At 68.8% G+C, this 57671-nt stretch carries 43 protein-coding genes and 8 pseudogenes (1 of these 51 running past the window's edge); 23 read left to right on the forward strand and 28 right to left on the reverse strand.

Going from position 1 to position 57671, the window contains the following annotated elements:
- A pseudogene (locus G6N25_RS23660) lies at window positions 1-565 on the reverse strand (NlpC/P60 family peptidoglycan endopeptidase RipA); the annotation flags it as partial.
- A 241-nt stretch (window positions 566-806) separates the two neighbouring features.
- Window positions 807-1340 (reverse strand): annotated as a pseudogene (locus tag G6N25_RS00005) (Rv1476 family membrane protein).
- A 207-nt stretch (window positions 1341-1547) separates the two neighbouring features.
- Here G6N25_RS00005 and G6N25_RS00010 point away from each other — a divergent pair.
- Both G6N25_RS00010 and G6N25_RS00015 read left to right on the forward strand, forming a co-directional pair.
- Window positions 1548-4356: pseudogene (locus G6N25_RS00010) on the forward strand (aconitate hydratase).
- Between the two features lie 14 nt (window positions 4357-4370).
- Complete coding sequence (locus tag G6N25_RS00015) at window positions 4371-4934, forward strand: TetR/AcrR family transcriptional regulator (protein WP_083075228.1); 564 nt, start codon at window positions 4371-4373, stop codon at window positions 4932-4934.
- Window position 4935: 1 nt separating this feature from the next.
- On the opposite strand, the gene G6N25_RS00020 is transcribed toward G6N25_RS00015, so the two are convergent.
- The 3 genes and pseudogenes from G6N25_RS00020 to G6N25_RS00030 all read right to left on the reverse strand — a co-directional run bounded on the left by G6N25_RS00020 (window position 4936) and on the right by G6N25_RS00030 (window position 7691).
- Entirely contained in the window at window positions 4936-5136 is a 201-nt protein-coding gene (locus G6N25_RS00020; RefSeq protein ID WP_083075230.1) for a helix-turn-helix domain-containing protein, read from the reverse strand.
- Between the two features lie 103 nt (window positions 5137-5239).
- A pseudogene (locus G6N25_RS00025) lies at window positions 5240-6865 on the reverse strand (ABC-F family ATP-binding cassette domain-containing protein).
- Between the two features lie 18 nt (window positions 6866-6883).
- Window positions 6884-7691 (reverse strand): annotated as a pseudogene (locus tag G6N25_RS00030) (enoyl-CoA hydratase).
- A 436-nt stretch (window positions 7692-8127) separates the two neighbouring features.
- Here G6N25_RS00030 and G6N25_RS00035 point away from each other — a divergent pair.
- Window positions 8128-9506 (forward strand): annotated as a pseudogene (locus tag G6N25_RS00035) (condensation domain-containing protein).
- Here G6N25_RS00035 and trxA read toward each other — a convergent pair.
- Window positions 9507-9856: pseudogene (gene trxA, locus G6N25_RS00040) on the reverse strand (thioredoxin).
- 68 nt (window positions 9857-9924) lie between these two features.
- Between trxA and G6N25_RS00045 the strand changes: the two are divergent.
- From G6N25_RS00045 to G6N25_RS00065, 5 genes and pseudogenes are all read left to right on the forward strand, one after another.
- Window positions 9925-10612 (forward strand): annotated as a pseudogene (locus tag G6N25_RS00045) (GAP family protein).
- An 80-nt stretch (window positions 10613-10692) separates the two neighbouring features.
- The gene (locus G6N25_RS00050) at window positions 10693-11511 is read left to right on the forward strand and encodes a phthiotriol/phenolphthiotriol dimycocerosates methyltransferase (protein WP_372506857.1); all 819 of its coding nucleotides are present in this window, start codon (window positions 10693-10695) and stop codon (window positions 11509-11511) included.
- Between the two features lie 105 nt (window positions 11512-11616).
- Window positions 11617-13455, forward strand: coding sequence for an acyl-CoA dehydrogenase (locus G6N25_RS00055; RefSeq protein WP_083075251.1), 1839 nt, complete (start codon window positions 11617-11619; stop codon window positions 13453-13455).
- Window positions 13456-13676: 221 nt separating this feature from the next.
- Entirely contained in the window at window positions 13677-14924 is a 1248-nt protein-coding gene (locus G6N25_RS00060; protein WP_163672326.1) for an HNH endonuclease signature motif containing protein, read from the forward strand.
- A gap of 276 nt (window positions 14925-15200) precedes the next feature.
- Window positions 15201-15965: a DUF5666 domain-containing protein gene (locus G6N25_RS00065; RefSeq protein WP_179961693.1), complete on the forward strand. Its 765-nt coding sequence runs from the start codon at window positions 15201-15203 to the stop codon at window positions 15963-15965.
- A gap of 5 nt (window positions 15966-15970) precedes the next feature.
- Here G6N25_RS00065 and G6N25_RS00070 read toward each other — a convergent pair whose 3' ends face one another.
- Genes G6N25_RS00070 through G6N25_RS00100 form a run of 7 tightly spaced genes read right to left on the reverse strand, consistent with a single transcriptional unit; the run spans window position 15971 to window position 23417 of the window.
- Window positions 15971-16318, reverse strand: a complete 348-nt coding sequence (locus G6N25_RS00070) for a metal-sulfur cluster assembly factor (RefSeq protein ID WP_083074363.1) — start codon at window positions 16316-16318, stop codon at window positions 15971-15973.
- Complete coding sequence (gene sufU, locus G6N25_RS00075; RefSeq protein ID WP_083074362.1) at window positions 16293-16790, reverse strand: Fe-S cluster assembly sulfur transfer protein SufU; 498 nt, start codon at window positions 16788-16790, stop codon at window positions 16293-16295. Before sufU ends, G6N25_RS00070 begins: the two co-directional genes overlap by 26 nt.
- Entirely contained in the window at window positions 16787-18046 is a 1260-nt protein-coding gene (locus tag G6N25_RS00080; RefSeq protein WP_083074361.1) for a cysteine desulfurase, read from the reverse strand. The genes sufU and G6N25_RS00080 overlap by 4 nt, the downstream gene beginning before the upstream one ends.
- Before the next feature lie 4 nt (window positions 18047-18050).
- Complete coding sequence (gene sufC / locus G6N25_RS00085) at window positions 18051-18827, reverse strand: Fe-S cluster assembly ATPase SufC (protein WP_083074360.1); 777 nt, start codon at window positions 18825-18827, stop codon at window positions 18051-18053.
- Window positions 18824-19996: a Fe-S cluster assembly protein SufD gene (sufD, locus tag G6N25_RS00090; protein ID WP_083074359.1), complete on the reverse strand. Its 1173-nt coding sequence runs from the start codon at window positions 19994-19996 to the stop codon at window positions 18824-18826. Before sufD ends, sufC begins: the two co-directional genes overlap by 4 nt.
- On the reverse strand, window positions 19993-22518 hold the full coding sequence (sufB, locus tag G6N25_RS00095; protein WP_083074358.1) for an intein-containing Fe-S cluster assembly protein SufB: 2526 nt from the start codon (window positions 22516-22518) through the stop codon (window positions 19993-19995). Before sufB ends, sufD begins: the two co-directional genes overlap by 4 nt.
- A complete protein-coding gene (locus tag G6N25_RS00100; protein ID WP_232065899.1) occupies window positions 22515-23417 on the reverse strand; it encodes a helix-turn-helix transcriptional regulator in 903 nt (300 codons plus the stop codon). Before G6N25_RS00100 ends, sufB begins: the two co-directional genes overlap by 4 nt.
- On the opposite strand from G6N25_RS00100, the gene mptB reads away from it, so the two are divergent.
- Genes mptB through G6N25_RS00120 form a run of 4 tightly spaced genes read left to right on the forward strand, consistent with a single transcriptional unit; the run spans window position 23411 to window position 27884 of the window.
- Window positions 23411-25132, forward strand: coding sequence for a polyprenol phosphomannose-dependent alpha 1,6 mannosyltransferase MptB (gene mptB / locus G6N25_RS00105; protein WP_083074356.1), 1722 nt, complete (start codon window positions 23411-23413; stop codon window positions 25130-25132). The genes G6N25_RS00100 and mptB overlap by 7 nt on opposite strands.
- Complete coding sequence (locus tag G6N25_RS00110; protein WP_142272648.1) at window positions 25129-26079, forward strand: ABC transporter ATP-binding protein; 951 nt, start codon at window positions 25129-25131, stop codon at window positions 26077-26079. The genes mptB and G6N25_RS00110 overlap by 4 nt, the downstream gene beginning before the upstream one ends.
- Complete coding sequence (locus G6N25_RS00115; protein WP_083074355.1) at window positions 26076-26861, forward strand: ABC transporter permease; 786 nt, start codon at window positions 26076-26078, stop codon at window positions 26859-26861. The genes G6N25_RS00110 and G6N25_RS00115 overlap by 4 nt, the downstream gene beginning before the upstream one ends.
- A 51-nt stretch (window positions 26862-26912) precedes the next feature.
- Entirely contained in the window at window positions 26913-27884 is a 972-nt protein-coding gene (locus tag G6N25_RS00120; RefSeq protein WP_372506868.1) for a COX15/CtaA family protein, read from the forward strand.
- Here G6N25_RS00120 and G6N25_RS00125 read toward each other — a convergent pair.
- Window positions 27834-28682 (reverse strand): hypothetical protein, encoded by an 849-nt coding sequence (locus tag G6N25_RS00125; protein ID WP_083074354.1) that lies wholly within the window; start codon window positions 28680-28682, stop codon window positions 27834-27836. The genes G6N25_RS00120 and G6N25_RS00125 overlap by 51 nt on opposite strands.
- Before the next feature lie 19 nt (window positions 28683-28701).
- Here G6N25_RS00125 and G6N25_RS00130 point away from each other — a divergent pair, with 19 nt between their 5' ends.
- On the forward strand, window positions 28702-29676 hold the full coding sequence (locus G6N25_RS00130; RefSeq protein WP_083074353.1) for a quinone oxidoreductase family protein: 975 nt from the start codon (window positions 28702-28704) through the stop codon (window positions 29674-29676).
- A gap of 55 nt (window positions 29677-29731) precedes the next feature.
- Here G6N25_RS00130 and G6N25_RS00135 read toward each other — a convergent pair whose 3' ends face one another.
- Window positions 29732-30685 carry a heme o synthase gene (locus G6N25_RS00135; RefSeq protein ID WP_083074352.1) on the reverse strand — a complete coding sequence of 318 codons (954 nt, stop codon included), beginning with the start codon at window positions 30683-30685 and terminating at the stop codon, window positions 29732-29734.
- Between the two features lie 264 nt (window positions 30686-30949).
- Here G6N25_RS00135 and tkt point away from each other — a divergent pair, with 264 nt between their 5' ends.
- The 6 genes from tkt (at window position 30950) to G6N25_RS00165 (ending at window position 37871) form a co-directional block, all read left to right on the forward strand.
- Window positions 30950-33040, forward strand: coding sequence for a transketolase (gene tkt / locus G6N25_RS00140; protein ID WP_083074351.1), 2091 nt, complete (start codon window positions 30950-30952; stop codon window positions 33038-33040).
- A 15-nt stretch (window positions 33041-33055) separates the two neighbouring features.
- Window positions 33056-34177, forward strand: coding sequence for a transaldolase (gene tal, locus G6N25_RS00145; protein WP_083074350.1), 1122 nt, complete (start codon window positions 33056-33058; stop codon window positions 34175-34177).
- On the forward strand, window positions 34174-35733 hold the full coding sequence (zwf, locus tag G6N25_RS00150; protein ID WP_083074349.1) for a glucose-6-phosphate dehydrogenase: 1560 nt from the start codon (window positions 34174-34176) through the stop codon (window positions 35731-35733). The genes tal and zwf overlap by 4 nt, the downstream gene beginning before the upstream one ends.
- Window positions 35730-36641 (forward strand): glucose-6-phosphate dehydrogenase assembly protein OpcA, encoded by a 912-nt coding sequence (gene opcA / locus G6N25_RS00155; RefSeq protein WP_083074373.1) that lies wholly within the window; start codon window positions 35730-35732, stop codon window positions 36639-36641. Before zwf ends, opcA begins: the two co-directional genes overlap by 4 nt.
- A complete protein-coding gene (gene pgl / locus G6N25_RS00160; protein ID WP_083074348.1) occupies window positions 36638-37381 on the forward strand; it encodes a 6-phosphogluconolactonase in 744 nt (247 codons plus the stop codon). The genes opcA and pgl overlap by 4 nt, the downstream gene beginning before the upstream one ends.
- Before the next feature lie 91 nt (window positions 37382-37472).
- On the forward strand, window positions 37473-37871 hold the full coding sequence (locus G6N25_RS00165; protein ID WP_142272654.1) for an ATPase: 399 nt from the start codon (window positions 37473-37475) through the stop codon (window positions 37869-37871).
- Window positions 37872-37912: 41 nt separating this feature from the next.
- Here the strand turns inward: G6N25_RS00165 and ppc are convergent, their stop codons facing one another.
- Genes ppc through gap form a run of 6 tightly spaced genes read right to left on the reverse strand, consistent with a single transcriptional unit; the run spans window position 37913 to window position 45845 of the window.
- Complete coding sequence (gene ppc / locus G6N25_RS00170; protein ID WP_083074346.1) at window positions 37913-40723, reverse strand: phosphoenolpyruvate carboxylase; 2811 nt, start codon at window positions 40721-40723, stop codon at window positions 37913-37915.
- 51 nt (window positions 40724-40774) lie between these two features.
- Window positions 40775-41008 carry a preprotein translocase subunit SecG gene (gene secG / locus G6N25_RS00175; protein ID WP_083074345.1) on the reverse strand — a complete coding sequence of 78 codons (234 nt, stop codon included), beginning with the start codon at window positions 41006-41008 and terminating at the stop codon, window positions 40775-40777.
- Window positions 41009-41032: 24 nt separating this feature from the next.
- The gene (locus G6N25_RS00180) at window positions 41033-42751 is read right to left on the reverse strand and encodes an FUSC family protein (protein ID WP_083074344.1); all 1719 of its coding nucleotides are present in this window, start codon (window positions 42749-42751) and stop codon (window positions 41033-41035) included.
- Window positions 42752-42797: 46 nt separating this feature from the next.
- Window positions 42798-43583 carry a triose-phosphate isomerase gene (gene tpiA, locus G6N25_RS00185; protein ID WP_083074343.1) on the reverse strand — a complete coding sequence of 262 codons (786 nt, stop codon included), beginning with the start codon at window positions 43581-43583 and terminating at the stop codon, window positions 42798-42800.
- The gene (locus G6N25_RS00190; RefSeq protein WP_083074342.1) at window positions 43580-44821 is read right to left on the reverse strand and encodes a phosphoglycerate kinase; all 1242 of its coding nucleotides are present in this window, start codon (window positions 44819-44821) and stop codon (window positions 43580-43582) included. Before G6N25_RS00190 ends, tpiA begins: the two co-directional genes overlap by 4 nt.
- Before the next feature lie 4 nt (window positions 44822-44825).
- On the reverse strand, window positions 44826-45845 hold the full coding sequence (gap, locus tag G6N25_RS00195) for a type I glyceraldehyde-3-phosphate dehydrogenase (protein ID WP_083074341.1): 1020 nt from the start codon (window positions 45843-45845) through the stop codon (window positions 44826-44828).
- A 335-nt stretch (window positions 45846-46180) separates the two neighbouring features.
- On the opposite strand from gap, the gene G6N25_RS00200 reads away from it, so the two are divergent.
- Window positions 46181-46750, forward strand: a complete 570-nt coding sequence (locus G6N25_RS00200) for a hypothetical protein (RefSeq protein ID WP_142272647.1) — start codon at window positions 46181-46183, stop codon at window positions 46748-46750.
- 99 nt (window positions 46751-46849) lie between these two features.
- Here G6N25_RS00200 and G6N25_RS00205 read toward each other — a convergent pair whose 3' ends face one another.
- From G6N25_RS00205 to G6N25_RS00215, 3 genes are all read right to left on the reverse strand, one after another.
- The gene (locus G6N25_RS00205) at window positions 46850-47665 is read right to left on the reverse strand and encodes a L,D-transpeptidase (protein WP_083074339.1); all 816 of its coding nucleotides are present in this window, start codon (window positions 47663-47665) and stop codon (window positions 46850-46852) included.
- Between the two features lie 171 nt (window positions 47666-47836).
- On the reverse strand, window positions 47837-49597 hold the full coding sequence (locus G6N25_RS00210; RefSeq protein WP_083074338.1) for a DUF3556 domain-containing protein: 1761 nt from the start codon (window positions 49595-49597) through the stop codon (window positions 47837-47839).
- Window positions 49598-49665: 68 nt separating this feature from the next.
- Window positions 49666-49998: a hypothetical protein gene (locus tag G6N25_RS00215; RefSeq protein WP_232065667.1), complete on the reverse strand. Its 333-nt coding sequence runs from the start codon at window positions 49996-49998 to the stop codon at window positions 49666-49668.
- Between the two features lie 370 nt (window positions 49999-50368).
- Here G6N25_RS00215 and G6N25_RS00220 point away from each other — a divergent pair, with 370 nt between their 5' ends.
- Genes G6N25_RS00220 through G6N25_RS00230 form a run of 3 tightly spaced genes read left to right on the forward strand, consistent with a single transcriptional unit; the run spans window position 50369 to window position 54063 of the window.
- Window positions 50369-51178: a 1-acyl-sn-glycerol-3-phosphate acyltransferase gene (locus tag G6N25_RS00220; RefSeq protein ID WP_083074336.1), complete on the forward strand. Its 810-nt coding sequence runs from the start codon at window positions 50369-50371 to the stop codon at window positions 51176-51178.
- A gap of 3 nt (window positions 51179-51181) precedes the next feature.
- A complete protein-coding gene (gene fadD12, locus G6N25_RS00225) occupies window positions 51182-52801 on the forward strand; it encodes an acyl-CoA ligase FadD12 (protein WP_083074335.1) in 1620 nt (539 codons plus the stop codon).
- Window positions 52801-54063: an alpha/beta hydrolase gene (locus G6N25_RS00230; protein WP_083074334.1), complete on the forward strand. Its 1263-nt coding sequence runs from the start codon at window positions 52801-52803 to the stop codon at window positions 54061-54063. The genes fadD12 and G6N25_RS00230 overlap by 1 nt, the downstream gene beginning before the upstream one ends.
- Before the next feature lie 5 nt (window positions 54064-54068).
- Here G6N25_RS00230 and G6N25_RS00235 read toward each other — a convergent pair whose 3' ends face one another.
- The 4 genes in view from G6N25_RS00235 to rapZ are tightly spaced (at most 19 nt apart) and all read right to left on the reverse strand, a layout consistent with a single transcriptional unit that may run on beyond the window.
- Entirely contained in the window at window positions 54069-55457 is a 1389-nt protein-coding gene (locus G6N25_RS00235) for a WS/DGAT/MGAT family O-acyltransferase (protein WP_083074333.1), read from the reverse strand.
- Window positions 55458-55476: 19 nt separating this feature from the next.
- On the reverse strand, window positions 55477-56454 hold the full coding sequence (gene whiA, locus G6N25_RS00240; RefSeq protein WP_083074371.1) for a DNA-binding protein WhiA: 978 nt from the start codon (window positions 56452-56454) through the stop codon (window positions 55477-55479).
- Window positions 56451-57485 carry a uridine diphosphate-N-acetylglucosamine-binding protein YvcK gene (yvcK, locus tag G6N25_RS00245; protein WP_083074332.1) on the reverse strand — a complete coding sequence of 345 codons (1035 nt, stop codon included), beginning with the start codon at window positions 57483-57485 and terminating at the stop codon, window positions 56451-56453. The genes whiA and yvcK overlap by 4 nt, the downstream gene beginning before the upstream one ends.
- On the reverse strand, window positions 57482-57671 hold the end of the coding sequence (rapZ, locus tag G6N25_RS00250; protein ID WP_083074331.1) for an RNase adapter RapZ. It continues 689 nt past the right edge of the window; 190 of the gene's 879 nt are visible here — the last part of the coding sequence; the start codon falls outside the window, past its right edge — the gene reads right to left on this strand; its stop codon occupies window positions 57482-57484. Before rapZ ends, yvcK begins: the two co-directional genes overlap by 4 nt.

The following is a 57671-nucleotide window of genomic DNA, read 5'->3' on the forward strand; positions in this document are numbered from 1 at the left end:
GGCGTCCTGGCTGGCCTTCGCGTCGGCGGCGGCCTTGTCGGCCTTCTGCTTGGCCAGCCGCCGCCGACTCCTTTGTTCACCTGCTCGGTGCGGGCCCGCTGCAGCTTGTCCATCACCGCCTGGGAGCTGGCGGTCAGGGTCCGGGCGGCGGTTTCGGTGGCGATGATGTCTTCGGGCTGGTCGCCATCAGGTAGCTGCCCGACGGGCCGTTCATATAGGTGGCGGCCGCGAACGTGTCGAAGTCGCTGGGCCGCGGCGATCGCCGCGTCGGAGTCCTTGACCGCCTGCCGGCTGGACTCGAGGTCGTGTTCGGCGGCCGCGCGTTGTCCCGGCGGTCTCCCGTCGACGAGCGCCTTGTTGACGCTTTCCTGTTCGGTCTGGATCTGGGCGCTCAGGTCCTCCAGGCGCTGGTTGGCCTTTGGCGATCAGCGCGCGGCCAGGCTATCGGCGGCGGGGTCGGCGCCCGCCATACCGGGGTGCACGCCAGCATGGCCACGCTCACGACCGACGGAATGACCAGCCAGCCCGGCGGCCGGTCGCGGCAGGTTCTGCGGGTGCGTCTCATTCGACTCAGGTCTCCTACGGCTCAACGCGGGCGGCCGGCACCGGGCACGGAATTCTCTGAAGGCGCCATAAACAACACGAGCATCATTTGCACCGTACGTCACAGGGGACGCCGGGGAAACGCTCGTCACAAACTGCACTCTGGACGTGCGTTTAATGTGACCGAACGGTGACCTAGGGTGTTTGCCATGCATGGCCCACCAAGGCTCGCCCGGCGGGCGGGCTAGGCCGGATGTGCGTGCTTAGGCGCCGTCGCCCGGCGCTTCGGCGGTCGGCTCGGCGGCGTCTGCCGATGTTGCTGTACGCCGGCCGCGCAGCTGGAATCGGTGCCGACGGCGGCCGCGAGCACGCCGATCAGCAGGACGAGGGTCAGGCCGGTCCAGGGAAACTCGGGGCCCTCCAGCTCGTGCAGGAAATGCTGCGCCGACACCACCGGGTTGCCCGTCTTGGCGATGTCCTCGCCGGCCTCGAGCGTGACCCGCGGGAATTGCGTGCTGTAGCTGCCGACGTAATTCGGGCTGAGGGTCAGGACCGTGGCGTCGTGGTAGTCGGCGCCGACCACGGTGGAGATGTCGCGCAGGGGCGTGTCGTTCGGGGGGTTGTGATCCAGCAGCACGATCTTGAGGTTGATGCCCTTGGCGTGCGCCTCGTTGACGATGTCGAGCAGCCCGGCGCGCGGCCGGCGGCGCGCTGACCCCGTCGGCGGCGACCTGAGCCTTGACCGCGGTCATGTCGACGTCCTGGGGGATGTAGAGCGGCAGGACTTGCCCGGTCATCGCGTCCCTCCTGCTATGGCGTCACGCTGGCGTGACGTTCGGCGACGACGGTCACTCTAGTGCGACGCTCGGCGCGGGGCTGAAAACTGGGGGTGCCGTCGTAATACAGGACAAGCGTACTGTTAAAGTGACTATGGCATTCGAAGGCAGTCGAAGCACCGCCGACACGGCCCGTCGGCGGCAGAACTCAAATCCTTGGGAGTTGAAGTGACCAGCAAAGATTCGGTGAACTCGTTTTCAGCCCGCGACACCCTCGAGGTCGGCGACAAGAGTTACCAGATCTATCGCCTGGACGCGGTCCCCAATACGGAGAAACTCCCCAGCCTCAAGGTCCTCGCCGAGAACCTGCTGCGCAACGAGGACGGCAAAAATATCACCAAGGAGCACATCGAGGCCATCGCGAACTGGGATCCCAAGGAGCCCAGCATTGAGATCCAGTACACGCCCGCCCGCGTGGTGATGCAGGACTTCACCGGCGTGCCGTGCATCGTCGACCTGGCCACCATGCGCGAGGCGGTCGGCGACCTCGGCGGCAACCCGGACAAGGTCAACCGCTGGCGCCCGCCGACCTGGTGATCGACCACTCGGTGATCGCCGACCTGTTCGGCCGGGCCGACGCGTTCGAGCGCAACGTCGAGATCGAGTACCAGCGCAACGGGGAGCGCTACCATTCCTGCGCTGGGGGCAGGGCGCGTTCGACGACTTCAAGGTGGTGCCGCCCGGCACCGGCATCGTGCACCAGGTCAACATCGAGTACCTGGCGAGCGTCGTGATGACCCGCGCGGACGCGCGGGAACAGTTACCGCGTACCCCGACACCTGCGTGGGCACCGACTCGCACACCACGATGGTCAACGGCCTCGGCGTGCTGGGCTGGGCGTGGGCGGCATCGAGGCCGAGGCCGCGATGCTCGGCCAGCCGGTGTCGATGCTGATCCCGCGGGTCGTCGGCTTCAAGCTGACCGGCGAGATCCAGCCCGGCGTCACCGCGACTGACGTCGTGCTGACCGTCACCGAGATGCTGCGCGCACGGCGTGGTCAGCAAGTTCGTCGAGTTCTACGGCGAGGGCGTGGCCGAGGTGCCGTTGGCCAACCGCGCCACCCTGGGCAACATGAGCCCCGAATTCGGCTCCACCGCAGCGATTTTTCCGATCGACGAGGAGACCATCTCGTACCTGGTTCAGCCAGCCCGAGCAGCTGGCGCTGGTCGAGGCCTACGCCAAAGAGCAGGGCATGTGGCACGACCCCAAGCACGAGCCCGAGTTCTCGGAATACATCGAACTCAACCTGTCCGACGTGGTGCCGTCGATCGCCGGGCCCAAGCGCCCGCAGGACCGGATCGCGTTGTCGGACGCCAAATCCACGTTCCGCGAGCAGATTCCCCACTACGCCGGGAACGGGGACGGCGGGCAGGGATACTCGAAACTGGACGAGGTGGTCGAGGAGACGTTCCCGGCCAGCGATCCGGGGCACCGTCCACGGCCATGCCGACGACGTACCCGCGGTGCACTCCGCCGCCGCGCACGCCAAGGGGCGCCCGAGCAACCCGGTGACGGTGAAGTCGCAAGAGCTCGGCGAGTTCGTGCTCGACCACGGCGCGGTGGTGATCGCCGCCGTCACGTCGTGCACCAACACCTCCAACCCGGAGGTCATGCTGGGCGCGGCGCTACTGGCCCGCAACGCCGTCGAGCAGGGGCTGGCGTCCAAGCCCTGGGTGAAGACCTCGATGGCGCCGGGCTCGCAGGTGGTCAGCGACTACGAAAAGGCCGGCCTGTGGCGTATTTGGAGAAGCTCGGCTTCTATCTGGTGGGCTACGGCTGCACCACCTGCATCGGCAACTCCGGTCCGCTGCCCGACGAGGTCTCGAAGGCCGTCAACGACAACGACCTTTCGGTGGCGGCCGTGCTGTCGGGCAACCGGAACTTCGAGGGCCGCATCAATCCCGACGTGAAGATGAACTACCTGGCGTCGCCGCCGCTGGTGATCGCCTACGCCCTGGCCGGGACGATGGACTTCGACTTCGAATCCCAGCCGCTCGGCACAGACAAGGACGGCAAGGACGTCTTCCTCAAAGACATCTGGCCGTCGCAGAAGGACGTCTCGGACACCATCGCCTCGGCGATCAACCAGGAGATGTTCGTCAAGAACTACGCCGACGTGTTCAAGGGCGGCGAGCGGTGGCGCAACCTGCCCACCCCCAGCGGCAACACCTTTGAGTGGGACCCGGATTCGACGTACGTCCGCAAGCCGCCGTACTTCGAGGGGATGTCGGCGGACCCGGAGCCGGTCGGCGACATCACCGGCGCCCGGGTGCTGGCGCTGCTCGGCGACTCGGTGACCACCGACCACATCTCCCCCGCCGGCAGCATCAAGCCGGGCACCCCCGCGGCGCAATACCTCGACGAGCACGGCGTGGACCGCAAGGACTACAACTCCTTCGGCTCGCGGCGCGGCAACCACGAGGTGATGATCCGCGGCACGTTCGCCAACATCCGGCTGCGTAACCTGTTGCTGGACGACGTGTCCGGCGGCTACACCCGCGACTTCACCCAAGACGGGGCTCCGCAGGCGTTCATCTACGACGCGGCGCAAAACTATGCGGCACAGGGCATTCCGCTGGTGGTGCTGGGCGGCAAAGAGTACGGATCGGGTTCCTCCCGCGACTGGGCGGCCAAGGGCACGCTGCTGCTGGGCGTGCGGGCGGTGATCGCCGAGTCGTTCGAGCGCATCCACCGCTCCAACCTGATCGGCATGGGCGTCATTCCGCTGCAGTTCCCCGAGGGCAAGTCCGCCACGGAGCTGGGGCTCGACGGCACCGAGGTCTTCGACATCACCGGCATCGAGGCGCTCAACGACGGCAAGACGCCAAAGACGGTGCGCGTCAAGGCCAGCAAGGAATCCGGCGATCCGATCGAGTTCGACGCGGTGGTGCGCATCGACACCCCCGGCGAGGCCGACTACTACCGCAACGGCGGCATCCTGCAGTACGTGCTGCGCAACATGCTCAAGTCGGGCTAGTCGCGGGCTAACCCGTGCCCAAGGTCAGCGAGGACCATCTCGCGGCTCGCCGCCGCCAGATCCTCGACGGCGCCCGCCGCTGCTTCGCCGAATACGGCTACGACAAGGCCACGGTGCGCCGGCTGGAACAGACGATCGGGATGTCGCGCGGCGCGATCTTCCACCACTTCCGGGACAAGGACGCGCTGTTTTTCGCGCTGGCGCACGAGGACGCCGAGCGGATGGCCGACGTGGCGTCCCGCGAGGGCCTCATCCAGGTGATGCGCGACATGCTCGCCGCGCCCGACCAGTTCGACTGGCTGGCCACCAGGTTGGAGATCGCGCGCAAGCTGCGCAACGACCCCGTCTTCAGCCGCGGCTGGGCGGAGCGTTCCGCGGAGCTGGCGGCGGCGACCACCGATCGGCTGCGCCGCCAGAAGGAGGCGCACCGGGTGCGCGACGACGTCCCCGGCGACGTGTTGCAGTGCTACCTGGAGCTGATACTCGACGGCCTGGTGGCGCGGCTGGCGTCCGGCGAGGATCCGCGGCGGCTGTCCGCCGTGCTCGACCTGGTGGAAGAGTCGGTGCGCCGCAGTTGATTTACGCCGGCGCGGCCTCGCGCCGGCGGTGGTTGGGGCCGCCGCGGCCGCGCAGGGTGGTACCCGACTCGAGCAGCATGCTGTGGACAGATCCGTACGACCTGCCGGTGGTGGCAACCAGATTGCGGATGCTGGCACCGCCCTCGTACGCGTTGCGTAACTCGTGCAGCAACTGGTCGCGCGTCTTCTTCGGCTTTCTCACTGTCTTTTTCAAGGTCCGCTCCACGCTTGAACTCGATCCCAAGCACATAGAGTAAGAACACCGGCGTCGATCGCGGGCCGATTTGGCCGAAATCGCCAGCGATTTAGGCCAGCTCGATGAGATCACGGTATTCGTCGGACCAATAGTCCTCGGTGCCGTCGGGCAGCAGCACGACCCGTTGCGGGTCCAGGGCCTCGGCCGCGCCCGGGTCGTGCGTCACCAGCACCACCGCGCCGTGATAGCTGCGCAACGCGTCGAGCACCTGCTCGCGCGACGCGGGATCAAGGTTGTTGGTCGGCTCGTCGAGCAGCAGCACGTTGGCCGTGGACGCCACCAAACCGGCCAGCGCCAGGCGGGTCTTCTCCCGCCGGACAGGGTCCCCGCCGGCTGGTCGAGCTGCGCGCCGCTGAACATGAACGCGCCGAGCAGGCCGCGCAGCTCCTGCTCGCCGGACTCGGGTGCGGCGTGGCGGATGTTCTCCCACACGGTCGCGTCGTTGTCGAGGGTGTCGTGCTCCTGCGCGAAATAGCCGACCCGCAAACCGTGTCCGGGTTCCAGCGCTCCCGCGTCGGGGTTCTCGGTGCCGGCAAGCAAGCGCAGCAGCGTGGTCTTGCCGGCGCCGTTGAGTCCCAGCACGACCACCCGCGAGCCGCGGTCGATGGCCAGATCCACGCCGCTGAACACCTCCAGCGATCCGTACGACTTGCTCAACCCCTTGGCGACCAGCGGCGTGCGCCCGCACGCGGCCGGGGTGGGGAACTTGATCCGGGCCACCTTCTCGGCGACCCGCTCCTCGTCGAGCGCGGCCATCATCCGGTCGGCGCGCCGCAACATGTTCTGGGCCGCAACGGCTTTGGTGGCCTTGGCGCCCAGCTTGGCGGCCTGCGTGCGCAGCGCGGCGGCCTTGCGCTCGGCGTTCGCGCGTTCGCGGCGGCGGCGCTGCTCGTCGGTGGCGCGGGCGTCCAGGTACTTCTGCCAGCCCATGTTGTAGACGTCCATCTCGCCGCGCACCGCGTCCAGGAACCACACCCGGTTGACGACGTCGGCGAGCAACTCGACGTTGTGGCTGATGACCACCAGCCCGCCGCTGTGTGCCCGCAGGAAATCCCGCAGCCAGCCAAGCGAATCCGCGTCGAGGTGGTTGGTCGGCTCGTCGAGCAGCAAGGTCGTCGAAGATCCTGCGCCGGTGTCCGACGCGGCGAACAGGATGCGCGCCAGCTCCACCCGGCGGCGCTGCCCCGGACAGGGTGCGCAGCTGCTGCGTCAGCACCCGTTCGGGCAGGCCGAGACTCGCGCAGATCCGGCCGGCCTCGCTTTCGGCGCCGTAGCCGCCCAGCGCGACGAACCGCTCCTCCAGCTGCCCGTAGCGACGGATCGCGCGGTCGCGGGCCTCGTCGTCGGCGACCTCGGCCATCAACGCCTGCTGCTTTTCCAGATCGGTGAGCAGGACGTCCAGGCCGCGGGCCGAGAGCACCCGGTCGCGGGCCAGCACGTCGAGATCGCCCTCCTTGGGATCCTGCGGCAAATAGCCGATTTCGCCGGTGTGGGTGACCGATCCGGCATACGGCGCGGTCTCGCCCGCCAGGATGCGCAGGGTCGTGGTCTTGCCCGCGCCGTTGCGGCCGACCAGCCCGATGCGGTCGCCGGGCTGCACGCGCAGGTCGGGCCCGTCGGGTGAGAGCAGGATGCGCGCGCCGGCGCGGACCTCGAGGTCCGTGGCCGTGATCACATTCGCTCTCCTCGCGAGTTACTTGTCGTCGGTGAAGACCGCCGGCCGGCGCTCCGCGCGCGCGGCAACCGCTTCCTCGAAGTTGGCGGTGAGCAGGCGGACGAAAAGCTGTCCCAAGCCCTCGGCTTGCATGTGCCCCTCCAGGCTACCGGCGTCCAGCCCGCTCCACAGTGTGCGCTTGGTCAACTCGATCCCCGGCCGCGAGAACGCCGCCATCCGCGCGGCGATCGCGTAGCAGGTGTCCAGCAGCTGCTCCTCGGGCACCTGGCACGACACCAGGCCGATGCGCTCGGCCTCCTCGGCGGTGACGTCGCGGCCGGTCAGCATGATCTCGAACGCGCGCGACGACCCGATTGCCCGGGGCAACAGGTAGCTCAGCCCGAGTTCGCTGGCGGTCAGCCCGTTGTTGATGCCGGCGGCCCGGAAGTAGGCGCCGGTCGAGGCCACCCGGATGTCGGCGGCCAGCGCCAGGCACAGCCCGCCGCCGATGGCCGGACCGTTGACCGCGGCGATCACCGGCTGGTGCAGCCGGCGCAGCGCCAGAATCACGTCGTCGAGCACTTCCATGGAGCGCAGCGCGAAGGTCGGGCGGGTCAGCCCGTCGATGGGGCACCTCGCCGGCGGACTTGTGATCGGCGCCCGAGGAGAACCCTCGGCCCGCCCCGGTCAGCACGACGACCCGCACCGAATTGTCGTAGGTGACCTTATCGAGGGCCTTTTTGAGCGGCACCATGACGTCGAACGCCATGGAGTTCATCCGCTCGGGCCGATTGAGGGTTATCAGCGCGACGCCGGGCCGCGGTTGCTCTACCAGTACCAGACTCACCCGTGAAAGGTAACGTGTGCCCGACGGCGCGACGCGCCGTGGCCGACCTGGCCCGTGCCGCTGGGCCGCCCGGCCGCGAGTCGCCGCTTTCGCGGGCCGACCCGCGGAACTGAAAGTTGCCATTCGCGCTGATCGGCTTGGTTCGGTCTGCTATCTTCTAGCCACCATTGGGCACGTAACAGGTGCGACCCGATGGCAAGTCTTGGTTGGCTGCGCAAGAGGGATCAGCGAGGGCTCTGCGGCGGAACGCGCTGTACCGCGACAGGCTCCGACCGCGGAGGTAAGTGCGACATTGGCAAAGGCACGGTAGAGCTCTCCCGAGTTCTATGAGTCCCCTGTGCGTAAGCGATGAGGCAAATAGGGAGGGAATGTGTTCGTCCCAGGAGAAGAGGCGTTCGGGGCCATCGACGACTGGGCGCCGGGTCCGGGGTCGGTCATGTTTTGGCAGCCCTCGCCCGCCTCGCTGGCCAAAGTGCGCCAGGCCCCGGTAAGCGCCGTGCCGGCGAGCCATCAGCAGGCCCGGCACCTGCGCAATTTTTGTGACCACCTGAGCCGTGGGGCCGACATGTCGCGGCTTTGCATCGGCAGCTGGGACATGCCCGGCCACTGCGACATCCGGGTCCTGACGTACGTGATCAACGCGCATCTGCGCCGGCACGACACGTATCACAGCTGGTTCGAGTTCACCGATGCCGACGAGATCCTCCGGCACACGATTCAAGATCCCGCCGACATTCGGTGCGTCCCGGTTAAGCATGGCGAAATGACGCCGGCGGCCTGGCGCGAGCAGGTGTTGGCCACGCCGAGTCCCCTGCAGTGGGATTGCTTCCGTTTCGCCGTGATCCAGCGAGCGGACAACTTCACCTTTTGTTTCATGATCGACCATCTCTACATCGACGCCCAGTTCATTGGCGCGATCGGCGGCGAGTTCTACCTGATGTACAACGCCTTGCTGGCAGGCGGAGCGCCCATCTCGCTCCCGCCGCGGGCAGCTACGCGGAATATTGCGTCCGGCAACATCGGCACACGTCCGCCCTGACCCTGGACTCCCCGTCGATACGCGCGTGGATCGACTTCTTCGAGAAAAACGACGGAACGCTCCCCGAGTGCCCGGTGTCGCTCGGCGACGGATCGGGCTCCTGCGACTTGATGTTCGTGCAGGTGATGGACGAGCGGCAGACGGCCGAATTCGAGTCCGCGTGCCTGGCCGGGGGCGCCCGTTTCAGCGGCGGCGTGTTCGCGTGCGCCGCCCTCGCACAATACGAGTTGACCGGCGCCGAAACGTATTACGGGCTCGTCGCGCGCGATCTCCGCGACGAACCCGAGGACTTCACGACGATCGGCTGGTTCACCGGCTTTGTCCCGATCACCATTCCCGTCAACCCGTCGTCTTTCGGCGACACCGCCCGCGCGGCGCAGGAGTCGTTCGATTCGGGTAAAGACCTGGCGGACATCCCGTTCAATCGCGTCCTGGAACTGGCGCCGTGGCTGGGGATGCCGCAGGGGCGTGTTCCCCTGCTCTTTCACCTCGACGCCAGCAGCCCGCCCCTCTCCACGATCGTCAAGTCCAACTGGAACGGGTCGAATTTAAAGATCTACCACGACGGCAGGGTTCCGGCCCGATTCGACTTACGGGTGAATCGGTACGAGAAGGAGACGCACGTCATCGTCTTCTATCCGAACAATCCGATCGCCCGCGAATCGGTCAGCCGGTATATCGCGACGCTGAAATCCCTCTTCGTCCAGGTCGCCGAGGGCCGTGGCGTGGCGGCACCGGTGCGCGAGGCCGCCCAGTTGCAACGGCAACTGGTCTGATCAGGCCTGCTCGGCCTGGGCCGCCTCGACGTCGAACGCCTTGACCTGCTGCACCAAGTCCTCCAGGGCCGCGGGCGGCAGGGCACCGGCCTGGTTGAACAGCAGCTTGCCCTTCTTGAAGGCCATCAACGTGGGGATGGACCGGATCTGGGCGGCGGCCGCCAGCTGCGGCTCGGCTTCGGTGTCCACCTTGGCGTGCACGACGTCGGGTGCTTCTCCGACGAGGCATGGAAGGTCGGTGCGAACTGACGGCAAGGTCCGCACCAGGAGGCCCAGAAGTCGACGAGGACGATGTCGTTGCCCTCGATGGTTTCGTTGAACTGATCGGTGGTGAGATCGCGTGTTGTCACAACCGCCGCAACGTCGGGGACCGCCGCGATGTTCCCGGGGGTTCGCGGATTCTTCCTAGCCGTGGTGGATGCTCGTGAGGCCCCTCCTGCTGCCGCTCGCCGGTTTGGCGTTTCTCGATTCCCTCAAGCTCCTCAATGTGGGAATAGTCTTGGCGGTGATCTACAACGGCCGGCTGACCCGGCGATCGCCGGTTCCCGGCTCCCTGAGCTTCATCGCGGGCGTGTTTGCGATCACGGCCGTCTTCGGGATCCTCGCGGTGCTTGGTCTGAACGTCCTGGCCGGTGTCGTCGACGTCAGGATCACGCCGGCGATCCGATATCGGGGCGGCCTGCTGGTGGGGCAGCGCTGATCGGTCTCGCCTGCCTCCCGTCGACCGCCCGAACGTCCGCGCCGGGTTGGGCGTTGGCCGCGACGCGGCAACGGGCATGGCTGCTCGGCTTCGTCGGAGCGGCAGTGGGTTTGGCGCAGGCTCCGACGGCGGTCCCCACCTCACCGGCCTGGCGATGCTCTCCGCGCTGAATCCCCGGCCGCCGATCTGGCCGTTGATCGTCCTCGGCTACTGCGCGGTGGCGCTATCGCCGCCGACGCTGATCCTCGCCCTGTCGACCCGACGAACTGTCCGAGCCAACCGCATACAGCGATGGCTCGTGCGCGTTCTGACCCGCTGCGGTCCGGCGACGCTGCGGATCGTTCTTTTCGTCGTCGGCGTCGGGCTGGTCGTCGACGCCCTTGCCCACCACGGCGCGCTGTGGTGACGCGGCCTCAAAACCGCTCATGCTCCGGGCTTTTCGTTGGCCCGCGGCCCGGGTGATGGGGGCCGCTATACTTCGTGCCCGTGCCCATCGCCGACCGCCTGCTTAAAAAGTATTGGTACCCGCTGGTATACAGCGCACCGGTCTCGCGGCTCGCGCAGCACGCGTGGTACCCGATATCAACGCGCCTGATGGCACGCGACGAATTGGTGTTCATGAATTGGGCCTACGAGGAAGATCCGCCCATGGCCCTGCCGCTGGAGCCCGCCGACGAGCACAACCGGTTCTACATCCAGCTCTACAGCCGCGTCGCGACGCAGGCCGACCTCACCGGTAAGCGGGTGCTGGAGGTCGGTTGCGGCCACGGCGGCGGAGCGTCGTACCTCGCGCGCACGTTGCGCCCGGCGTCCTATACGGGTCTGGACTTGAACTCGGCGGGCATCGACTTCTGCCGGAACAGACACAAGGTGCCCGGCCTCGAATTCGTGCAGGGCAACGCCGAGGACCTTCCCTTCGGCGCCGAATCCTTCGACGCGGTGATCAATGTCGAATCGTCACACCTCTATGCGCGGTTTCCGCGTTTCCTCGCCGAAGTCGCGCGCGTGCTGCGCCCGGGCGGCCATTTCCTGTACACGGATGTCCGCAAGCGCGACCTTGTCGCCGAGTGGGAGGCGGCGCTCGAGGAGGCCCCGCTTCGGCGCCTTTCGCAGCAGGCCATCGACGCGGAGGTCATGCGCGGGCTGGAGAAGACGCAGCGAATGATGGGTCTGGTCAGCCACCGCGCGCCACTCATGCTGCGGGGCATTGCCCGGCGCATCGACCGCATGCAAACCTCGACGTTTTATCACGCGCTGCGCAGCGGGGACTATTCCTACCGGCTGTACTCGTTCGTCAAGGACTGAGGCGCGCCGCCGGCCGTTTGGCCGCCCCACCCGAGGTTACGGTTGCGTACGTTTTCTCGCCTCCGACAGACTGAGGCGAGGGATCCGTCGGTGAAGGGAATCGCCTTGGGCCACTACATCGCCAACGTCCGCGATCTCGCGTTCAACATCTTCGAAGTTCTCGATGTAGGCGCCGTCCTCGGCGCCGGACGCTACGGCGACCTCGACGAGGACACGGTCCGAACGATCCTGGCCGAAGCCGCTCGGCTGGCCGAGGGTCCGGTGGCCGAATCCTTCGCCTTCGCCGACCGCAACCCGCCGGTGTTCGACGCCGCCGAGCACACGATCAGCGTGCCCGACGAGTTGGCCAAAACGGTGCACGCGATCAAGGAGGCCGGGTGGTGGCGGCTGGGCCTGGCCGAGGAGATCGGCGGCATGCCCGCGCCGCCGCCGCTGGTCTGGGCGGTCAACGAAATGATCATCTGCGCCAACCCTTCTGCCAACTTCTTCTGCCTAGGCCCCTTTATGGCCCAGGCGCTGTATGTCGAGGGCAACGAAGAGCAGCGGCGGTGGGCGGCGGCGGCCGTGGAGCGCGGTTGGCAGGCCACCATGGTGCTCACCGAGCCCGACGCCGGATCCGACGTCGGCGCCGGCCGCGCCAAGGCCGTCGAACAACCCGACGGCACCTGGCACATCGAGGGCGTCAAGCGATTCATCTCCGGTGGAGACGTGGGCGAGACCGCCGAGAACATCTTCCACCTGGTGCTGGCCCGGCCGGAGGGCGCCGGGCCAGGCACCAAGGGGCTGAGCCTGTTCTACGTGCCCCAGTACCTGTTCGACCCCGAGACGTTCGAACTCGGTTCCCGCAACGGGGTTTTCGCCACCGGCCTGGAACACAAGATGGGCATCAAGTCGTCGCCGACCTGCGAATTGACGTTCGGCGACGGCGATGTCCCGGCCGTCGGCTACCTGGTCGGCGACGTGCACAACGGGATCGCGCAGATGTTCACCGTCATCGAGCAGGCGCGCATGACGATCGGCGTGAAGGCCGCCGGCACCCTGTCCACGGGCTACCTGAACGCGCTGGCCTTCGCCAAGGAGCGGGTGCAGGGCGCCGACCTCACCCAGATGGCCGACAAGACCGCGCCGCGGGTGACGATCATCCACCACCCCGATGTGCGTCGCAGCCTGATGACGCAGAAGGCGTACGCCGAGGGTCTGCGGGCGCTCTACATGTACGCCGCCGCGCATCAGGACGACGAAGTGGCGCAACGGGTTTCGGGCGCGGATCACGACATGGCGCACCGCCTCGACGACCTGTTGCTGCCGATCGTCAAGGGGGTGAGCTCGGAGCGGGCCTACGAGACCCTGACCGAATCGCTGCAGACGCTGGGCGGCTCCGGCTTTCTGGTCGACTATCCGCTCGAGCAGTACATCCGCGATTCCAAGATCGATTCGCTGTACGAGGGCACCACCGCCATCCAGGCGCTGGACTTCTTCTTCCGCAAGATCGTCCGCGACCGCGGCCAGGCGCTGCAGTTCTTGGTGGCGCAGATCAGCGCCACCCTCGACGCCTGCGACGAGGCGCTGCGACCGCAAGCCGACCTGGTGCAGACCGCGCTCGACGACGTCACCGCGATGACGGCCGCGCTGACCGGATACCTGATGTCGGCCACCCAGCACCCGACGGAGATCTACAAGGTGGGGCTGGGATCGGTGCGCTATCTGCTCGCGGTCGGCGACCTGATCATCGGCTGGCGGTTGCTGGTACAGGCCGGCATCGCCCATGCCGCGCTGGCGGACGCGCCGAGCGGCGGTTCTGCGGGCGACGAACACTTCTACCGGGGCAAGATCGCGACCGCGTCGTTCTTCGCCAGGAATGTCCTGCCGAAGCTGGCGGCGCAGCGCAGGGTCATCGAATCCCTCGACGACGACATCATGCGCGTCTCCGAAGAGGCCTTCTGACAGGTCATTACGCACACGGCCTGGTGGTCACATTCGTCACGTGCGTCCCGGCGTCGCGGGCACACATGCCTTCGTGCCCGCCTCAGCGCGACAGCCAGCCGCGTTTGTCGCTCGTAAGCGGGCAAAGAGGTATGTGATCTGTTTTGGCTTGGGGTTTGGGGTTGGTGGTGGGTTGTGTTGGGTGGTCGGGGGTTGTCGTACCTGGCTGTGATGATGGGGTTATGTCTTCGATCGTGTCGCCTGCCACGGTGATGAGTCCTGCCGAGCGCCTTGAGGTGTTGTTTGAGGAGTTGGCCCAGTTGGCGGGTCAGCGTAATGCGATTGATGGGCGCATCGTGGAGATCGTCGCCGAGTTGGACTGCGACGAGCTGTGCGGGATTACCGGTGCGCGGTCGGTGGCGGCGTTGGTGGCCTGGAAACTCGGCGTGTCGGCGGCCAACGCGCACACAATCAGTACTGTGGCGCACCGGGTGGAGGCGTTTCCGCGCTGCGCGGCGGGTATGCGGGAGGGTCGGCTGTCGCTAGATCAGGTCGGTGTCATCGCGGCGCGCGCCGGTGCGGGATCAGATGAGCATTACGCGCAGCTGGCCGCGGTCGCCACGGTTAATCAGTTGCGCACCGCGGTCTCGTTAGAACCGCGCCCCGAACCCGCGCCCCGACCGGCACCGGCGGCTTCGATCACCAAGACCGGTAGTGAGGAGTTCAGCTGTTGGCGGATCACGCTTCCGCGTCTGGATGCGGCGACGTTCGAGGCGGCCCTGGCCTCTCATCGGGAGGCGCTGATCACCGAATGGAAACACGATCACGCCCACAGCGACCGCGTCTCAGAGAGTGCTCCGCCGATGCCGGGCACCCTGGAGGCGTTCCTGCGCCTGGTTGAGACCGGATGGGACACTGAGGCGGCGCGGCGCCCGCACGGGCAGCACACCACGGTGGTGGTGCACGTCGATGTTGCCCAGCGCGCCGCCGCGCTGCATCTGGGTCCGCTGCTCAGCGACGCCGAACGCCGCTATCTGGGCTGTGAGGCCACGTGTGAGGTCTGGTTCGAACGCGACGGGCAGCCGATCGGGGCCGGGCGGGCGACCCGTCAGATTAACCGGCGGTTGCGCCGCGCCCTCGAGCATCGCCACCGCACCTGCGTGGTTCCCGGCTGCGGGGCCACCCGCGGTCTACACGCCCACCACCTGCGGCACTGGGAAGACGGCGGCCCCACCGAGCTAGCCAACCTGGTCCTGGTCTGCCCGTACCACCACCGGCTGCACCACCAGGGTGTCATCACCCTCACCGGACCCCCCACCAACCTGACCGTCACCGACAGCACCGGGCGAGCACTCAGCCCAGGATCACTCGCCCGCACACCCACCCGCCCCCCACCCGACGTCCCACCCTGCCCCGGACCCACCGGCGAACGCGCCGACTGGTGGTGGTACGAACCCTTCCAACCCCAACCACCACCCACAAACAACTAGACCGGCTGAACACCACCGCACCCCAACCCAAACACCCACAGCCCACATCAAACCCCCCGCTGGCCCGCGCACTAATTCGAGCCAAATCGGGACCATGTGGTGATCCCAGAAGTTGCTAGCGCATGTGCTATCACATTGACAAGTCGCCCATTGGTTCTCCGCGCCGCGCACACGCGTGAGCCAACGCAAGAGCCAACGCAAGTCACCCACAGGTCAGGCACAGCTCCAGCGGGTAGAACCAATCGTCGGGCACCACCGACGATTGGAGAAACCTTGATATCCGCCAGCTCTCATGCGCCTCGGCTCACCCGGTTCGCCGTCCTCACGGTCATCGGAGCCGCCGCGCTGTCCCTCGCGGCCTGCGGCTCGTCGACCACATCGAGCCCGACGTCGTCACCGAGTTCCACGACCTCGACTGCACCGACCACCTCCCCCGCGCCCGCCAACGGCGAAGCGCGGGTCAGCGGGCTGATCGCGTCGGTGTCGGGCAACACGATTCAGGTCACCCAGGGCGAGAACGGCAACGCCACTGTGGACTTCACCCCGTCGACCAAGGTGACCGAGGTCACGCCCGCCGTGCTGACCGACGTCGCCACCGGCAGCTGCGTCAGCGTGCGGCCCACCAAAGAAGAGGGCGGCCAACCGGTCACCGCGGCGACGGTGCGCGTCCGGCCCGCCGTCGACGGCAAATGCCCACAGGGCAAGGGGGCCGGGCCGGGTTCGGGGCCAGGTGCCACCACCCCGGCGCCAGCGAAGCGACCGCCGGTGCAAGGGGCGGTCGCCTCCGTCGCCGGCAACACCATCACCCTCACGACCACCGACGCCAGCGGCAAGACCTCGCAGACGGCCGTCACGGTCAACGACAAGACCAAATACACCAAGCAGGCGCCGGCCACCGGTCAGGCGATCGTCGCGGGGAAGTGCCTTGCGGCGCGGGGAACCAAGGATCCCAGCGGCACGCTGCAGGCCACGACCGTCGACCTGCGACCGGCCAACGACGGCAAGTGCGGCGGCGGGAAGCCCGCGCACCGCGGCGGGTGACCCGGTCAGACGGTGAAGCCCAGGGCGCGCAGCTGCTCGCGCCCGTCTTCGGTGATCTTGTCCGGCCCCCACGGCGGGTTCCACACCCAGTTGATCCGCAGGTCGTCGACGAGACCGCTGCCGACCAGCGCGCTGCGCGACTGGTCCTCGATGACGTCGGTGAGCGGGCAGGCCGCCGACGTCAGGGTCATGTCGATCAGGGCGACGGTTCCTTCCTCGCCCTCCTCGACGTTCAGGCCGTAGACCAGTCCCAAATCGACGACGTTGATGCCCAGTTCGGGGTCGACGACGTCGCGCATCGCCTCCTCGACGTCGGCGAGGAATTCCTCATCCGGTGCGGCGGTTTCGCTCATCGTTGACCTCCTTGAGGGCTTCGTCTTTCGAGCTGGCTTGCGCCAGCGCATCTTTACAAGCCATCCACCCGAGCAGCGCGCATTTCACCCGCGCCGGGTATTTCGCCACTCCAGCGAACGCAACCCCGTCGCCCAGGACGTTCTCGTCACCCTCGACGGTGCCGCGTGAGGACACCATCTCGGTGAACGCGGTGATGGTCTTGAGGGCTTCGCCGACGCTGTGGCCGATGACCTGCTCGGTGAGCACCGAGGTCGACGCCTGGCTGATCGAGCAGCCCTGCCCGTCATACGAGACGTCCGTGACGGTTTCGCCGTCGTCGGACAGGGCGACCCGCAGGGTGACCTCGTCACCGCAGATGGGGTTGACGTGGTAGACCTGCGCGCCGAACGGCTCCCGCAGCCCCCGGTGCTGCGGATGCTTGTAGTGATCGAGGATCACGTCCTGATAGATCTGCTCGAGGCGCAACGTCAGTCTCTCCCAAAGAAATCCAGCGCGCGCCGAACGCCGGCCACCAAGCGCTCGACCTCGTCGGCGGTGTTGTACACCGCGAACGACGCCCGCGCGGTGGCGGCCAGGCCGAACCTGCGGTGCAGCGGCAAGGCGCAGTGGTGCCCGACCCGCACGGCGACGCCGCCGTCGTCGAGTACCTGCCCGACGTCGTGGGCGTGCACGCCGTCGACGACGAAAGACACCGGTGAGCCGCGGTCTTCCATCGACGCCGGCCCGACGATGCGCACGCCGTCGATGCCGGACAGGCCCTCGATGGCGGCGGCGACCAGCTCCCGTTCGTGCGCCTCGACGGCGTCCATGCCGACGGCGCCCAGATAGCGTGCGGCCGCGGCCAATCCGACCACCTGGGAGGTCATCGGCGTGCCGGCCTCGAACCGTTGCGGCGCCGGGGCGTAGGTGGTGGCCTCCATGGTCACCGTCTCGATCATCGACCCGCCGGTCAGGAACGGCGGCATCTTATCGAGAAGCTCACGCCGGCCGTAGAGCACGCCGATGCCGTTGGGGCCCAGCATCTTATGCCCGGAAAAGGCGGCGAAGTCGACGCCGAGTGCGTGGAGATCGACGGGCTGGTGGGGCACCGACTGGCAGGCATCCAGGACGGTCAGCGCGCCCACGGCCCCGGCCCGGGCGACCAGCTCGGCCACCGGCGCCACGGCCCCGGTGACGTTCGAATGATGGCTGAAAGCAACGACTTTCACGCGCTCGTCGAGGCGCAGCGAGTCCAGGTCGATGCGGCCCGCCTCTTTTTCTCCGCCGGAGATCCCGTACCAGCGCAGCGTGGCGCCGGTGCGCCGGGCCAGCTCCTGCCACGGGACCAGGTTGGCGTGGTGTTCGAGCTCGGTGGTGACGATAACGTCCCCAGGTCCGACGGCCCGGTCGAATCGCTTGTCGCCCAACACATAGGACACCAGGTTGAGCGACTCGGTGGCGTTCTTGGTGAACACCAGCTCGTCGGTGTCGGCGCCGACGAACGCGGCGATGTCGGCGCGGCCCTGCTCGTAGGCGTCGGTGGCCTCCTCCATCAGCTGGTGCGCACCGCGATGGACGGCGCCGTTGGACGTCAACAGGAATTCCCGTTCGGCGTCGAGCACCTGCAGCGGGCGTTGCGACGTGGCACCGGAATCCAGGTACGCCAACTGGTTTCCGCCGCGCATGATCCGCTTCAGGATGGGGAAGTCGGCACGGATCGCCGCGAGGTCCAGATGCGTCGCGGTCATGTGCTTATGCCCCCGCGGCCGCCGTCTGGGAAAAGCGGACGTAACCGTTCTGCTCGAGCTCGTCGGCCAGCTCGGGCCCGCCGGATTCGGCGATGCGGCCGCCGACGAACACGTGCACGTATTCCGGATGGATGTAGCGCAGGATGCGGGTGTAGTGCGTGATCAACAGGATGCCCCCATGCTCGGATTCGGCATAACGGTTCACGCCGTCGCTGACCACCCGCAGCGCGTCGACGTCCAGGCCGGAGTCGGTCTCGTCGAGGATGGCGATTTTCGGCTTGAGCAGTTCCAGCTGCAGGATTTCGTGGCGCTTCTTCTCCCCACCGGAGAAACCCTCGTTGACGCTACGCTCGGCGAAGGCCGGGTCGATCTCGAGCGACGTCATCGCCCCCTTGACCTCTTTGACCCAGTGCCGCAGCTTCGGGGCCTCACCGCGGATCGCGGTCGCGGCCGAGCGCAGGAAGTTCGACACCGAGACGCCGGGCACCTCGACGGGATACTGCATGGCCAAAAAGATTCCGGCCCGGGCGCGCTCGTCGACGCTCATCGCCAGCACGTCCTCGCCGTCCAGCGTGATGGATCCCGAGGTCACCCGGTACTTCGGGTGACCGGCGATGGCGTAGGACAGTGTCGACTTGCCGGAGCCGTTGGGGCCCATCAGCGCATGCGTCTCACCGGATTTCACGGTCAGGTCGACGCCGTTGAGGATGGGGATGTCCCGTTCGCCGTCCGACGGATCCGCGACGCTGACGTGCAGGTCCTTGATTTCCAGAGTGGTCATGAAACTGTTGCTCTCGATTCGGTGATGGCCAATTCTTTTTCGATGGCTGCCGTCAGGCGTTCCCGCACCTCGGGCACCGCGATCTTGGCGATGATCTCGCCGAAGAAGCCGCGGATCACCAGGCGGCGGGCCTGCTCCTCCGGGATGCCGCGGGAACGCAGGTAGAACAGCTGCTCGTCCTCGAAACGTCCCGTGGCGCTGGCGTGTCCGGCGCCGACGATCTCGCCGGTCTCGATCTCCAGGTTGGGCACCGAGTCGGCGCGCGCCCCGTCGGTGAGCACCAGGTTGCGGTTCACCTCGAAGGTGTCGGTGCCGGTGGCCGCGGCGCGGATCAGCACGTCGCCCACCCAGACGGTGTGCGCGTCGGGCAGCGCGGATTCCGGATCCCCTTGCAGCGCACCCTTGTACAGCGCGTTGGACCGGCAGTCGGGCTGGGCGTGGTCGACCAGCAGCCGCGACTCGAGGTGCTGGCCGTCGTCGGCGAAGTACAGGCCCAGCAGCTCGGCGTCCCCGCCGGGGCTGGAGAACCGCACATTGGCCGACATCCGCACGACCTCGCCGCCCAGCGTGACGGCGACGTGCCGCAGCACCGCGTCCTTGCCCAGCTTGGCATGGTGCGCGCTGACGTGAACCATGTCGTCGGCCCAGTCGGCGATCCACACGACCGTGAGCCGCGCGGCGTCGCCGACGATGAATTCCACGTTGTCGGCGTAGGTTCCGCTCCCCCGGTGGTCGATGACCACGACCGCCGCGCCGAGCTCTTCGACCCGGATCTGCAGATGCCCGTAGGCCACCACGCCCTCACCCGGGCCGGTGACGGTGACATTCACCGGCTCGGAGATCTGGGTGTCCCGACCGACGGTGATCACCGTCGCGGAGTTGAACGACGAGAATGCCTGCGCCGCAACCCGATCGGTGGGAGCGCCACCCTGGCCCAGCCGCTCGTCGCCGCGGCGGACGGGCTCGACCCGGACGCCGGCTTGTTCGCCGACGCTCACCTCGGCGCGGCCGGTGGCCTTTGCGGAGCCGTCGTGCAGGCCACGCAACCGGCGCAGCGGGGTAAACCGCCAGATCTCGTCGCGGCCACCGGGAACCTCGAAGGCGTCCACGTCAAAGGAGGAGAACAGCTCGCCCTTGTTCAGTGCGGCTGCTCTTGTCTCGAGGGTCATCCGACCGCGCCCTCCATCTGCAGCTCGATCAGCCGGTTGAGCTCCAACGCGTACTCCATCGGCAGCTCCTTGGCGATCGGCTCGACGAAGCCGCGGACCACCATCGCCATCGCCTCGTCCTCGGTCAGCCCGCGGCTCATCAGGTAGAACAGCTGGTTCTCGCTGACCTTCGACACGGTGGCCTCGTGGCCCATGGTGACGTCGTCCTCGCGGATGTCGACGTAGGGATAGGTGTCGCTGCGGCTGACCGTATCGACCAGCAGCGCATCGCATTTCACGCTGGAACGCGATCCGTGCGCGCCCTTGTTCACCTGGACCAGGCCGCGGTAGGAGGTGCGACCACCCCCGCGGGCCACCGACTTGGACACGATGTTGCTCGACGTGTTCGGCGCCAGGTGCAGCATCTTGGCGCCGGTGTCCTGGTGCTGGTCCTCACCGGCGAACGCCACCGACAGCACCTCGCCCTTGGCGTGCTCGCCGGTCATCCAGACCGCCGGGTACTTCATGGTGACCTTCGATCCGATGTTGCCGTCGATCCACTCCATGGTGGCGCCGGCCTCGGCCCGGGCCCGCTTGGTGACCAGGTTGTAGACGTTGTTCGACCAGTTCTGGATCGTGGTATAGCGCACGCGCGCATGTGGTTTCACGATGATCTCGACCACCGCCGAGTGCAGCGAGTCCGACTTGTAAACGGGCGCGGTGCAGTTGTGGACGGCGAACCCGTAAGCGAGGTAGCTGTCCGGCGCTTCGACGTCGAGGTTGTACACCGGCTCGTGCGCCTGCCTCACCGCGCGCTTCTTGATCGGGACCGCAAAGTAGTCACCGCAGTCACGGGCCTGCTTAGGACCATGGCCGTCCCGCGTCCACTGCACCTGATAGATGTCTTTGCGAACGACGTTGCGGCCCATGATCACACCGGGACCGCCGGCGCGGCGGCGTTCCACGGTCGCGTAGTGCCCCAGCCGCGCCAGGATCGACTGCAGCTGGAAGGCCCAAACGCGCGACGTCGTGTGCACCCGCGTCCACAACGCGCCACCACGCTCGCTGACGTTGCCGTCGCCGTTCACATAGGCGTCGACCAGTTCGCGCAGGAAGAGCTCGTCCTGACGCATCAACGTGTCCGACAGCTTCTTGTTGGCCGAGCCCGATCCGACATGCTGGCGCATGGCCGCGTAACCGGCCTTCGTGTGAACCGTCACGCGAGCGGAATGCTTGTGCTCCTCGATGAGGACCGAGCCTGCAGCCTCGTACAGCGACTTGCACGCCTGCCGCACCTCTTCGACGTACTCGAATTCGTCACTATGGAACGAGAACACCAGCGACTCACAGCCATTGGTGAGGCAAGCATGCCCCTCGGCCAGGTAGTAGCCGGCCAGCCGCGCGAACTCCAGCGGCAGAACCGTCTTGTGCGGGATGGGCTTCGGCTTGGGATAGACCAGGAAGTCACCCTCGGCCACGTCCTTGGCCGCGATCCACCGCGGTGCGGCGCGACGCAGCTTGGCGCTGTCGACCTCCGCCTTCCACCCGTTGCGCTCCTTGCGCGGGACACGCACCTCGTCGCGCGGAACGACCAGCAGGGGATGCTCTGCCGTAACGGAGAATTCGTTGGCGGGTGACATCGGCGTGAAGCTGAAGAGCTCACCGCTGAGGTCGCGCATTTGCACAGCGGTCACGCGATGTGGCCGCCCGTCGTGGCCGGTGACGTAGTCACCGACCCGGATCGACTCGATGGGTCGCACGTCGCCGTCGCCGGTCGTGATCAACTCACCGGCCGGCAGACAGCCCTCAACGTAGTGCACGTAAGAGCCTTCGTCGGCGATGATCAGCGTCCGCTCGAACTGGCCCATGTTCTCGGTGTTGATCCGGAAATAGGCCTGCAGCGGAATGTCGACGCGGACACCCGGCGGCACGTAAATAAAAGAGCCGCCACTCCATACTGCTGTATTCAATGCAGAAAACTTATTATCGCCCGCCGGAATGACCGTTCCGAAATACTGCTGAAATATTTCTGGGTGCTCCCGCAAACCAGTATCAGTGTCGAGGAAAATGACTCCCTGAGACTCCAAATCCTCTCTGATCTGGTGGTAAACCACCTCTGACTCGTACTGCGCGGCTACTCCAGCAACCAACCTTTGCTTTTCCGCTTCGGGAATTCCGAGCCTGTCGTAGGTATTCCGAATATCCTCTGGCAACTCTTCCCAACTCGCGGCCTGCTTTTCGGTGGAGCGCACGAAGTATTTGATGTTGTCGAAGTCGATGCCCTCGAGGTTGGAGCCCCACGTCGGCATGGGCTTGCGCTCGAAGATGCGCAGTGCCTTCAGCCGGTTCTGCAGCATCCACTCGGGCTCGTTCTTCTTCGCCGAGATGTCGCGGACCACCGCCTCGGACAGCCCGCGCTGCGCGCTGGCGCCCGCGGTGTCGGAGTCCGCCCAGCCGTAGCCGTACCGGCCCAGGGAGGCGATCGCCTCTTCCTGGGTCAGCGGCTGGGTGGCGGTCTTGCTGGCCTCGGGTGTGAGTGTCATAGGGACGCTCCTTTGATGCTCGTGGTGTCGGTCATGTGGCGCCGCTCCTCCGCATCGCCGGCGCGGCGCGGGCTGGGCGCCTTTGAGACAGGCACAGTGATAGGCACGGTGAGGGGCACGTGGGTCGTGCAGGCGCAGTCGCCGTTGACGATGGTCGCCAACCGCTGCACGTGGGTCCCGAGCACCTCGGCCATGGCCTGCTGCTCGGCTTCACACAACTCGGGGAATTCCTCGGCGACGTGCGACACCGGGCAGTGGTGCTGGCAGATCTGCACGCCGTGGATCGGTCCGCCGACCCGCGTCGTGGTGGCGACGTAGCCGGCCTTGGTCAGCGCGCCGGCGACCCGCTCGGCGGCCGCCTCGACCGCCGCGTCGTCGGGGCCGTCGGCCGCCTCGACGTCGGCCAAGATCGCGTCGATGCGACGCCGGGCGAACGCCTGGACGGCGTCCTCACCGCCGATTTCCCGCAGTTGCCGCATGGCGGCGGACGCCAGGTCGTCGTAGGCGTGGTCGAGCTTGGCGCGACCGGCAGCGGTCAGCCGGAAGCGTTTCGCGGGGCGCCCGCGCCCCATCTGCTGCCAGGCCGCGGCGGCCGTGGACTCGGCATCTCCCGCCTCGACCAGCGCGTCGAGGTGACGCCGCACACCGGCGGCCGCCAGGCCCAGCCGGTCACCGATCTCGCCGGCGGTGATCGATCCGGACTCCAGCAGCAGGCGCACGATGGCACGACGGGTGTGACCATCCGACACCGCCGCGCCGGCCGCGGGCACGGCGGCGGCCTGGTGGGTGGTGCGGATTTTCACAACACCAGTGTGACGCAATTCCGGGGATCGGTCTAGCAAGGGTGCCCTGTGTGGGCGGTTGCGCTGGTCACACCGGCTACGCTGCTCTGATGGCAGCCCGCCACCACACGCTGAGCTCGTCGATCGCCAGCCTGCACGGCGACGAGCAAACGGTGGGCACGCCGCTGAACGATACAGAGCTCACCGCGCTGCAGCGCACCCGCCTGTTCGGTGCCACCGGCACCGTCCTGATGGCGATCGGCGCCCTGGGCGCCGGTGCCCGGCCCGTCGTCCAGGACCCCACGTTCGGGGTCCGGCTGCTCAACCTGCCGTCGCGGATCCAGACCGTGTCGCTGACGATGACGACGACCGGGGCGGTCATGATGGCGCTGGCCTGGCTGATGCTGGGCCGGTTTGCGCTGGGCCCCAGGCGAATGTCGCGCGGCGACCTGGACCGCACCCTGCTGTTGTGGATCCTGCCGCTGCTGCCCGCCCCGCCGATGTACAGCAAGGACGTCTACTCCTATCTGGCCCAGAGCCAGATCTCCCTGGAGGGGCTCGACCCCTACCGGGTGGGTCCGGCGTCGGGACTGGGTCTGTCGCACGTCTTCACGCTGTCCGTCCCGACGCTGTGGCGCGAGACGCCGGCGCCGTACGGCCCCCTGTTCCTGTGGATCGGGCGCGGCATCTCGGCGCTGACCGGCGAGAACATCGTCGCCGCCGTGCTCTGCCACCGGGTGGTGGTGCTGATCGGCGTCGGCCTGATCGTGTGGGCGACCCCGCGGCTGGCCCGGCGCTGCGGCGTCGCCGAGGTCAGCGCGCTGTGGCTGGGCGCGGCCAACCCGCTGCTGATCATGCATCTGGTCGCCGGCGTCCACAACGAGGCGCTGATGCTCGGGCTGATGCTGGCCGGCGCCGAATTCGCGCTGCGTGGCCTGGACTCGACGCGCTTTCCGCGGCTGCTGCCCGCGTCGTGGCGACCCGGCCCCGACTGGGAACCGCTGGGCATGCTGCTGGCCGGCGCCATCCTGATCACACTGTCGTCGCAGGTGAAGCTGCCGTCACTGCTGGCGCTGGGCTTTGTCACGATGGCGCTGGCATACCGCTGCGGGGGCAACCTGCGGGCGCTGCTGCTGGCGGGCGGGTCGATGGGGGCGCTGTCGCTGGCGGTGACGGCCCTCGTCGGCTGGGCCAGCGGGCTCGGCTTCGGCTGGGTCTACACGCTGGGCACCGCCAACGTGGTGCGCAGCTGGATGTCGCCGCCGACGCTGCTGGCGCTCGGCACCGGGCAGGTCGGGATCCTGCTGGGCCTGGGCGATCACACCACCGCGGTGCTGGGGCTGACCCGCGCCATCGGTGTGTTGATCATCACGGTGATGGTGGTCTGGCTGCTGCTGGCCGTCTTCCGCGGCCGGTTGCACCCGATCGGCGGCCTCGGCGTCGCGCTGGGCATCACGGTGCTGCTGTTCCCCGTCGTGCAGCCCTGGTATCTGCTGTGGGCCATCATCCCGCTGGCGGCCTGGGCGACCCGCACCGGCTTCCGGGTGGCGGCGATCGTCATCACCCTCGTCGTCGGCATTTTCGGCCCGACGGCCAACGGAGATCGCTTCGCGCTGTTCCAGATCGTCGACGCGACCCTGGCCAGCACCGCCATCGTGGCGCTGCTCATCGCGCTGACGTACACCCGCCTGCCGTGGCGCCCGCTCCAGTCGAAGACCCCGGAAGCGAACGGCGAGACGGCCATTGCCGTGCCGGCCGCCGTGACCCCTGAGGCCCCGCGGGCCACCCCGAGTTCCGAGGCGGCGCCCGACGCCTACGCTGATTCCACGTGAGATCGGCCCGGAAGGTCCATGACGCGCCCGAAACGGTGCTGCGGCTGCGCGGTGTGAGCAAGCGGTACGGGTCGACCACCGCGGTCTCCAACCTCGATCTGGACGTGCACGCCGCCGAGGTGCTGGCCCTGCTCGGCCCCAACGGCGCCGGCAAGACCACGACGGTGGAGATGTGCGAGGGCTTCGTGCGCCCGGACGCCGGCACGATTCAGGTGTTCGGCCTGGACCCGATCGCCGACAACGCGCGACTGCGCGCCCGCATCGGGGTGATGCTGCAGGGCGGGGGCGGCTACCCCGCGGCCCGCGCCGGCGAAATGCTCAGCCTGGTGGCCGCCTACGCGGCGGACCCGCTGGACCCGGCGTGGCTGCTGGACACCCTGGGCCTGACCGACGCGGCCCGCACCACCTATCGGCGGCTCTCCGGTGGCCAGCAGCAGCGGCTCGCGCTGGCCTGCGCGCTGGTCGGCCGGCCCGAACTGGTGTTCCTCGACGAGCCCACCGCGGGCATGGACGCCCACGCCCGGCTGCTGGTCTGGGAGCTGATCGACGCGCTGCGCCGCGACGGCGTGACGGTGGTGCTGACCACCCACCAGCTCAAGGAGGCCGAGGAGCTCGCCGACCGGCTGGTGATCATCGACCACGGGGCGACCGTGGCCTCCGGCACGCCGGCGGAACTGATACGCACCGGCGCCAAGGACCAGCTGCGGTTCACCGCCCCGCCGCGGCTCGACCTGTCCCTGCTGGCCTCCGCCCTGCCCGAGGACTACAAAGCCACCGAGGTGACGCCCGGCGAGTACCTGGTCGAGGGCCCGGTCGACCCGCAGGTGCTGGCGACCGTCACGGCGTGGTGCGCGCAGATCGACGTGTTGGCCACCGACATGCGCGTCGAGCAGCGCAGCCTCGAGGACGTGTTCCTCGACCTCACCGGCAGGAAGTTGCGACCGTGACCCACACCAACACCCCGGCGTTCCCCGCCGGAACCTTCGCCCCCAACCCGCGCCCCAGCGCCGTGCCGCGGATGCTCGCCGCCCAGTTCGGCCTGGAGCTCAAGCTGCTGCTGCGCAACGGCGAACAACTGCTGCTGACCATGTTCATCCCGATCACGCTGCTGATCGGGCTCACGCTGCTGCCGCTGGGCTCCTTCGGCCATAACCGCGCCGCCACGTTCGTCCCGGTCATCATGGCGCTGGCGGTGATCTCGACCGCGTTCACCGGGCAGGCCATCGCCGTGGCGTTCGACCGCCGCTACGGGGCGTTGAAGCGGCTGGGAGCCACCCCGCTACCGGTCTGGGGCATCATCGCCGGGAAGTCGCTGGCGGTGGTCGCCGTGGTGTTCTTGCAGGCAATCCTCTTGGGCGCCATCGGTTTTGGGCTCGGCTGGCGGCCCGCCCCGGCGGCCCTGGCGCTGGGCGCGGCGGTCATCGCGCTGGGCACCGCGGGCTTCGCGGCCCTCGGGCTGTTGCTCGGCGGGACGCTGCGGGCCGAGATCGTGCTCGCGGTCGCCAACCTGATGTGGTTCGTCTTCGCCGGGCTCGGGGCGCTGACCGTGGAGACCGGCATGATCCCCGCGGCGGTCAAGTGGGCGGCCCGACTCACCCCGTCGGGCGCGCTCACCGAGGCGCTGTCGCGGGCGATGTCGTTGTCCGTGGACTGGTTCGGGATCGTCGTGCTCGCGGTGTGGGGCGTGGCCGCGGCGCTGGCCGCGCTGCGCTGGTTCCGCTTCACCTGACGGCGTTCGGTCGCGGCGCGGACGAGCCCGTACTACAGGGCGTAGTTGTCGTTGGCTTACGATCGGGCGGTGCTAGGACGAGCGCTGCTGAGGCTGGTGGACCTGCTCCCCGACCCGAGTCCGCGCGCGCAGCGGATCGCCGCCGCGTTCGTCATCCTCACCCAGGGCGGCATCGCCGTCACCGGCGCGATCGTCCGCGTCACCGCGTCGGGACTGGGTTGCCCGACGTGGCCGCAGTGCTTTCCGGGCAGCTTCACCCCGGTCGCGCACGCGGAGGTGCCGCGCGTCCACCAGGCCGTCGAATTCGGCAACCGGATGGTCACCTTCGCGGTGGTGATCGCCGCGATACTGGCCGTGCTGGCCGTGACCAGGGCGCGCCGCCGCGCCGAGGTCCTTGTCTACGCGTGGCTGATGCCGGTGTCGACGGTGGTGCAGGCGGTCATCGGCGGCATCACCGTGCGCACCGGGCTGCTGTGGTGGACGGTGGCCATCCACCTGCTGACGTCGATGACGATGGTGTGGCTGTCGGTGCTGCTCTACGTCAAGGTCGGCGAGCCCGACGACGGGGCGGTCCACGACCGGGTGGGCAGGCCGCTGCGGGCGCTGACGGCGCTGAGCGCGGTCGACCTGGCGGCGGTGCTGGTCACCGGCACGCTGGTCACCGCCGCCGGCCCGCACGCCGGTGACCGCAGCCCCAGCCGGACGGTGCCGCGGCTGAAGGTCGAGATCACCACGCTGGTGCACGCGCATTCGTCGCTGTTGGTGGCCTATCTGGCCCTGCTGGTCGGGCTGGGCTTCGGGCTGCTGGCGGTGGGCGCCGCGCGGGCCATCCTGCTGCGGCTCGGCGTGCTGGTCGCCCTGGTGTGCGCGCAGGCCGCTGTGGGCACCGCGCAATACTTCACCGGCGTACCCGCGGCCCTGGTCGCGGTCCACGTGGCCGGTGCAGCGGCGTGCACGGCGGCCACCGCGGCGCTATGGGCGTCTATGCGAGAGCGGGCCCAGCCCCAGCCGCTCGCACGCTGACTCCACCGCCAGCGCGAACCGGCGCTGGCCGAGGTCGCGGCTTTCGGCGTCCAGCCGGCGCCAGCCCAGCGACGGCTCCACCAGCTGCAGTTCGAGCAGCCGCGCGCCGAGCAGGTGGGCGCGGGCGTACAGCAATTCGCTCGGCACGACGCCCACCTGGGCCGCGGCGGCGGCCAGGGCGGCAGCGCCGACGTCCCACAGTTCGAAGTCGGGCTCGGCCATCGCTTCGCCGGCGCCGGTGAACGCGTGCGACGGCTCGCCGCCGAGGAACACCAGCACCGTCTCGGCGGCCGCGGCGCCCGGCTGCACCAGCGCGCTCCGCCCCGCCCCGTGCAACTCGGCGACGCGGGCGGCGGCCGCGGCCCGGTCGGCGCAACGACGGGTGCCGGTGCCGATCGACGGGCCGACGAAGACGTCACCGGTGCGTGGCAACCGGATTCGCGCGCCCGGCGCCACGACCTCGCCCGGCACCGTCGGCACCCCCCGACCCGCCAGGTCACCCAGGTAGCGCCGGTCGGCGTTCCAGGCGACGACGGCGGGGGCGTTGAGCAGGTTGGCCACGCCGGTGGTCCAGGCCAGGAACTCGTCGAGCCGGTCGGCGTAGTCGTGGGTGGCCCGCAGAATCACCAGGTCCGCGCGGCCGGCTTCCGGGTCGTCCCACGCCAACCAGCGCGCGTGCAGACCGCGCCGCCGCAGCGCGGGCACGAGCCCGGCGTCGTCCCCGTCCCCGGCGACCTGCCGCCGATAGCCGGCAAGCACGATGCGGGGATGGAAGACGTCCGGGCGGGCCAGCTTCATGTCCGGGCATGATATCCACATGCACGCGATCGAAGTCAGCGAAACCGGCGGGCCCGAGGTGCTGCGTTACGTCGAGGTGCCACAGCCCACGCCCGGCCCCGGCGAGGTGCTGATCAAGGCCGAGGCCATCGGCGTCAACTACATCGACACCTACTTCCGCTCCGGGCAATATCCGCGAGAGCTGCCGTTCATCCTCGGCTCGGAGATGTGCGGCACGGTCGTCGCCACCGGCGAGGGGGCCGACGGCTTTCACGAGGGCGAGCGGGTGGTGACCGCCACGGCGGCCGGCGGATACGCCGAATTCTCCACCGCCCCAGCGCCTTTCACCGCGAAGGTGCCGGACAACGTGACGTCGGAGGTGGCGGCCTCGGTGCTGCTGAAGGGCCTCACGGCGCATTACCTGCTGAAGTCGGTGTACCCGGTGCGCGGCGGCGACGCGGTGCTGGTGCACGCCGGCGCCGGCGGCGTCGGCCTGATCCTGACGCAGTGGGCCACCCTGCTCGGCGGCCGGGTGATCACCACGGTCTCCACCCCGGAGAAGGCGCGGATGTCCAAGGACGCCGGCGCCGCCGAGGTGCTCTCCTACCCCGACGACGCCGCCGAGTTCGGCCGGCGGGTCCGCGACCTGACCGGCGGCGCCGGGGTGGCGGCGGTGTACGACGGCGTGGGCGCGACGACGTTCGACGCCAGCCTGGCCAGCCTGGCCGTCCGCGGCACCCTGGCGCTGTTCGGCGCCGCCAGCGGACCCGTCCCGCCCGTCGACCCGCAGCGCCTCAACGCCGCCGGCTCCGTGTATCTGACCCGGCCCTCGCTGGTGCACTTCATCCGGACCGGCGACGAGTTCGGTTGGCGGGCAATCGAATTGTTCGACGCGATCGCCGGCGGCGCCCTCAGCATCGAAGTCGGCGGACGCTATCCGTTGTCCGAGGCGGCCCGCGCCCATCGGGACCTGCAGGGCCGCAAGACCGCGGGTTCCATTGTGCTGCTGCCCTAATCGCCGGAATCCCAGGTTCCCGGCACCATCGGCACCGTCGGGCCGCCGGGCCGACTCAGAACACGGTCGGCAGCGCGAAGGCCGAGTCGATCGCCAGCGCGCAGAACACCACCGCCAGATAGTTGTTGGACTGCAGGAACAGTCGCAGCGGCTTGACCGGCTCGCCGGCGCGCACCCCCGCGTACAGCTGGTGGGCCATCGCCAGGAACCACACCCCGGCCGCCGCCGCGACCGCCGCGTACAACCAGCCGGTGGCCAGCGCCAGCGCCAGCGTCGCCAGCACGGTCAGCCAGGTGTAGATCAGGATCTGCCTGGTGACCTGACGCTCGGTCGCCACCGCGGGCAGCATCGGAACGCCGGCCAGCTTGTAGTCGTCCTTGTAGCGCATCGCCAAAGCCCAGGTGTGCGGCGGCGTCCAGAAGAAGATGATCGCGAACATCACCAACGCCGGCCAGCCGATGGTGCCGGTGACGGCCGACCACCCGATCATCACCGGCATGCAGCCGGCCGCACCGCCCCACACCACGTTTTGCGACGTGCGGCGTTTGAGCACCAGCGTGTAGACGAACACGTAGAACGCGATGGTGGCGACGGCCAGCAGCCCCGACAGCAGGTTCGTCGTCCACCACAGCCAGAAGAACGAGCCCACGCTGAGCACCACCCCCAGCGCCAAGGCGTTTCGCGTCGGCACGGCGGCCCGCGCCAGCGGCCTGCGCGCGGTGCGCTTCATCACCTTGTCGATGTCGGCGTCGGCCACGCAGTTAAGCGTGTTGGCGCCCCCGGCCGCCAGCATCCCGCCGATCAACGTGTTGAGGATCAGCAGCGGGTTCACGGTGCCGCGGTGGGCGAGCAGCATCGCCGGTATCGCGGTGACCAGCAGCAGCTCGATGACCCGCGGCTTGGTCAGCGCCAGGTAGGCCAGCAGCGTGCCCGTCCCCGGCTGTCGCCGGGCCGCGCCGTGTGCTCGGCTCGGTATTCGGCTCGGCGCGACGCGCCCGCGAACGCTCACGCAATAACTCCTCGGGTCGCAGCAGCGCGCAGCATCTACTACGCACGATGGTAGACCGCGCACCCACCGCCGCGAGCCCCGAGGGTCTATTCACACAGAATTTCCCGCTTACGGGACGGATCGCAAAGTCCGGGTCGCCTGCGGGTCACCTTCGTCGCGGCCGGCGATGCCTACCCGAAATCCCGCGCTGCAAACGCCGGGCGTCCCGCACTAGGGTGAGATTGATCGGCGCTATCAATTCGGCCACCCCAAGGACTGACGCCTGTGACCACACTCGAAGAGATCTCCACGCTGACCCAACCGCGCCTCCCCGACGACTGGACCGAGATCGATTCGGCCGCGGTCGACACCGCCCGGGTGCTCGCCGCCGACGCCGTCCAAAAGGTCGGCAACGGCCACCCCGGGACGGCGATGAGCCTGGCCCCACTGGCCTACACCCTGTTCCAGCGCGCGATGCGCCACGACCCCAGCGACACCCACTGGCTGGGCCGGGACCGGTTCGTGCTGTCGGCCGGGCACAGCAGCCTGACGCTCTACATCCAGCTCTACCTGGGCGGGTTCGGCCTGGAGCTGTCCGACATCGAATCGCTGCGCACCTGGGGCTCCAAGACGCCCGGACACCCGGAGTTCCGGCACACCAAGGGCGTCGAGATCACCACCGGCCCGCTCGGCCAGGGCCTGGCGTCGGCGGTCGGGATGGCGATGGCGGCCCGCTACGAGCGGGGCCTGTTCGATCCGGACGCCGAGCCCGGAACCAGCCCGTTCGACCACTTCATCTACGTGATCGCCTCCGACGGGGACATCGAGGAGGGGGTGACCTCGGAGGCGTCGTCGCTGGCGGCCGTGCAGCAGCTGGGCAACCTCATCGTGTTCTACGACCACAACCAGATCTCGATCGAGGACGACACCAACATCGCGCTGTGCGAGGACACCGCCGCCCGCTACCGCGCCTACGGCTGGCACGTGCAGGAGGTGGAGGGCGGCGAGAACGTCGTCGCGATCGAGGAGGCCATCGCCAACGCCAAGGCCGCCACCGACCGGCCCTCGTTCGTCTCGCTGCGCACCATCATCGGCTACCCGGCGCCCAACCTGATGAACACCGGCAAGGCGCACGGCGCGGCCCTCGGCGACGACGAGGTCGCGGCCGTCAAGAGAATCCTGGGCTTCGATCCCGACAAGACGTTCGAGGTCCGCGAGGACGTCCTCACCCACACCCGGGGGCTGGTGGCGCGCGGCAAAGAGGCCCATGAGCGCTGGCAACCGGAGTTCGAGGCGTGGGCCGAGCGCGAACCGCAACGCAAGGCGCTGCTGGAGCGGTTGACCGCGCAAAAATTGCCCGACGGCTGGGACGCGGACATCCCGCACTGGGAGCCCGGGTCGAAGGCCCTGGCCACCCGGGCCGCGTCGGGTGAGGTGCTGTCGGCGGTGGGCCCGAAGCTGCCGGAGCTGTGGGGCGGCTCGGCCGACCTGGCGGGCAGCAACAACACCACCATGAAGGGCGTCGATTCCTTTGGCCCGCCGTCGATTTCGACCAAGGACTACACCGCGCACTGGTACGGCCGCACCCTGCATTTCGGTGTTCGCGAGCACGCGATGGGCGCCATCCTGTCCGGCATCGTGCTGCACGGACCCACCCGGGCCTACGGCGGCACGTTCCTGCAGTTCTCGGACTACATGCGCCCGGCGGTGCGGTTGGCGTCGCTGATGGACATCGACACCATCTACGTGTGGACGCACGATTCGATCGGGCTCGGCGAGGATGGCCCGACCCATCAGCCCATCGAGCACCTTTCGGCGCTGCGGGCCATCCCCCGCTTGTCGGTGGTACGCCCGGCCGACGCCAACGAGACGGCCTACGCGTGGCGCACGATCCTGGCCCGCGGCAACGGCAGCGGCCCGGTCGGCCTGATTTTGACCCGCCAGGGCGTACCGGTGCTGGAGGGCACCAACTTCGAGGGCGTCGGACGGGGCGGCTACATACTCGGTGACGATGGTGGTGACGAGCCCGACGTCGTGTTGATCGGCACCGGCTCCGAGGTCCAGCTCGCGGTCGAGGCGCAAAAGTTGTTGGCGGACAAGGACATCGTGGCGCGGGTGGTGTCGATGCCGTGCGTGGAGTGGTTCGAGTCGCAACCGTCCGACTACCGCGACAGCGTGCTGCCCCCGTCGGTCTCGGCTCGGGTGGCCGTCGAAGCCGGCGTCGCGCAATGCTGGCACAAGCTGGTCGGCGACACCGGCAGGATCGTGTCGATCGAGCACTACGGCGAATCCGCCGACTACAAGACGTTGTTCCGTGAGTTCGGCTTTACGGCCGAGGCCGTCGCCGCCGCCGCGGAACAGGTCGTCGATAACTGAGAAAGGGTGATTCACATGGCCGGTCAGAATCCTAACCTCGCGGCGTTGAGCGCCGCGGGGGTGTCCGTGTGGCTGGACGACTTGTCGCGGGAGCGGCTCAAGTCGGGCAACCTCCAGGAGCTGATAGACACCAAAAGCGTTGTCGGCGTGACGACCAACCCGTCGATCTTCCAGAAGGCGTTCGCCGAGGGCGACGCCTACGACGGCCAGATCGCCGAGCTGGCCGAGCGGGGCGCCGACGTCGATGCCACCGTGCGCACCGTCACCACCGACGACGTGCGCACCGCGTGCGACGTGCTGGCGCCGCAGTGGGAGGCCTCCGACGGGGTCGACGGCCGGGTGTCCATCGAGGTCGACCCGCGGCTGGCCGACGAGACCGACAAGACCATCGCGCAGGCCGTCGAGCTGTGGAAGATCGTCGACCGGCCCAACCTGTTCATCAAGATACCGGCGACGAAGGCCGGCCTCCCGGCCATCACCGCCGCTCTCGCGGAAGGGATTTCGGTCAACGTCACGCTGATTTTCTCCGTCGAGCGGCACCGCCTGGTGATGGACGCCTACCTGGCCGGGCTGGAGAAGGCCCGCGAAGCCGGGCACGACCTGTCCAAGATTCATTCGGTGGCATCGTTTTTCGTGTCGCGGGTGGACACCGAGATCGACAAGCGGCTGGAAAAGATCGGCTCCGCCGAGGCGCTCGCGCTGCGCGGCAAGGCCGGCGTGGCCAACGCCCGGCTGGCCTACGCCGCCTACCAGGAAGTCTTCGAGGGCGGCGACCGCTTCGAGGCGCTCAAGGGCGACGGCGCCCGCGTGCAGCGGCCGCTGTGGGCGTCGACGGGCGTCAAGAACCCCGAGTACGCCGACACCCTCTACGTTACCGAGCTGGTCGCGGCCAACACGGTAAACACCATGCCGGAGAAGACAATCGACGCGGTCGCCGACCACGGGGTTGTCAAGGGTGACACCGTCAGCGGCACCGCCGCGGCCGCGCAGGAGGTGTTCGACAAGCTGGCGGCGGTCGGGATCGACCTCCCCGACGTCTTCGTGGTGCTGGAGCAAGAAGGCGTGGACAAGTTCGTGGAGTCCTGGACCGAGCTGTTGGAGGAGACACAGAAGCAACTGGGTTCCGCCGGCAAATGAGCCCGGCGAGCTCCAAGCCGGGCGCCCGCGGCGGCCAGTGGCAGAACCCGCTGCGGGACAAGAAGGATAAGCGGCTACCCAGGATCGCCGGCCCGTGCGGCATGGTGATCTTCGGCGTCACCGGCGATCTGGCCCGCAAGAAGGTGATGCCGGCCATCTACGACCTGGCCAATCGCGGGCTGCTGCCGCCCACCTTCTCCCTGGTGGGCTTCGCCCGGCGGGACTGGGAAACCCAGGATTTCCGCAAGGTGGTCTACCAGGCCGTCAAGGAGCACTGCCGTACGCCGTTCCGGCAGGAGAACTGGGAACGGCTGGCCGAGGGATTCCGTTTCGTGCCGGGCTCTTTCGACGACGACGTCGCGTTCGCCCGGCTCGCCGAGACGCTGGACAAGCTCGACGCCGAACGCGGCACCGGCGGCAATCACGCCTTCTACCTGGCGATCCCGCCCAAGTCCTTCCCGGTGGTGTGCGACCAGCTGCACAAATCCGGGCTGGCCCGCCCGCAGGGCGACAGGTGGAGCCGGGTGGTCATCGAAAAGCCGTTCGGCCACGACCTGGAAAGCGCGCAGGCCCTGAACAAGGCCGTCAACGCCGTCTTCCCGGAGGAGGCGGTGTTCCGGATCGACCACTACCTGGGCAAGGAGACGGTGCGCAACATCCTGGCGCTGCGCTTCGCCAACCAGTTGTTCGACCCGATCTGGAACTCCCACTACGTCGACCACGTGCAGATCACCATGGCCGAAGACATCGGGCTGGGCGGGCGCGCCGGCTACTACGACGGCATCGGCGCCGCCCGCGACGTCATCCAGAACCATCTCATGCAGCTGCTGGCGCTGACCGCGATGGAAGAGCCCGTCAGCTTCCAGCCGTTCGCGCTGCAGACCGAGAAGATCAAGGTGCTGTCGGCGACCCAACTGGCCGAACCGCTCGACGAGACCACCAGCCGCGGCCAGTACACCGGGGGTTGGCAGGGCGGCGAGAAGGTCGTCGGGCTGCTCGACGAAGAGGGGTTCGCCAAGGACTCCACCACGGAGACGTTCGCGGCCATCACGCTCGAGGTCGACACCCGCCGCTGGGCCGGCGTGCCGTTCTACCTGCGAACCGGTAAACGCTTGGGCCGCAGGGTCACCGAGATCGCGCTGGTCTTCAAACGCGCGCCGCATCTGCCGTTCGACGCGACGATGACCGACGAGTTGGGCGCCAACGCCATGGTCATCCGGGTGCAGCCGGACGAGGGGACGACCCTGCGGTTCGGCTCCAAGGTGCCGGGCACCGCGATGGAGGTCCGCGACGTCAACATGGACTTCTCCTACGGGTCGGCGTTCGCCGAGGAGTCACCCGAGGCCTACGAACAGCTGATCCTCGATGTGCTGCTCGGCGAGCCATCCCTGTTCCCGGTCAACGCGGAGGTCGAAATGGCGTGGGAGATACTCGATCCCGTCCTGGATAACTGGGCGGCGCACGGCAAGCCCGATCCCTATGAGGCCGGCACCTGGGGCCCGGAGTCCTCCTTCGAAATGCTGCGCCGCACGGGGCGGGAATGGCGGCGCCCATGATCGTCGATCTGCCCGACACCACCACCACCGCGGTCAACAAGAAGCTGGACGAGCTTCGCGAAAGGATCGGCGCCGTCACGATGGGGCGGGTGCTGACGCTGCTCATCGCGCCGGACAGCGACGGTGTGCTGGAAGAGTCGCTCAAGGCCGCCAACGACGCCAGCCACGAACACCCCAGCCGGATCATCGTCACGATGCGCGGCGACCCGTACGCCGACGAGCCGCGTCTGGACGCGCAGCTGCGCGCGGGTGGCGACACCGGCGCCGGCGAGGTGGTGATCCTGACGCTGTCCGGGCCGCTCGCCGGCCATGCCGCCAGCGTCGTGATCCCGTTTCTGCTCCCGGACATTCCGGTGGTGGCGTGGTGGCCCGACGTCGCGCCGCGGCTGCCCGCCCAAGACCCGTTGGGCAAGTTGGCAATCCGGCGCATCACCGACGCCACCAACGGCATCGATCCGTTGTCGGCGATCAGGAGCCGGCTCTCCGGATACACTCCCGGCGACACCGATTTGTGCTGGGCCCGTATCACCTACTGGCGCGCGCTGCTGGCCTCGGCCGTCGACCAGCCGCCCCACGAACCGATCGAGTCGGCACTGGTTTCCGGCCTGAAGACCGAGCCCGCCCTCGACATACTGGCGGGCTGGCTGGCCGGCCGGATCGACGGCCCCGTGCGCCGGGCGGTCGGCGAACTCAAGGTCGAGTTGGTCCGCAGGAGCGAGACCATCGTGTTGAGCCGGCCCCAGGAGGGCAGGACGGCCACCCTGAGCCGCACGGCCAAGCCGGACGCCTTGGTTCCGTTGGCGCGCAGGGAAACCGGGGAATGCCTGGCGGAGGATCTGCGACGGCTGGACGCCGACGAGATCTACCTGACGGCGCTGGAAGGCATCAAAAAGGTGGAGTACGTGTGAACAAAGTCATCGAGATCTTCCCGAACAGCGAGGCCTTGGTGGAGGCCGGCGGCAGGCGCCTGGTCGACGCCATCCAGGCCGCGGTGGCGGCCAGGGGACGGGCGCTGGTCGTCCTGACCGGCAGCGGCAACGGTATCGCGCTGCTGCGCTACCTCAGCAAAGCGCCGCGGCAGATCGACTGGTCCGCGGTGCATCTGTTCTGGGGCGACGAACGCTACGTGCCCGAGGACGACGACGAACGAAACGAGAAGCAGGCGCGAGTGGCCTTGCTCGATCAGATCGACATCCCGTCGAGCAACGTGCACCCCATGCCGGCCAGCGACGGCGAATTCGGCACCGATGTCGCCGCCGCGGCGCTGTCTTACGCGCAGCTGCTGGCCGCCAACGCCGAATCCGGCGATCCGGCGCCGAATTTCGATGTTCACCTGCTCGGAGTGGGGCCCGAGGGCCACATCAACTCGGTTTTCCCGCACACGCCGGCCGTGCTCGAAGCCACCCGCATGGTGGTCGAAGTCGAGGATTCTCCGAAACCGCCACCGCGACGAATAACCTTCACCATGCCGGCGGTGCAACGCTCGCGCGACGTCTTGCTGCTGGTGTCCGGGGCGGAGAAAGCCGATGCGGTGGCCGCCGCGATCGGTGGCGCCGACCCCGTTGTGATCCCGGCCGCCGGTGCCGTCGGGCTCGAGAACACGATCTGGCTGCTCGACGAGGACGCCGCGTCCCAGCTCCCCCGCTGATTCCGGGCGCCGGGCGTCACGCCAGCGTCACGCCAGCGTGACCGTCGGCGTCGAACGCCACGCTGGCGTGACGCTGGGCGCAACGAACATAATTGCCCTCATGGCAGACAGAACCGTGCGCGGCGGGCCCGAGCGGAGCCGGATCAAGACCCTCACCCAGGCCGCCTTGAACGCCGACAAGACCGTCGAGCAGGTCGAAGACGTTCTCGACGGCCTGAGCAGGACGATGAAGGAGCTGAACAGCTCGCTGTCGGCCTTGAACGCCACGGTCGAACGCATGGAGACCGGTCTGGATCACCTCGACGGCACCCTCGGTAGCCTGGACGATCTCGCCAAGCGGCTGATCGTCCTCGTCGAGCCGGTGGAGGCCATCGTTCAGCGGATTGACGACATGGTGAAGGTGGGCGAGACGATGATGTCCCCGCTGTCGGTCACCGAGCACGCGGTGCGCGGCGTGCTGGACAGGCTGCGCAACCGGACGGTGCGGTAGACGGTTGGCTGAGGCCGCCCCGCCGCCGACCGGCGAAACCCTTACCCGCTGTTTCGGAGCGCGCTGGCCAATCCGTTCATCGTCAGCAGGATCCCGCGCCGCACCAATTCGTCGTCGTCGCCCGAGCGGTAGCGGCGGAGCAACTCCACCTGCAGGTGGTTCAGCGGCTCCAGATACGGGAACCGGTTGAACACCGAACGGGCCAGCGCCGGGTTGTCGGCGAGCAGGTCGTCGTGACCGGTGATGAGCTTGTGCATGGCGATGGTGCGCCGGTGCTCGTCGACGATCTTCCCGAACACCCTGTGCCGCAACGACTCGTCGGCCACCAGCTCGGCGTAGCGGGCCGCCAGGCCCAGATCGCTTTTGGCCAGCACCTGCGCCATGTTCGACAGCACACTGCGAAAGAACGGCCACCGCCGATACAGCTCGTGCAGCATCTCCACCCGCGCGGTCTCGCTTTGGGGCCCCGCCGCGATCCACCGCTCGAACGCCGATCCGCTGCCATACCAACCCGGCAGCATCACCCGCGACTGGCTCCAGGCCAGCACCCACGGGATGGCGCGCAGGTCTGAGATGGAGGAGGTGGGTCTGCGTGAGGTCGGCCGGCTGCCGATGTTCAGCGAGCCGATCTCGCTGACCGGCGTGGAGGCGGTGAAGTACTCGACGAAACCCGGTGTCTCGTGGACCAATTCGGCGTAGGCGCGGTGCGCGAGCGTAGCCACCTCGTCGAGCACCGCGTAGGCGGATTCCGCCGCGTCGCCCAGGCCCTCGACATCCAGCAGTGTCGATTCCACGGTGGCCGCGACCAAGCTCTCCAGATTGCGTCGCGCCAGTTGCGGCTCGGCGTATTTGGCGGCGATGACCTCACCCTGCTCGGTGAGCCGCAGCGAGCCGTTCACCGCTCCCGGCGGTTGCGCCAGGATGGCTTCGTAGCTGGGGCCGCCGCCGCGGCCGACGGTGCCGCCGCGACCGTGGAAGAGCCGCAACCGTACTCCGGTTTTGCGGGCCACCTCGACGAGGGTGAGCTCGGCCCGGTAGACGGCCCAGTTGGCGGCCAGATACCCGCCGTCCTTGTTGGAGTCGGAGTAGCCGAGCATGACTTCCTGGCATCCGCCCCGGGCGTCCACCAGCGATCGGTAGAGCGGCAGGTCCAGCATCGCCTGGAGAATCGTCGCCCCGTTGTGCAGGTCGCCGATCGTCTCGAACAGCGGCGAGATGCCCACCGGGCAATAGGGTTCGGGCCCGGAGGCGTCCACCAGGCCGGCCTCCTTCAACAGGATCGCGGCCTCCAACACGTCCGACACCGATTGGCACATCGAGATGACGTAGTTCGGCACCGCCGCCGCGCCGTAGAGCTCGACGGCGCGGGCGGCGGCGGTGAGGACGCCCAGCTCACCGCGGGCCAGGTCGGACAGTTGGGCGAGGTCGCCGACCAACGGGCGGCGGGTGCCGAGCTCGCCCGCCAGCAGCTCGACCCGTTCGCCTTCGGGCAGCGAGCCGTAGTCCGGATGCACCCCTGCCCAGGCCAGCAGCTCGCCGACCACCTCTTCGTGCACGTCGGAGTTCTGCCGCATGTCCAGGCCGGACAGGTGAAAACCGAAGACGTGCACGCTTTCTCGCAAACGCGCGAGCCGATCGTCGGCCAACAGCGCGCTGCCGTGGGTGCGCAGCGAAGCGTCGACGACGTCGAGGTCGGCCCGCAGTTCGGGCGGCGTGGAGTACGGCGGCAGGCCCAGGTCCAGCTCGTGCTGCGGCCGCCGGTCCAGGATCTCGGCGGCCGTGGCGCTGAGCCGGCCGCGGATCACCCGCAGCGCGCGCCGGTAGGGCTCGTCGGCGCGGGCCGCCTCCTGGCAGCCGTCGGCCAGCGCGGTCAATTCGGGGGTGACGGTGATGAGCCGCGCCGACATCGACAGCTCCTGCTCGAGATGGGTCAGCTCGGAAAGGTAGTGCGCCAGCGCGGTGAACGCGGCGCTGCCGGTGGCCCGCCGCACGACGTCGGCGGTGACGTTCGGGTTTCCGTCGCGGTCACCGCCGATCCAGGAACCGGGTTGCAGAATGGGCTCCGAGAGCAGGCCGTCGGCATCGGGCCAGCGGGCCCGCAACGCGTCACGCACCTCGGCGTTGACCTGCGGGATCACCTGGAACAACGCTGCCGGGTAATAGCGCAGCCCCACGTCGATCTCGTCGGTGATCTGCAGCCGGGACAGCCGGATCAGCGCGGTCTGCCACAGCGTGAGGACCTGGCGGCGCAGCTCGAGTTCGATGTTTCGGCCGTGGTCGGTCTCGGTGTGCCCGGCGGCGTGCAACCGCATCAACTCGGTGATCCGGTGCTGGGTGACGAACACGGTGCGCCGACGGGTTTCGGTCGGATGCGCGGTGATCACCGGCGACACCAGCGCACCCTCGAGGGCCGCGGCGACGGTGGCCGAATTCAGCTCTGCCTGATCGAGTTTCGCGTAGGTGGCGGCCAGGCTGCTGTCCTGCGGCGGCTCGCCGGCGGCGACGTGAATGGCGCGGCGGCGCTCGCGGTGGATGTCTTCGGCCACGTTGGCCAGCAGCGCGAAGTGACTGAACGCCCGGATGACCGGGATGGCCAGGTGGATGTCGAGCCCAGAGAACATCCGCGACATCTCGGCACGGTCGATCTCGGAGCGCCGCACCCGGAAGGATTCCACCCGCGCGCGTTCGACGAGGTCGAACACCTCGTCGCCGTTCTGCTCGCGCACGGTGTCGCCGAGGATGGCGCCCAGCAGCCTGATGTCGGCGCGCATCGGCTCGGTCGCCTCGCGGCCGAGCCGGGTCCGCCGGACGCCACCGATCGGTGCCAGCGCGGTGTCGGAGGCCTCAGCCATGCGTCCCAGTATCGACGCGGATCGCGCGGTCCGCCCGCCGACCGCCAGGCGTCAGCGGTATTTGATCAGCAGGGCAATGCCGACGATGCAAACCAGCCAGATGCCCGTGAGGAAGAGCGTCAACCGGTCCAGGTTCTTCTCCACCACGGTGGACCCGGACAGGCTCGACTGCACGCCACCGCCGAACAGCGTCGACAGGCCGCCCCCCTTGGCGCGGTGCAGCAGCACCAGCAACACCACCAGCACGCTGGTGATGACCAGGGTGATCTGCAGGGCCAATTCCATGGGGGCCACCCTACCTGTTATGCCTCACCCCAGAGCGACCGCGGTCCGGTCGAGGTGTTCGAGCCGGCGCCGGACGCCGTCGATCAGCGCCACCGGCTCCGCGCCGGCGTCCACCGCCGAGCTGACCGCGGTGATGGCGTCCACGGTGTCTTCCAGTTCGATGGCGGCCGGAATGACCCGCAAGGCCAGTGAGCTCACCATCAGCGGTTCCAGCGCGGCGGCCTCGGCCGTCGCACGCACCTGATGGGCGAGCCGGTAGGCGTCGTCTCGGGAAGATTGCCAACGCCGGCGTTGGCCGGCCGGTTTGACCGCCTCGCCGAAATAGCCGTGAGCCGCTGCCAGCGCCGACGACAACCGCGCGTAGGCCGGAAACCGCCGAGCCCCCGGCCACAACAGGTAGCCGAACACGACCGCCACCGCGGCGCCGATCAGCGTGTCGACCAGCCGAAGCGTGGGCGCCACCGGGTCCACGTGGCCGATCGATTGCGATAGCAACGCGGCGGTGGTGATTCCGATCACGCTGAGGCCGTACAGCTTCGGCGCCGCAAGCACGACAAACCCCAGCGCCAGCGCGGTTGCGGCCACCAGCGGCAGCCCGGAGGAGAAGACAGCCAGCAATCCCGTCGCGAGCAGCGCACCGGCCAACGTGCCGAAGATCCGGTTCACCGTGCGCACGAACACCGAGGCGTATTCGGGCCGCACGATGACGGCCGTGGTCAACGGCAGCCAGAACGAGTGCGCCCGCTCGTGCATGGCGACCGTGATGCCGGTGGCCACACCAAGGCACAGTCCGATGCGCACCCCGTTGGACAGGGCGGTATGAGAGGTGGCAGCGCGGATCAGCGCCGACAGCCGACGCGTCGCCGGCACCGGCGCACCCGGGCGGGCCGGTGCGGGACCGAGCGCATCGGCCAGCTCCAGCAAACCCGGATCCCCGCCGGCGTCATCGGCCGAAAAGTCGACCGACACCGGCGTGGCGGCCCGAATCTGGTTCCCGGCCCGGCGAATCGCCGCGATGGCATCGTCGGGCACCGGCCGGCCCTGCGCGTACAACGTCGCCGCCGCGAAGGCCACCAGGTCCGCCTGCCTGCGGTCCCGGGTGTCGCGTACGACGGCCGATGCGGCGGCCAACCGGGTGCGGGCCGGACCGGCTTCGTCGGTGCCGATCGCCGCGCACAGGTCCGCGGCCGCGGAGTACACCCGCGCCACCGCTCGACGTTCCGGTACACCGCGCCGCAACGCCCACGGCGCCACCACGGCCACCGCGCCGACGGTGGTGCCGGCCAGGTACCACAACGCCTGCTGCCACCACGGCAGCGACGACCCGCCGAACTGGCCGAACGCCACACCGACGGACAGCATCATCCCGAACGCGGGTGCGCTCGGCCCAACTCCGCCCACCATCCCCGAGATCACACCCGCGGCAGCCGCCGTGAGGATCAGCCCGGCGCCGAAGCCGTGCAGCGGCAGCGCACCCACGCTGATCCCGAGTGCGCCGCCGACGGCCTGGGCCATCCACGCCCGCCACCGGGTGCGGTAGAACCCGGTGGCAAGAAAGCCGACGGCGCAGGCCGCCCCGAGGTACGCGAGCCCGACAACCTGAAGATCTCCGGTCACCACACCGGCGCCGGCGATGAGCGCCGCGGTCGCCATCGCCCACACGGCGGGCCCCAGGGCCCACGGCGCGCCGGCCGGGCGCAGCGCCGCGGCAACGCTTTGGCCTAGCGCCGCAAGGTAATCCATCGTTCGGTGTTGGTCGTCGGCGGGCTTACGGCAACCCCACGAAAGCCTAAGGCAGCGGCCCACCGGCGGCGATGGCCGCCAGGGTCGCGAACTGTTCGCCGTCCAGCGATGCCCCGCCGACCAGCGCCCCGTCGATGTCCTCCTGGGCGACGATGTCGCCGATGTTTTTCGCGTTCACCGAGCCCCCGTAGAGCACCCGGACGGAGTCGGCGACCTTTGGCGAGGCGAGGGACGCCAGCTCCTTCCGGACCGCCCCGCACACCTCTTGAGCATCGGACGCGCTGGCCACCCGCCCGGTTCCGATCGCCCACACCGGCTCGTAGGCGATGACGACGTTGCCGATCTGCTCGCTCGACAGGCCGGCCAGCGAGCCGCGCAGCTGCCCCTCGCAGTGGCTCACATGCTCGCCCGCCTCCCGGACGTCCAGGTGCTCGCCGATGCAGACGATCGGGGTCAATCCGTTCTTGAGCGCGGCGGCGGCCTTGGCGGCCACCAGCGCGTCGTCCTCGTTGTGGTACGTGCGCCGTTCGGAGTGCCCGACGACGACGAAGCTGCACCCCAGTTTGGCCAGGAAGGCGCCGCTGATGTCGCCGGTGTAGGCGCCCGAGTCGTGCTGGGACAGGTCCTGGGCCCCGTAGGTCAGGCGCAGCTTGTCGCCGTCCACCAGCGTTTGCACGCTGCGCAGGTCGGTGAACGGCGGCAGAACGGTGACGTCGACCCTGTCGTAGTACTTGTCCGGCAGCGCGAACGCGACCTTTTGCACCAGCGCGATCGCCTCGAAGTGATTGAGGTTCATCTTCCAGTTGCCGGCGATCAGTGGCTTGCGGCTCACGCGTCCCCTCCACTTGGTTGCGGGCGGCCGAGCACCTCGATGCCCGGCAACGTCTTGCCCTCCAGGTATTCCAACGATGCGCCGCCGCCGGTGGAGATGTGCGAAAAGTCGCCCTCGGGGATGCCAAGCGCGCGCACCGCGGCCGCGGAATCCCCGCCGCCCACCACGCTGAACGCGCCCTTGCCGGTCGCCGCGGCGATCGCGTCGGCGACGCCCTTGGTGCCGGCGGCGAACGCCGGGAACTCGAACACGCCCATCGGGCCGTTCCAGAAGATGGTCTCGGCGTTGGACAACAACGCGGCGAACCGTTCGACCGATCCGGGCCCGATGTCCAGGCCGATCAGATCGCCGGGGATGGCGTCGACCGGGACGGTGTGCGGCGGCGAATCGGCGGCGAACTTCTCGGCCACCACGATGTCCATCGGCAGTCGCAGCACGTCGACGTAGGTGTCCAGCAGCCGGCGGCAGGTATCCACCATCTCGGTTTCCAGCAGCGACTTGCCCACCGAAAGGCCCTGCGCGGCAAGGAACGTGAAGCACATGCCGCCGCCGATCACGATGCTGTCGGCCCTGGTGGCCAGCGACTCGATGACACCGAGCTTGTCGGACACCTTCGACCCGCCGAGCACGACCGCGTAGGGACGGGTGGTCGAGCTGGTCAGCTGCTCCAGCACTCGGATCTCCTCGGCGACCAGCGTGCCGGCGTAGTGCGGCAGCAGGGTGGCGATGTCGTACACGGAGGCCTGCTTGCGGTGCACCACCCCGAAGCCGTCGGAGACGAAAGCGCCCGTCGGCCCGACCAATTCGGCCAGTTGCCGGGCCAGCGCCAGCCGCTCACCGTCGTCCTTGCTGGTCTCGCGCGGGTCGAAGCGGACGTTTTCCAGCAGCAGGATGTCGCCGTCGGTCAGTCCCTCGGCCCGGGCCAGCGCGTCGGCGCCGACGACATCACCGGCCAGCTGCACGTGCCGGCCCAGTTGCTCGGCGAGCGCCGCGGCCACCGGCGCCAGCGACAGCTTCGGGTCGGGCCCGTCCTTGGGACGGCCCAGGTGCGCGGCCACCACCACCCTGGCGCCGGCCTCGATCAGCCCCTTCAACGTCGGCACCGACGCGGCGATCCGGCCCGGGTCGGTGATCTCACCGGTATCGAAGTCGAGCGGCACGTTCAGATCTGAGCGCACCAGCACGCCCCGGCCCGAAACACCTTCGGACAGAAGGTCTTTGAGGGAAGGGATGGACACTGGTTTACAGCGACTTGCCGACCAGGGCGACCAGGTCGATGAGGCGGTTGGAGTAGCCCCATTCGTTGTCGTACCAGGACACCACCTTGGCCTGGTTGTCGATCACCTTGGTCAGGCCCGCGTCGAAGATCGAACTGTGCGGGTCGGTGACGATGTCGCTGGAGACGATGGGCGCGTCGTAGTACTTCAGGATTCCCTTGAGCCTGCCCTCCGCGGCGGCCTTGAAGGCCGCGTTGATCTCCTCGACGCCGGCGGGCTTGGACAGGTCGGCCGTGAGGTCGGTGACCGAGCCGGTGGGAATCGGCACCCGCAGGGCATAGCCGTCGAGCTTGCCCTTCAATTCCGGCATCACCAGGCCGATGGCCTTGGCCGCTCCGGTGGACGTCGGCACGATGTTCAGCGCGGCGGCGCGGGCGCGACGCAGGTCCTTGTGCGGCCCGTCCTGCAGGTTCTGGTCCTGGGTGTAGGCGTGGATGGTGGTCATCAGGCCCTTGACGATGCCGAACTCGTCGTGCAGCACCTTGGCCAGCGGCGCAAGGCAATTCGTGGTGCACGAGGCGTTCGAGATGATGTTCTGGCTGCCGTCGTACTTGTCGTCGTTGACGCCCAGGACGATGGTGATGTCGGGGTCGGTGGCGGGCGCCGAGATGATCACCTTCTTGGCGCCGGCCTCCAAGTGCCCCTTGGCCTTGGCCGCGTTGGTGAACAGGCCCGTGGACTCGACGACGACGTCGACGCCCAGATCGGCCCACGGCATCGCGGCCGGGCCCTCCCTGACCTCGAGCGCCTTGATCTTCGCGGTGCCGACGACGATGGTGTCCTCGCCTTCGAGGCTGACGTCGTAGGGCAGCCGGCCCAGGATGGAGTCGAACCTGAGGAGGTGCGCCAGCGTGGCGTTGTCCGTGATGTCGTTGACGGCCACCACCTCGATGTCGGTGGTGCCCTCCTCCCGTTGAGCCAGCAAGGCCCGGTAGAAGTTGCGCCCGATTCGACCGAAGCCGTTGATGCCCACTCGGACCGTCACGTGATCTCTCCCTGTCTTCCTAGTCTTTCCCGATGCTTCCTGGGTCTTTCCTGGTCTTTTTCCAAGTCCGCTCATGACCGCTCGCCGTCAGCCTAGATCAGTAGCGAGCCGCGGTGTGCGCCGGTAAGAGCGCCGGGTTTCTGTGACAACGCCCGGACGCCGACTTGTGACAGCGTCGTGACGTCACCATTTGGAAACGGCGCGGTGCGGCGTGGCTCGTGTGCCGCATGGGCTCCCCACAATTGGACCGTCGTCGAAAAACGACCTCGGTACGGCTATGCGGTTCTGCTGCACCAACTGATTTGCGGAAGTATCTGAGCGCGGATAAAGGAGAGTTGACGCTGATGGGGATCGTCGATCGGTTCAGCATCAAAGTAGTTGCCGGCGCTGGGTTGTGCGGGGCTGCTATTGCGTTGAGCCCGGATGCGGCAGCCGCCCCGCTGATGACAGGCGGCCACGCGTGCGTCCAGGGGCTGGCGGGCGAGGCGCCGGTAACCGCCGGCGGACCGTTAGCCGCCGGTGCGCCAGCGGCCGCCGGTGCGCCGGCCGCCGCGGACGTGTGCAGTGCCGCACTCACTGACATGGCTGGCGTTCCCTTGGTTGCGCCCGGGCCGCTGCCGGTGGGTGCGCCGGTGCCGGTGGGCGCTCCGCTGATCGCGCTCGGGCCGCCGGTGCCGGCCGGCGCTCCGGTTCCGCTCGGTGCGCCGCCGGTTGCGCCGGTGGTGCCCGTGGGCGCCCCGCTGATCGCGCTGGGGCCGGTCCTGGCCGGTGCTCCCCTGGATCCGGTGGTCGGCGCTCCGATCATTGACATGTCCGGGGTCAAGGATGCGCCGACCGGTCCGGCGCCGACCGGCGGGCCCGTGCCCGGTCAGCCGGTTCTGCCCGGTCCCTCGGGCGCGCACTGAGGCCGATCCCCTTCCCGCTTGTGCGGACCCGCTGGGTGGCCACCAGCGGGTCCGTTGCGTTGTGGGTGACGAATGGAGCCTTTGGGAACCGGCTGGCCGCTATTCCTGCACAATCACCGGGTCGCCAACGTTGACCGTGTTGTAGTACCACTCTGCGTCCTCGGGGCTCAGGCTGATGCAGCCGTGGCTGACATTCTCCAGCCCCAGTGATCGGACGGCCCACGGGGCCGAATGCACGAAGAGGCCGCGGCTGGTGATGCGGACGGCGTAATCGACCGGAAGCAGGTAACCATCGGGGTCGTCGACGGGGATGCCGACGCTGCTCGAGTCCATAAGCACCGAGCGTTCCTTGGCCAGGACGGTGTAAGAGCCGACGGGCGTCGGGAACTCCGGCCTGCCCATTGAGGCCGGCAGCACCCCCTGCTCTCCAAAGTGAGGCCGGTGGTGCGGCGCCGGCAGCGAAGGCGGCGGCCCCGACTCGACTCCGTCGATGCTCACGGTGAACGTGTGATCCGAGATATTGGCAACGCCGACGACGGCAGGACCCGTTTTGAAGTCCGTGGACAGGCCGCCCACCGAAAGGGCCACGGTGCTGTGCGCCGGCCAGAATCGGTCGGGAACCCACCGCACAACGTTGTTGTCGAGCCATTCGAACTTGCCGGTCATCGGGGGCGCCGATGTGACATTGATGGCGCTCTCGGCCGCGTGCCGGCCGGCTAAGTCGGCTATGGGTGCACGAAACGTCACCACCACGGGGTGCGCCACCCCGACCATCGCACCCCGCGCCGGCAGAACCGACGCGATGGCGAACCGGGACGGTTGGCTCGCCGCCGCCAGGCTTACGCCGGCCGGTCCCGCAACCACGCTCGCAGCGATCCCGATGGCGGTAAGAACACACCGAAAAACCGCCCGCATGACCCCAATTCCCTCACTGACATAGTTGCAATAGTGATCGTAGAGGTGCCCTGAGCACGGTAAGCGCAAGGGCGCGTGAGCGATTCGGTCAAGCCTTTGTCACGTTTTGGCCACAACGGGCCAATCGGGTCAACGTGGTAGAAGGCAGGGCGGCATCGATGGCCGTCGTCGTCATAGATTTTCGGGAGTGGCGCGTCCGGTGGTGACGTGGACGGGAAACCGGTCACCGGGCTCGGGCCAGGGCTGGCGGGTGAGCATGTCGGCGACGTCGACATAACCCGCCTCGATCACGCCGGTCTTGGCGTCGAGGATGCGATACCACTGCTTTTGGACGTGGATCGGTTGGCCTTCGAGCACGACGACGCGGACGTCGCCCTCCTCGAAGTGGCAGCGCCGCTGCACCGCCTCGAGCAGCTGCTCGTTGTGCAGGTGGCCCTCGCCGAAGTTCCATCCGACGAGGGGCCCGGCGACCAATTCACCCTCACGGACGCTGTAGTCGGCCTCGGTGTCCACGGCGCGGGGCAACAACCCGTTGAGCGCCCTGCCATGGGTGTGCATGGCGCGGAACGCCGCGGCCTTGTCGCTCATGATCTCGGCGGTGCCCGCGTCGTAGAGCTTGGCCAACTGGTTGACGACCAGGGCGGAGCTTTTGACGACGTTGGCTTCGATCCTGTCCTCGGCGCCCGCGCGGAAACACCACACGCTGGTGGCCCAGTTGCCGGCGTAGTAGCGCATCGCGGGCAGGAACGAAATCTTTTGCGGGAAAAGGTTTCCCGCGACCGGCACCACGACGAGGGCGACGACCAGAATGGCGAGCAGCAGCGGTGACCGAAGGTCGACGGCGTGGATCGCGCCGTAGTGCCCGAACAGATAGAACAGCGAGAAGATGAAGAACACATTCCATTCCAACGGGACCCCCATCGGGAGGTTGGAAAGGATATTGAGGTGGAAGATCACCATGAACCCGATGAGGAACCACCGCCATGGTTGGCCGTCGGCGACGAACACGAGGATCCCCGGGACCAGGAATTCCGCCGTGGTGCCGCCGACATGGGCCATGACCTTGGGCAGCCAGCTGGGCCGCAGGTCGTCGACGGGGTCGAGGTAGAACGCGCGCTTGAGCCCATTGAACAGCGTGCCCCGCAGCAGCGCGTTGTTGCTCGTCATCACCGACACGACGTACGGGAAATGGTGGTTGAGCTTGGACGTCGCCGCCCCCCACCACAAGCCGAGCATGATGATCTTGAAGGCCGCGATCTGGTCGGTGAACGGAAAGAAGAACACGATCAGCTTCAGCCAGTAGTGTTCGCCGCGGGCGGCCAGGAAGATGGTCTTGTCGCGCAGACCCAGGATCGCCAGGGCGACGATCGTCGGCAGCACGAGAACGGGGTCGAGCACACCGACATCGCCGGCGGCGGTGACCGGCCCACCCCGACCGGCCGCGGACAGCGCCCACACCCCGCCGGCCAACACGACGGCATAGAGGGCGACGTCGACGACGGTGCGGGTGTCACCGCTGGTGAACGGAACCTTGCCCGGCCAGGGTGGCAGCCGAATCGTGTTGGGACGCAACCAATAAAGGAACCCGCCGATCGGTGGCGTGAACCGCCCGGTCAGCGGACCGGACCCGCAACCGAAGCCCAGGACCTCGAACAGCAGCGTGAAGACGATGAACTTCTGATACACGATCGGTTGCCACCACCAGTCACCGATGCGGCCCAGCCCACCGAGCCCGGGGGTCAGCGAGATGATCGCGGCGGGAGCGGCGACGTACAGGGCGATCTTGAGCAGGTAGAGCAGATACGCCCCGTACGGGGTGCCGAAGCCGTGGTCCACCCAGTGCCGGGTCACGATCTGCAGCCGCGTCGCCCGGGGCAGGCTCCGCCACGTGCCGGGATCGACGTCGGGAAGCTCCGGTGACATGAATCCCATGGGTGGCCTCATTCCCGTCGGAGGTGAAACCAGCTGGCGAATCCCCTGAGGCCAGGCGTGATTCGGCCCTAGAGGACCGCGGGGCGCGCCCTCCGGGCGACCTCGGGGACCCCGCCCGGCGCCTGGTCCGCGAATCGCCGGTGCAGCTTGTCGATCAGGCCGTCGAGCGTTTGCCGGTCCTGTTCTTCGATGCGCGCCATCCGCCGAAGGTTGCTCACGCCTTCGGTGTCGCCGGCGGCGTGCGCGCCGGCGATCGCCTTGTGGTATTCACCGATCCGGTGCTCGATATGGCGGCGCCTCTGGGCGAGCAGCCGCAGAAAATAATCAGCCTGAAGCTGATCCGCCGTCTCGGCCGAGCACTCCACATCGCCGGCGGGCCGGCTCACGGTCAGCGAAGGCATGGCTCCTCCTCGGCGTACATTGACCGGTCCGGGTCGGGCCGCACCGCTGAGCGGCCTACGCCCGCGTCGGTCGCCGGCGCCGCCCGACCTGTGCCCAACGACCGAGCGGGCACGCTGCTCGTCGGACAAACCGGCAAAGTCCATGTCGTCTCTTTCGGCTGGGATCGGCGCTCGGCGTGCGTAACAATAACCCCCCGGATTCGACCAGCGCCATACGCGCGGACAGACGAATACCCGCGTTTCCGGGTCGGCCGGAGAGAACCCCGAGGCAATCCGGGAGAAACGCCGTGACGGCGCCCCCGGCGCCTGTCGCTACCATCGAGGGACCCCGCGTGGCAAAGGGGCCTCGCCGGAGCCGCAAGGGAGGACCGTGACCGACAGCGACAGCCCGGACATCGGGGACATCGACAAATTCGACCCGGGTCTGACCCAGCGCCTGATGGGTGTGATGCGCCCCTTCCTGAAGACGTATTTCCGGTCCGAGGTGCGCGGGTTGGATTCCTTCCCGCCCGGCGGGGCGCTGGTGGTCGGTAACCACTCCGGCGGCATGTTCCCGATGGACGTCCCGATCTTCACCGTCGACTTCTACGACCGGTTCGGCTACGACCGGCCGGTCTACACGCTGAGCCACGACATCCTCTTCATGGGCCCGACGGGGCCGTTCTTCAGGCGCACCGGCTATATCCGGGCCAGCCGCGAGAACGCGGCGACGGCGCTGCGCTCCGGCGGGGTGGTGGTCGTCTTTCCCGGCGGCGACTACGACGCGTACCGGCCCACGCTCGCCGAGAACGTCATCGACTTCAACGGCCGCAAGGGATACGTCAGCACGGCGATCGACGCCGGCGTGCCGATCGTGCCCGCGGTGTCCATCGGCGGGCAGGAGACGCAGCTCTACCTGTCCCGGGGGACGTGGCTGGCCGAGCGGCTGGGGCTGAAGCGGTTGCTGCGCAGCGACATTCTGCCGCTCTCGTTCGGCTTCCCGTTCGGGCTGAGCGCCGCGGTCCCGCCGAACCTGCCGCTGCCCGCCAAGATCGTGACGCAGGTGCTGGATCCGATCGACATCGCCGCGCGGTTCGGCGACGACCCGGACGTCGACGAGGTCGACGAGCACGTGCGCTCGGTGATGCAGCAAGCCCTCAACGAGCTCGCCGCCAGGCGCCGTTTCCCGATTCTGGGCTGAGCCATGGCTTCTCGCCTGAACCGGGCCCTCGGCGTGATCGGCACCCTGCGGCGCGCCGGGCTGATCGCGCCGCTGCGGCCCGACCGCTACCTGCGGATGGCCGCCGCCATGCGTCGCGAAGGCATGGGCATCACCGTGGGTTTCGCCACCGCGGCGCAGCGCTGCCCGGACCGTCCCGGCCTGGTGGACGAGCTGGGCACGCTGACGTGGCGGCAGCTCGACGAGCGGATCAACGCCCTGGCCGCGGCGCTGCAGGGGTTGCCCGGGGGCCAACCGAAGGTCATCGGGATCATGTGCCGCAATCACCGCGGTTTCGTCGAGGCGTTGGTGGCCGCCAACCGGATCGGCTCCGACATCCTGCTCCTCAACACGTCGTTCGCCGGGCCGGCGCTGGCCGATGTGGTCAACCGCGAGGGCGTCGACGCCGTCGTCTACGACGAGGAGTTCACCACGACCGTCGACCGGGCGCTGGCCGACAAACCGGGCGCCACCCGCATCGTGGCCTGGACCGACAAACAGCACGAGCTGACGGTCGAGAAACTCATCGCCGCCCACGCCGGGCAACGACCCGAGCGTGGCGGCGGCAAGGGCAGGATGATCCTGCTGACCTCCGGCACCACCGGAACGCCCAAGGGCGCCAACCAGTCTGGCGGCAACGCCGGAATCGGCACGCTCACGGCGATCCTGGACCGCACGCCGTGGCGCGCGGAGGAACCCGTCGTCATCGTGGCGCCGATGTTCCACGCGTGGGGCTTTTCGCAGTTGGTGTTCGCCGCGTCGATGGCCTGCACGGTGATCACCCGCCGCAAGTTCGACCCCGAGGCCACACTGGACCTCGTCGACCGCCACCGGGCGACGGGCCTGGCCGTGGTGCCGGTGATGTTCGACCGCATCATGGATCTGCCCGACGGCGTCCGAAACCGCTACGACTGCACGTCATTACGGTTCGCCGCGGCGTCCGGCTCGCGCATGCGGCCCGACGTCGTCATCGCGTTCATGGACCAGTTCGGCGACGTGATCTACAACAACTACAACGCCACCGAGGCGGGCATGATCGCCACCGCCACGCCGGCGGACCTGCGCGCCGCGCCCGACACCGCCGGCCGGCCGGCGGGCGGAACCGAAATCCGCGTCCTGGACTCCGAATTCAACGAGGTGCCCACCGGCGAGGTCGGCGGCATCTACGTCCGCAACGACACCCAGTTCGACGGCTACACGTCGGGCACCGGCAAGGACTTCCACGCCGGGTTCATGTCGTCGGGCGACGTCGGCTACCTGGACGCCGCCGGGCGGCTGTTCGTCGTCGGCCGCGACGACGAGATGATCGTCTCCGGCGGCGAGAACGTCTACCCGATCGAGGTGGAGAAGACGCTGGCGGCGCATCCCGACGTGGCGGAGGCCGCGGTGATCGGCGTGGACGACGAGCAGTACGGCCAGCGGCTGGCGGCGTTCGTGGTGCTCGAGCCGGGCGGTTCGGCCACCCCCGAGGACCTCAAGCAGCACGTGCGCGAGAACCTGGCCAACTACAAGGTGCCCCGCGAGATCACCGTGCTCGACGAACTGCCGCGCGGCAGCACCGGCAAGGTCCTGCGGGCCGAGCTGCAAGCGCGGGCGGCCGGCTGATGCGGCCGCGCAAGCCCAGACCGATGGCGCGCGCCGCGGTGGAATTGGCCAACGCCGCCAACGGATTACGCCCGCTCGCGCGCAAGGGCTACAGCACCGTCCTGGTGTTCTGGTTCGGCTGGCCGACCTCGGAGGTGCCGGGCGTCTACTTCTTCGCCTCGCTGGCCGACGCCCTGCGGCGCGGGCGGCGCGGCGACTTCGCCGGGCGGCGCGGCAAGGCGGCGCTGGCGCTGACGGCCGCGTCGTGGGCCATCCTCGCCGTGATCCGCTACCGCGGCGTCACCACCCCGGGCCCGGTGCTGGAGGCCGGGCTGCGCGAGCAACTCGGCGACGACTACGAAGAGGCGCTGAACAAGCTGCCCACGACGAAGCCCACCCGGCGCGGGCGGCGAAACCTGCCCCTGGGCAACACCGTGGCGCGGCGGCGCTACGTCGAGAAGACGAACGTCGTGTCCTACGGCCCGCACGGCCGCGCCAACCTGGCCGACATCTGGCGCCGCCGCGACCTGCCGCGCGACGGCAAGGCGCCGGTGCTGGTGCAGGTGCCCGGCGGCGCCTGGGTGATCGGAATGCGCCGCCCGCAGGCCTATCCGCTGATGAGCCACCTGGCCGCCCGCGGCTGGGTGTGCGTGTCGATCGGCTATCGGGTGTCGCCGGTGCATACCTGGCCGGACCACATCGTCGACGTCAAGCGGGCGCTGGCGTGGGTCAAGGAGAACATCGCGCGCTACGGCGGTGATCCCGAGTTCGTCGCGATCACCGGCGGCTCCGCCGGCGGGCACCTGTCCGCGCTGGCGGCGCTGACCCCCAATGACCCGAAATTCCAGCCGGGCTTCGAGGACGCCGACACCTCGGTGGCCGCCGCGGTTCCGGTGTACGGGCGCTACGACTGGTTCTCCACCGAGGGCGAGGGTCGTCCCGAGTTCGTGGGGCTGCTCGAAAAGTTTGTGGTGAAGCGGAAATTCGCCAGCCACCGCGATATCTACGTGGACGCCTCGCCGATCCGGCGGCTTCGCGCCGACGCGCCGCCGTTTTTCGTCCTGCACGGCCGCGACGATTCGCTCATCCCGGTCGGCGAGGCGCAGGAGTTCGTCGACGAGCTGCGCGCGGTGTCCAAGTCCCCGGTCGCCTACGCCGAATTACCTTACGCCCAACACGCTTTCGACATCTTCGGTTCCCCGCGGGGGCATCGGTCCGCGGAGGCCGTGGCGCGGTTCTTGTCCTGGGTGTACGCCACCAGCTATCGCGGCGACGGCGATTAACCCGGTCACTCCAGCGCGGCGGCCTTCTCGAGTTCGGTCAGCGCGGGTTCGACGGCGTCGGCCATGTCGTCGATGTCGTTGGCCACCTCGGGTGTCGTCACGAAACCGAAGTCCAGGTAGTCCTCGTAGGAGAAGCAGGTGATGTTCAGGGCGACGTCCATGACCGGCGGTCCCAGCGGCACCAGCGAATCCACCTTGGCGCCCGCCATGTACAGCGGGCACGCCGGGCCGGGGACGTTGGAGACAACCAGGTTGATGGGCGCCAGGTTTCGCGACAGCCCGGTGGCCGTGTACGCCCGCGCGGCCAACTGCAGCAGCCCCGGCGGCGTGGTCTCGGTCAGCCCCATGATCTGATGCGCCGACAGCGCCTTGGCCATCAATTTGGCGCTCTGGGTGCTGTCGTGGATGGCGCGCAGCCGCTCGGCCGGGTCGTCGATGTCGGTGGCCAGGGACGCGGTCATGGAGCTGATCTTGTTGCCGATCTCGCTCTTGTCCTCGTTGGTCCGGGTCGAGACGGGGATCTGCGCGATGAGCGGTTTGACCGGCAGCTCGCCACGCTTTTCCAGATAGCCGCGGGCGGCGCCGGCCACCAGGGCGAGCACGACGTCGTTGAGCTTGACACCGTAGGTGTCCTTGACGGCCTTGACCCGGGCCAGCTCGACGCGGCAGCCGGTGACCCGCCGGTGCGGCGACACGGGCGCGTTGAACCGGGTCTTGGGCGCCTCGAAGTAGCGCGGCGGCCTGCTGCTGACGCCCAACACGGCGACCTGCTGGCGCAAGGTCTGCTCCACCAGTCGCGCGACGCGAAACGGCGTCATGATTCCGAGGTTGAACAGCGCACCCACCGCACGCCGCTCCAGCCCGGGAAGCCGGAAACCCACCAGCGAGCCGACCGTCTCCTCTTGCGGCGGGCGGGGTTCCGGCGTGACGTCCAACAGGATTTCGCCCAGCCCGGCGCCGGAGACCCCGTCGACGATGGCGTGATGCATCTTGGTCAGCGTCGCGATCCGGCCGCCGCTGACGCCCTCGATGACCCACAGCTCCCACAGCGGCCGGGAGCGGTCCAGCTTGTAGGACATCAGCCGGCCCACCAACTCCTCCAGCTCGCGCCGCTCGCCGGGAGCCGGAACCCCGATGTGTCGGATATGGAAGTCGACGTCAAGGTCCTCGTCCTCGACGAACCACGGCCGGTCCAGGCCGAGCGGCGCGCCGGTCACCCGCCACCGCAACTGCGGCAGCTCGGGTAGTCGCTCGATGATCAGCTCGCGGAGCCGGGCAAAGCTGTACTCGGGCGCGTCGCTGGGATCGCAGATCGCCAGCGCGCCCACGTGCATGTGCCAGCCCGCAGTTTCCGCTGACCAGAACGCCGCATCGACACTCGAAAGCCGCTTCATGACACGACCGTAGTCTTCGTCAGGCGTCTTCCAACAGGTCTGGCGTCACCGCCGATTCGGTGTCGGGAATGCCGTCGACCTTCGCCTTGCGGTCGGCCATCGACAGCAGGCGTCGAATGCGGCCGGCCACAGCGTCTTTCGTCATCGGGGGGTCGGCGAGGCGCCCGAGCTCCTCCAGCGAGGCCTGCCGGTGCTCGACGCGCAGCTTGCCCGCCGAGGCCAGGTGGTCGGGGACGGTGTCGCCGAGGATCTCCAGCGCCCGCTCCACCCGGGCGGCCGCCGCGACCGCGGCCCGCGCGGAGCGGCGCAGGTTGGCGTCGTCGAAGTTGGCCAGCCGGTTGGCCGTCGCCCGCACCTCGCGGCGCATCCGGCGCTCCTCCCAGACCAGGCGCGTGTCCTGGGCGCCCATCCGCGTCAGCAGGGCCCCGATCGCCTCGCCGTCGCGCACCACCACCCGGTCGGCGCCGCGCACCTCGCGGGCCTTCGCGCTGACCCCGAGCCGGCGCGCCGCGCCGACCAGCGCCAGCGCGGCCTCCGGGCCGGGGCAGCTGACCTCCAGGGCCGACGAGCGTCCCGGCTCGGTCAGCGACCCGTGCGCCAAGAAGGCGCCCCGCCACGCCGCCTCGGCGTCGCCGACGCTGCCGCCGACCACCTGGGCCGGCAGCCCGCGCACCGGACGCCCGCGCATGTCGAGCAGCCCGGTCTGGCGCGCCAGCGCCTCGCCGTCGTTGGCCACCCGCAGTACGTACCGGGTACTCTTGCGAATCCCGCTGGCCGACAACACATGCACGACGGCGTTGTAGCCGTAGAGGTCGAAGATGTCCTTGCGCAGCCGCCGCGCGATGTTGCCCAGGTCCACCTCGGCCTCGACCACCACCCGGCCGCCCACGATGTGCAGCCCGCCGGCGAACCTCAGCAGCGACGTGACCTCCGCGCGACGCGCGCTCACCGATTTCACCACCAGGCGGCTCAGCTCGTCCTTGACTTCGGTCGTCATCGCCACGCGTCGTCACCCCTCTCACCGTCGACCCGAATCTCTTCGGTGGTTGTCGCCGAAGGGGCTCCCGGGCGTCGGTGACCCGCTCGGACCCCGTCCAGCGCCGCCGCGAGCTTGCCCGGGTCATGTAAAGGTGTACCAGGTCTGGCGACGTCGGCGAAGTGGACCTCGGCTTGCAGCAGCGTCGCGGTGCGGCGCAGTTGCTCGCGTTCGCGCTCGCCGGGCACCCGTTCGGCGTCGATGATGATGTCGTGCACGGTGAACCCGGGGGCGTGCTGGGCCAGCACGTGCAGGTGGCGCTCCACCGAGAAGCCGGCCGTCTCCCCCGGCTCGGCCACCAGGTTGAGCACCAGCGCCCGCCGGGCGGTGGTGGCCCGCAGGGCCGCCGCCAGCCCCGGCACCAGCACGTGCGGGATCACGCTGGTGAACCACGACCCCGGGCCCAGCACCACCAGGTCGGCCGCCATGATGGCGTCGACGGCCTGGCGCGTCGCCGGGGGATCCGGCGGAAGCAACCGCACCCGCCGCACCTTGCCGGGCGTGGTCGCGATCGCCACCTGGCCGCGGATCAGCCGGAACATCCGCGGGTCGGCCTCCAGGCCGGACACGTCGGCCTCGATCTGCAGCGCGATCGGGCACATCGGCAGCACCCGGCCCTTGACGCCGAGGATGCGGCCGAGTTCGTCGAGGGCGGCGACCGGATCGGCCAGCACCTCGTTGAGGCCGGCCAGCATCAGGTTGCCGATCGGGTGCCCGGCCAGGGCGCCGTTGCCGCCGAACCGGTGCTGCAGGATGGTCGCCCACAGCCGCCCGTAGGGGCTGTCGGATGCCAACGCCGCCAAGGCCATTCGCAGGTCTCCCGGCGGGACCACGTCCAGTTCGGCGCGCAGCCGGCCCGACGAGCCCCCGTCGTCGGCGACGGTGACCACGGCGGTGACGTAGGGGGTCAGCCGGCGCGCCGCGGACAGCGTGGCGTACAGGCCGTGGCCGCCCCCCAGCGCAACGATGCTGTGACTGGTCGGTGAGCTCATTCGCGGCCCAGATCCCGGTGCAGCACCCGCACCGCCAGTTGCGGGTTGCCGCCCAGCAGCTGCATCAGCGCCTCGGCAATCGCGACGCTGCGATGCTTTCCGCCGGTGCAGCCGATGGCGACCGTCATGTAACGCTTGCCCTCCCGCCGGTAGCCGTCAACCACCAGGTTTAGCAATCGATGGTAA

The sequence above is a fragment of the Mycobacterium heidelbergense genome (genome assembly GCF_010730745.1).
In the GTDB taxonomy this organism is placed as follows: Bacteria; Actinomycetota; Actinomycetes; order Mycobacteriales; family Mycobacteriaceae; genus Mycobacterium; species Mycobacterium heidelbergense.

Coding starts and splice junctions, on each gene's coding strand:
- G6N25_RS00060 (WP_163672326.1), top strand. CDS start 13,677: ATGTCTTCGATCGTGTCGCCTGCCACGGTGATGAGTCCTGCCGAGCGC.
- G6N25_RS00070 (WP_083074363.1), bottom strand. CDS start 16,318: ATGAGCGAAACCGCCGCACCGGATGAGGAATTCCTCGCCGACGTCGAG.
- G6N25_RS00080 (WP_083074361.1), bottom strand. CDS start 18,046: ATGACCGCGACGCATCTGGACCTCGCGGCGATCCGTGCCGACTTCCCC.
- sufC (WP_083074360.1), bottom strand. CDS start 18,827: ATGACCACTCTGGAAATCAAGGACCTGCACGTCAGCGTCGCGGATCCG.
- sufD (WP_083074359.1), bottom strand. CDS start 19,996: ATGACCCTCGAGACAAGAGCAGCCGCACTGAACAAGGGCGAGCTGTTC.
- sufB (WP_083074358.1), bottom strand. CDS start 22,518: ATGACACTCACACCCGAGGCCAGCAAGACCGCCACCCAGCCGCTGACC.
- mptB (WP_083074356.1), top strand. CDS start 23,411: ATGGCAGCCCGCCACCACACGCTGAGCTCGTCGATCGCCAGCCTGCAC.
- G6N25_RS00125 (WP_083074354.1), bottom strand. CDS start 28,682: ATGAAGCTGGCCCGCCCGGACGTCTTCCATCCCCGCATCGTGCTTGCC.
- G6N25_RS00130 (WP_083074353.1), top strand. CDS start 28,702: ATGCACGCGATCGAAGTCAGCGAAACCGGCGGGCCCGAGGTGCTGCGT.
- tal (WP_083074350.1), top strand. CDS start 33,056: ATGGCCGGTCAGAATCCTAACCTCGCGGCGTTGAGCGCCGCGGGGGTG.
- zwf (WP_083074349.1), top strand. CDS start 34,174: ATGAGCCCGGCGAGCTCCAAGCCGGGCGCCCGCGGCGGCCAGTGGCAG.
- opcA (WP_083074373.1), top strand. CDS start 35,730: ATGATCGTCGATCTGCCCGACACCACCACCACCGCGGTCAACAAGAAG.
- ppc (WP_083074346.1), bottom strand. CDS start 40,723: ATGGCTGAGGCCTCCGACACCGCGCTGGCACCGATCGGTGGCGTCCGG.
- secG (WP_083074345.1), bottom strand. CDS start 41,008: ATGGAATTGGCCCTGCAGATCACCCTGGTCATCACCAGCGTGCTGGTG.
- G6N25_RS00180 (WP_083074344.1), bottom strand. CDS start 42,751: ATGGATTACCTTGCGGCGCTAGGCCAAAGCGTTGCCGCGGCGCTGCGC.
- G6N25_RS00205 (WP_083074339.1), bottom strand. CDS start 47,665: ATGCGGGCGGTTTTTCGGTGTGTTCTTACCGCCATCGGGATCGCTGCG.
- G6N25_RS00210 (WP_083074338.1), bottom strand. CDS start 49,597: ATGGGATTCATGTCACCGGAGCTTCCCGACGTCGATCCCGGCACGTGG.
- G6N25_RS00215 (WP_232065667.1), bottom strand. CDS start 49,998: ATGCCTTCGCTGACCGTGAGCCGGCCCGCCGGCGATGTGGAGTGCTCG.
- fadD12 (WP_083074335.1), top strand. CDS start 51,182: ATGGCTTCTCGCCTGAACCGGGCCCTCGGCGTGATCGGCACCCTGCGG.
- G6N25_RS00230 (WP_083074334.1), top strand. CDS start 52,801: ATGCGGCCGCGCAAGCCCAGACCGATGGCGCGCGCCGCGGTGGAATTG.
- G6N25_RS00235 (WP_083074333.1), bottom strand. CDS start 55,457: ATGAAGCGGCTTTCGAGTGTCGATGCGGCGTTCTGGTCAGCGGAAACT.
- whiA (WP_083074371.1), bottom strand. CDS start 56,454: ATGACGACCGAAGTCAAGGACGAGCTGAGCCGCCTGGTGGTGAAATCG.
- yvcK (WP_083074332.1), bottom strand. CDS start 57,485: ATGAGCTCACCGACCAGTCACAGCATCGTTGCGCTGGGGGGCGGCCAC.